This window comes from Cryobacterium sp. TMT1-3 (assembly GCF_004402315.1).
In the GTDB taxonomy this organism is placed as follows: Bacteria; Actinomycetota; Actinomycetes; order Actinomycetales; family Microbacteriaceae; genus Cryobacterium; species Cryobacterium luteum.
Genome location: NZ_SOFW01000006.1, coordinates 285,961 through 343,040 on the forward strand (window position 1 = coordinate 285,961; position 57,080 = coordinate 343,040).

52 protein-coding genes and 1 tRNA gene (1 of these 53 running past the window's edge) are annotated in these 57,080 nt (G+C 66.2%); 30 read left to right on the forward strand and 23 right to left on the reverse strand.

Annotated features, from left to right (window positions below):
* The first annotated feature begins 132 nt into the window (after positions 1-132).
* The 7 genes from E3O25_RS01885 (at position 133) to E3O25_RS01915 (ending at position 6,323) form a co-directional block, all read left to right on the forward strand.
* Positions 133-205: transfer RNA gene (locus E3O25_RS01885), tRNA-Val, on the forward strand.
* 82 nt (positions 206-287) lie between these two features.
* On the forward strand, positions 288-3,020 hold the full coding sequence (locus tag E3O25_RS01890) for a LuxR C-terminal-related transcriptional regulator (RefSeq protein WP_092107693.1): 2,733 nt from the start codon (positions 288-290) through the stop codon (positions 3,018-3,020).
* Positions 3,021-3,146: 126 nt separating this feature from the next.
* Positions 3,147-3,836 (forward strand): hypothetical protein, encoded by a 690-nt coding sequence (locus tag E3O25_RS01895; protein WP_092107691.1) that lies wholly within the window; start codon positions 3,147-3,149, stop codon positions 3,834-3,836.
* The gene (locus tag E3O25_RS01900; protein ID WP_134360301.1) at positions 3,833-4,072 is read left to right on the forward strand and encodes a hypothetical protein; all 240 of its coding nucleotides are present in this window, start codon (positions 3,833-3,835) and stop codon (positions 4,070-4,072) included. The genes E3O25_RS01895 and E3O25_RS01900 overlap by 4 nt, the downstream gene beginning before the upstream one ends.
* A gap of 12 nt (positions 4,073-4,084) precedes the next feature.
* On the forward strand, positions 4,085-4,774 hold the full coding sequence (locus E3O25_RS01905; protein ID WP_134360302.1) for a DUF2306 domain-containing protein: 690 nt from the start codon (positions 4,085-4,087) through the stop codon (positions 4,772-4,774).
* Positions 4,775-4,919: 145 nt separating this feature from the next.
* Complete coding sequence (locus E3O25_RS01910) at positions 4,920-5,633, forward strand: M50 family metallopeptidase (RefSeq protein ID WP_134360303.1); 714 nt, start codon at positions 4,920-4,922, stop codon at positions 5,631-5,633.
* Between the two features lie 36 nt (positions 5,634-5,669).
* Positions 5,670-6,323 (forward strand): SDR family oxidoreductase, encoded by a 654-nt coding sequence (locus E3O25_RS01915; RefSeq protein ID WP_092107684.1) that lies wholly within the window; start codon positions 5,670-5,672, stop codon positions 6,321-6,323.
* A 14-nt stretch (positions 6,324-6,337) separates the two neighbouring features.
* On the opposite strand, the gene E3O25_RS01920 is transcribed toward E3O25_RS01915, so the two are convergent.
* Entirely contained in the window at positions 6,338-6,919 is a 582-nt protein-coding gene (locus tag E3O25_RS01920) for a hypothetical protein (protein ID WP_092107682.1), read from the reverse strand.
* Positions 6,920-6,990: 71 nt separating this feature from the next.
* Entirely contained in the window at positions 6,991-7,722 is a 732-nt protein-coding gene (locus tag E3O25_RS01925) for a YqjF family protein (protein ID WP_134360304.1), read from the reverse strand.
* 194 nt (positions 7,723-7,916) lie between these two features.
* Between E3O25_RS01925 and E3O25_RS01930 the strand changes: the two genes are divergently transcribed.
* Positions 7,917-9,098: a MarP family serine protease gene (locus E3O25_RS01930; RefSeq protein ID WP_092107678.1), complete on the forward strand. Its 1,182-nt coding sequence runs from the start codon at positions 7,917-7,919 to the stop codon at positions 9,096-9,098.
* Positions 9,099-9,277: 179 nt separating this feature from the next.
* Here the strand turns inward: E3O25_RS01930 and E3O25_RS01935 are convergent, their stop codons facing one another.
* On the reverse strand, positions 9,278-10,504 hold the full coding sequence (locus E3O25_RS01935; protein ID WP_092107676.1) for an ammonium transporter: 1,227 nt from the start codon (positions 10,502-10,504) through the stop codon (positions 9,278-9,280).
* A 156-nt stretch (positions 10,505-10,660) separates the two neighbouring features.
* Positions 10,661-11,713, reverse strand: a complete 1,053-nt coding sequence (gene zapE / locus E3O25_RS01940) for a cell division protein ZapE (protein WP_134360305.1) — start codon at positions 11,711-11,713, stop codon at positions 10,661-10,663.
* Positions 11,714-11,868: 155 nt separating this feature from the next.
* Between zapE and E3O25_RS01945 the strand changes: the two genes are divergently transcribed.
* Positions 11,869-12,765 (forward strand): sulfurtransferase, encoded by an 897-nt coding sequence (locus E3O25_RS01945; RefSeq protein ID WP_134360306.1) that lies wholly within the window; start codon positions 11,869-11,871, stop codon positions 12,763-12,765.
* On the forward strand, positions 12,765-13,196 hold the full coding sequence (locus E3O25_RS01950) for a SufE family protein (protein ID WP_134360307.1): 432 nt from the start codon (positions 12,765-12,767) through the stop codon (positions 13,194-13,196). Before E3O25_RS01945 ends, E3O25_RS01950 begins: the two co-directional genes overlap by 1 nt.
* Here the strand turns inward: E3O25_RS01950 and E3O25_RS01955 are convergent.
* A complete protein-coding gene (locus E3O25_RS01955; protein WP_134360308.1) occupies positions 13,193-14,398 on the reverse strand; it encodes a S9 family peptidase in 1,206 nt (401 codons plus the stop codon). The genes E3O25_RS01950 and E3O25_RS01955 overlap by 4 nt on opposite strands.
* Before the next feature lie 64 nt (positions 14,399-14,462).
* On the opposite strand from E3O25_RS01955, the gene E3O25_RS01960 reads away from it, so the two are divergent.
* The 4 genes from E3O25_RS01960 (at position 14,463) to E3O25_RS01975 (ending at position 19,739) form a co-directional block, all read left to right on the forward strand.
* Positions 14,463-15,053 carry a DUF3000 domain-containing protein gene (locus E3O25_RS01960; RefSeq protein ID WP_134360309.1) on the forward strand — a complete coding sequence of 197 codons (591 nt, stop codon included), beginning with the start codon at positions 14,463-14,465 and terminating at the stop codon, positions 15,051-15,053.
* On the forward strand, positions 15,046-16,272 hold the full coding sequence (locus tag E3O25_RS01965) for an HRDC domain-containing protein (protein WP_134360310.1): 1,227 nt from the start codon (positions 15,046-15,048) through the stop codon (positions 16,270-16,272). Before E3O25_RS01960 ends, E3O25_RS01965 begins: the two co-directional genes overlap by 8 nt.
* Before the next feature lie 99 nt (positions 16,273-16,371).
* Complete coding sequence (locus E3O25_RS01970; RefSeq protein WP_092107662.1) at positions 16,372-17,577, forward strand: thiolase family protein; 1,206 nt, start codon at positions 16,372-16,374, stop codon at positions 17,575-17,577.
* On the forward strand, positions 17,574-19,739 hold the full coding sequence (locus E3O25_RS01975) for a 3-hydroxyacyl-CoA dehydrogenase NAD-binding domain-containing protein (RefSeq protein ID WP_134360311.1): 2,166 nt from the start codon (positions 17,574-17,576) through the stop codon (positions 19,737-19,739). Before E3O25_RS01970 ends, E3O25_RS01975 begins: the two co-directional genes overlap by 4 nt.
* A gap of 208 nt (positions 19,740-19,947) precedes the next feature.
* Here E3O25_RS01975 and dxs read toward each other — a convergent pair whose 3' ends face one another.
* The 5 genes from dxs to dut all read right to left on the reverse strand — a co-directional run bounded on the left by dxs (position 19,948) and on the right by dut (position 27,082).
* Entirely contained in the window at positions 19,948-21,897 is a 1,950-nt protein-coding gene (dxs, locus tag E3O25_RS01980) for a 1-deoxy-D-xylulose-5-phosphate synthase (RefSeq protein ID WP_092112610.1), read from the reverse strand.
* A gap of 144 nt (positions 21,898-22,041) precedes the next feature.
* Entirely contained in the window at positions 22,042-24,888 is a 2,847-nt protein-coding gene (locus tag E3O25_RS01985; protein ID WP_134360312.1) for an aconitate hydratase, read from the reverse strand.
* Positions 24,889-25,098: 210 nt separating this feature from the next.
* The gene (locus E3O25_RS01990; RefSeq protein ID WP_134360313.1) at positions 25,099-25,908 is read right to left on the reverse strand and encodes a DUF3159 domain-containing protein; all 810 of its coding nucleotides are present in this window, start codon (positions 25,906-25,908) and stop codon (positions 25,099-25,101) included.
* 20 nt (positions 25,909-25,928) lie between these two features.
* Positions 25,929-26,519, reverse strand: coding sequence for a DUF3710 domain-containing protein (locus E3O25_RS01995; protein ID WP_092112644.1), 591 nt, complete (start codon positions 26,517-26,519; stop codon positions 25,929-25,931).
* A 35-nt stretch (positions 26,520-26,554) separates the two neighbouring features.
* Positions 26,555-27,082: a dUTP diphosphatase gene (gene dut / locus E3O25_RS02000; RefSeq protein ID WP_092112616.1), complete on the reverse strand. Its 528-nt coding sequence runs from the start codon at positions 27,080-27,082 to the stop codon at positions 26,555-26,557.
* Positions 27,083-27,120: 38 nt separating this feature from the next.
* Here dut and E3O25_RS02005 point away from each other — a divergent pair, with 38 nt between their 5' ends.
* The gene (locus tag E3O25_RS02005) at positions 27,121-27,573 is read left to right on the forward strand and encodes a DUF3093 domain-containing protein (protein WP_092112618.1); all 453 of its coding nucleotides are present in this window, start codon (positions 27,121-27,123) and stop codon (positions 27,571-27,573) included.
* Positions 27,574-27,606: 33 nt separating this feature from the next.
* On the opposite strand, the gene E3O25_RS02010 is transcribed toward E3O25_RS02005, so the two are convergent.
* Positions 27,607-27,900: a DUF4193 domain-containing protein gene (locus tag E3O25_RS02010; protein WP_092112645.1), complete on the reverse strand. Its 294-nt coding sequence runs from the start codon at positions 27,898-27,900 to the stop codon at positions 27,607-27,609.
* Positions 27,901-28,099: 199 nt separating this feature from the next.
* Between E3O25_RS02010 and sepH the strand changes: the two genes are divergently transcribed.
* Entirely contained in the window at positions 28,100-29,263 is a 1,164-nt protein-coding gene (gene sepH, locus E3O25_RS02015; RefSeq protein WP_134360314.1) for a septation protein SepH, read from the forward strand.
* Positions 29,264-29,275: 12 nt separating this feature from the next.
* Here sepH and E3O25_RS02020 read toward each other — a convergent pair whose 3' ends face one another.
* Entirely contained in the window at positions 29,276-29,962 is a 687-nt protein-coding gene (locus tag E3O25_RS02020; RefSeq protein WP_092112622.1) for a response regulator, read from the reverse strand.
* Complete coding sequence (locus tag E3O25_RS02025) at positions 29,955-31,628, reverse strand: ATP-binding protein (protein WP_092112624.1); 1,674 nt, start codon at positions 31,626-31,628, stop codon at positions 29,955-29,957. Before E3O25_RS02025 ends, E3O25_RS02020 begins: the two co-directional genes overlap by 8 nt.
* Before the next feature lie 169 nt (positions 31,629-31,797).
* Between E3O25_RS02025 and E3O25_RS02030 the strand changes: the two genes are divergently transcribed.
* Genes E3O25_RS02030 through E3O25_RS02050 form a run of 5 tightly spaced genes read left to right on the forward strand, consistent with a single transcriptional unit; the run spans position 31,798 to position 37,276 of the window.
* The gene (locus E3O25_RS02030) at positions 31,798-32,817 is read left to right on the forward strand and encodes a tripartite tricarboxylate transporter substrate binding protein (RefSeq protein WP_092112626.1); all 1,020 of its coding nucleotides are present in this window, start codon (positions 31,798-31,800) and stop codon (positions 32,815-32,817) included.
* A gap of 2 nt (positions 32,818-32,819) precedes the next feature.
* Positions 32,820-33,347, forward strand: coding sequence for a tripartite tricarboxylate transporter TctB family protein (locus E3O25_RS02035; protein ID WP_092112628.1), 528 nt, complete (start codon positions 32,820-32,822; stop codon positions 33,345-33,347).
* The gene (locus tag E3O25_RS02040; RefSeq protein ID WP_092112630.1) at positions 33,347-34,999 is read left to right on the forward strand and encodes a tripartite tricarboxylate transporter permease; all 1,653 of its coding nucleotides are present in this window, start codon (positions 33,347-33,349) and stop codon (positions 34,997-34,999) included. Before E3O25_RS02035 ends, E3O25_RS02040 begins: the two co-directional genes overlap by 1 nt.
* Before the next feature lie 49 nt (positions 35,000-35,048).
* Positions 35,049-36,206: a winged helix DNA-binding domain-containing protein gene (locus E3O25_RS02045; protein WP_092112631.1), complete on the forward strand. Its 1,158-nt coding sequence runs from the start codon at positions 35,049-35,051 to the stop codon at positions 36,204-36,206.
* Positions 36,207-36,232: 26 nt separating this feature from the next.
* Positions 36,233-37,276: an aromatic acid exporter family protein gene (locus E3O25_RS02050; protein ID WP_092112633.1), complete on the forward strand. Its 1,044-nt coding sequence runs from the start codon at positions 36,233-36,235 to the stop codon at positions 37,274-37,276.
* A 182-nt stretch (positions 37,277-37,458) separates the two neighbouring features.
* Here E3O25_RS02050 and E3O25_RS02055 read toward each other — a convergent pair whose 3' ends face one another.
* From E3O25_RS02055 to E3O25_RS02070, 4 genes are all read right to left on the reverse strand, one after another.
* On the reverse strand, positions 37,459-38,193 hold the full coding sequence (locus E3O25_RS02055; protein ID WP_134360315.1) for an amino acid ABC transporter ATP-binding protein: 735 nt from the start codon (positions 38,191-38,193) through the stop codon (positions 37,459-37,461).
* Entirely contained in the window at positions 38,190-39,653 is a 1,464-nt protein-coding gene (locus E3O25_RS02060; RefSeq protein WP_134360316.1) for an amino acid ABC transporter substrate-binding protein/permease, read from the reverse strand. Before E3O25_RS02060 ends, E3O25_RS02055 begins: the two co-directional genes overlap by 4 nt.
* Before the next feature lie 143 nt (positions 39,654-39,796).
* Positions 39,797-40,831 carry a nitronate monooxygenase family protein gene (locus tag E3O25_RS02065; protein WP_092112638.1) on the reverse strand — a complete coding sequence of 345 codons (1,035 nt, stop codon included), beginning with the start codon at positions 40,829-40,831 and terminating at the stop codon, positions 39,797-39,799.
* Positions 40,832-40,881: 50 nt separating this feature from the next.
* A complete protein-coding gene (locus tag E3O25_RS02070) occupies positions 40,882-41,892 on the reverse strand; it encodes a glycoside hydrolase family 3 N-terminal domain-containing protein (RefSeq protein WP_166805942.1) in 1,011 nt (336 codons plus the stop codon).
* Positions 41,893-42,656: 764 nt separating this feature from the next.
* Between E3O25_RS02070 and E3O25_RS02080 the strand changes: the two genes are divergently transcribed.
* The 3 genes from E3O25_RS02080 to E3O25_RS02090 all read left to right on the forward strand — a co-directional run bounded on the left by E3O25_RS02080 (position 42,657) and on the right by E3O25_RS02090 (position 45,075).
* Positions 42,657-43,349 (forward strand): DUF222 domain-containing protein, encoded by a 693-nt coding sequence (locus E3O25_RS02080; protein ID WP_370448713.1) that lies wholly within the window; start codon positions 42,657-42,659, stop codon positions 43,347-43,349.
* 313 nt (positions 43,350-43,662) lie between these two features.
* Positions 43,663-43,953, forward strand: a complete 291-nt coding sequence (locus tag E3O25_RS02085) for a DUF4287 domain-containing protein (RefSeq protein ID WP_134360320.1) — start codon at positions 43,663-43,665, stop codon at positions 43,951-43,953.
* A gap of 213 nt (positions 43,954-44,166) precedes the next feature.
* Positions 44,167-45,075 carry a phosphotransferase family protein gene (locus E3O25_RS02090; protein ID WP_134360321.1) on the forward strand — a complete coding sequence of 303 codons (909 nt, stop codon included), beginning with the start codon at positions 44,167-44,169 and terminating at the stop codon, positions 45,073-45,075.
* A 63-nt stretch (positions 45,076-45,138) separates the two neighbouring features.
* Here the strand turns inward: E3O25_RS02090 and E3O25_RS02095 are convergent, their stop codons facing one another.
* A complete protein-coding gene (locus E3O25_RS02095; RefSeq protein ID WP_092110737.1) occupies positions 45,139-45,699 on the reverse strand; it encodes a YceI family protein in 561 nt (186 codons plus the stop codon).
* 194 nt (positions 45,700-45,893) lie between these two features.
* On the opposite strand from E3O25_RS02095, the gene E3O25_RS02100 reads away from it, so the two are divergent.
* The 5 genes from E3O25_RS02100 to E3O25_RS02120 all read left to right on the forward strand — a co-directional run bounded on the left by E3O25_RS02100 (position 45,894) and on the right by E3O25_RS02120 (position 50,950).
* A complete protein-coding gene (locus tag E3O25_RS02100; protein ID WP_241983754.1) occupies positions 45,894-46,691 on the forward strand; it encodes an oxygenase MpaB family protein in 798 nt (265 codons plus the stop codon).
* A gap of 6 nt (positions 46,692-46,697) precedes the next feature.
* Complete coding sequence (locus E3O25_RS02105; protein WP_092110741.1) at positions 46,698-47,186, forward strand: Lrp/AsnC family transcriptional regulator; 489 nt, start codon at positions 46,698-46,700, stop codon at positions 47,184-47,186.
* A gap of 109 nt (positions 47,187-47,295) precedes the next feature.
* Positions 47,296-48,450, forward strand: a complete 1,155-nt coding sequence (pdhA, locus tag E3O25_RS02110; RefSeq protein WP_134360322.1) for a pyruvate dehydrogenase (acetyl-transferring) E1 component subunit alpha — start codon at positions 47,296-47,298, stop codon at positions 48,448-48,450.
* On the forward strand, positions 48,447-49,466 hold the full coding sequence (locus E3O25_RS02115; protein WP_134360323.1) for an alpha-ketoacid dehydrogenase subunit beta: 1,020 nt from the start codon (positions 48,447-48,449) through the stop codon (positions 49,464-49,466). Before pdhA ends, E3O25_RS02115 begins: the two co-directional genes overlap by 4 nt.
* Positions 49,466-50,950 (forward strand): dihydrolipoamide acetyltransferase family protein, encoded by a 1,485-nt coding sequence (locus E3O25_RS02120; RefSeq protein WP_134360324.1) that lies wholly within the window; start codon positions 49,466-49,468, stop codon positions 50,948-50,950. The genes E3O25_RS02115 and E3O25_RS02120 overlap by 1 nt, the downstream gene beginning before the upstream one ends.
* A gap of 108 nt (positions 50,951-51,058) precedes the next feature.
* Here E3O25_RS02120 and E3O25_RS16850 read toward each other — a convergent pair whose 3' ends face one another.
* The gene (locus E3O25_RS16850) at positions 51,059-51,226 is read right to left on the reverse strand and encodes a hypothetical protein (protein ID WP_166787635.1); all 168 of its coding nucleotides are present in this window, start codon (positions 51,224-51,226) and stop codon (positions 51,059-51,061) included.
* Positions 51,227-51,351: 125 nt separating this feature from the next.
* Here E3O25_RS16850 and E3O25_RS02125 point away from each other — a divergent pair, with 125 nt between their 5' ends.
* Positions 51,352-52,734 (forward strand): DUF2079 domain-containing protein, encoded by a 1,383-nt coding sequence (locus E3O25_RS02125; protein WP_134360325.1) that lies wholly within the window; start codon positions 51,352-51,354, stop codon positions 52,732-52,734.
* An 83-nt stretch (positions 52,735-52,817) separates the two neighbouring features.
* Here the strand turns inward: E3O25_RS02125 and E3O25_RS02130 are convergent, their stop codons facing one another.
* From E3O25_RS02130 to treZ, 4 genes are all read right to left on the reverse strand, one after another.
* The gene (locus E3O25_RS02130; protein WP_134360326.1) at positions 52,818-53,804 is read right to left on the reverse strand and encodes a hypothetical protein; all 987 of its coding nucleotides are present in this window, start codon (positions 53,802-53,804) and stop codon (positions 52,818-52,820) included.
* Between the two features lie 248 nt (positions 53,805-54,052).
* Positions 54,053-54,805, reverse strand: a complete 753-nt coding sequence (locus E3O25_RS02135; RefSeq protein WP_092110753.1) for an enoyl-CoA hydratase/isomerase family protein — start codon at positions 54,803-54,805, stop codon at positions 54,053-54,055.
* 72 nt (positions 54,806-54,877) lie between these two features.
* Positions 54,878-55,432: a hypothetical protein gene (locus tag E3O25_RS02140; RefSeq protein ID WP_134360327.1), complete on the reverse strand. Its 555-nt coding sequence runs from the start codon at positions 55,430-55,432 to the stop codon at positions 54,878-54,880.
* Between the two features lie 73 nt (positions 55,433-55,505).
* Positions 55,506-57,080, reverse strand: partial view of a malto-oligosyltrehalose trehalohydrolase gene (treZ, locus tag E3O25_RS02145; protein ID WP_134360328.1) — the 3' portion only. It continues 192 nt past the right edge of the window; only the last 1,575 of its 1,767 coding nucleotides appear in the window; its start codon lies beyond the right edge, outside the window; the stop codon is at positions 55,506-55,508.

Consider the following 57,080-nt stretch of genomic DNA (forward strand, 5'->3'; position numbering starts at 1 on the left):
AAACGACGGCTTGGCTGGTCGCAGGGTTGGACGCGCCACACCCGGTGCGCCGTCGATGTGCGGCAACGCATAAGTCTGGGCTAGTATCAAAAGTCGCAAGCCAACGTTTGGTTGCGGTGCAGTAATTCATTTGGGCGATTGGCGCAGCTGGTAGCGCGCTTCCTTCACACGGAAGAGGTCGTGGGTTCAAGTCCCGCATCGCCCACAAAAAACCCCCGGTCAGTGCGTTTGGCAACCAGAACTCGTCCGATCGGTATAGGCGTTCGGCACAGGGCTACGATGGGCCAATGGTGATGCCGATACTGGCCACAAAGCTCTTCGTACCACCGCTGCGCTCCCACGTCATTTCCCGCCCGCGTCTCGTCGACCAACTGGAAGCGGGGGTCCGCGCGGGACGAAAACTGACTGTCGTCTCCGCACCAGCGGGATTTGGCAAGACCACACTTCTGGGCGAGTGGATCGCGCAGAGTCGTCGACTCGACCCGAAGGTCCGCGTCGCTTGGCTGTCGCTGGAACAAAGCGATAACGACCCGGTTCGATTTCTCAACTATCTTGTGGCCGCTGTCCACGGTGCAGATCCAGATGTCGGTGCAGATCCAGATGTCGGTGCAGATCCAGATGTCGGCCAGGTGGATGACCACGGCCAACTGTCTCCAGAGGCGACCCTCACGTCACTCATCAACAACGTTTCCCGCAGCCCAAACCGCATGATCCTGTTCCTGGACGATTTCCAGCTCATCGAGGACGCATCAGTGCGCGACGCGGTCGCGTTCCTCCTCGACCATCTGCCGTCCACGATCCACTTGGCAATAGCCAGCCGCTCCGATCCGCTTCTGCCCCTGGCTCGACTGCGAGCCGACGGACACCTCACGGAATTGCGCGCCGCGCACCTGCGCTTCACTTCCGACGAAGCCGCCGCGTTTCTCGATCAGATGACCGGTCTGTCGCTCACCCGTGAGAACGTCGCTGCGCTGGAGATGCGCACGGAGGGCTGGATCGTTGGGCTTCAACTCGCCGCGCTGTCCATGCGTGGCAGCACAGATATCCCCGCCTTCATCGACGCTTTCACCGGCAGCAACCGGTTCGTCATCGACTACCTCATTGAGGAGGTGCTCCATCGGGCGCCGCTTCACGTGCGTGAGTTTCTCTGCCAGACGGCGATTCTCGACCGGCTCTGCGGCTCCCTGTGCGACGCCGTGACCGGACGCTCGGACAGCGCCGAGATTCTGGAATCACTCGAGCGAGCGAACCTGTTCATAGTTCCCCTGGATGACCGACGCCAGTGGTACCGCTACCACCATCTCTTCGCTGACGTCTTGCGCTCGAGGCTCCTCGTGCACGGGCCCGACCACGTCCGACCGCTTCATGGCCGTGCCAGTGCATGGTACGAACTCAATAACTCGCCCGATGAAGCCGTTCGACATGCGTTCGAAGCATCCGACTTCACGCGGGCCGCACGCGTGATCGAGGCGACCATCCCGATCGTCCGGAAGAGCAGACAGGATGCGACCCTCCTCGGATGGCTCGCGACGCTGCCGGATGACGCCAAGAAGCGCAGACCGGTGCTGCGAGTGTTTTCCGCATGGTCCTCCCTCGTCGCTGGCGATATCCCCTCCGTGGATCGCCAGCTAACCGAAGCAGAACAGCTCCTGGCGGGAGGCGAAGCTGGCGATGGGTCCGCACACGATTCGGAACCGGGTGAGGAACTTCAAGCCCTCCCTGTCACGATCGAGCTGTACCGTGCTTCCCTCGCCCTGGCGATGGGAAACCAGGCCGGGATCGTTCACCATGCCCAGCGCGCCTTAGACGCCGCACGGCCCGAGGATCACTTGGGGCGGGGCGCAGCGGCCGGTTTGTGGGGCCTCGCGGCATGGGCCAACGGCGACCTCGAGGCCGGCGTTAAGGCTTTCGGGGATTCCGCGAACAGCCTCCGCCTCGCCGGCAACCTGACCGACGCGCTGAGCACCACAATGGTCATCGCAGACATGCTGATCCCGCTCGGTCGGCTTCGGGAAGCTCAGGGAATCTATAATGATGCGTTGCAGCAAGCCATCCAGCGCGGCAATGGCGGCCAGCCGACGGCAGACCTGCACGCTGGCTTCAGCGACGTCCTTCGAGAGCGCAACGATCTCATGCTCGCCAAGGAGCACCTGACAGCAAGCACCGCACTGGGCGACGGTGCCCTCTCGCACGAGCATCGATACCGATGGTTCGTGGCGATGGCGAGAGTGCACGAAGCCGACGGTGAACCCGACCTCGCTATCGACTCGCTCACGCAGGCGCAACACCACTACCGCCGCGGATTCTTCCCCGACGTCCGCCCGATCGACGGTATGAAGGCTCGCATTCGGATCACGCAGGGGCGCCTTTTCGAGGCACGCACGTGGGTGGTGGAGCAGGGGCTGACGCCCACGGATACACCAGACTATCTCCGCGAGTTTGGCCACATCACGCTCGCTCGACTGTTGATCGCGGAGTACAGCGTTGACGCCCTGAGCAACTCCATCGACGCCGCGCACGCTGTGCTCGGCCGGCTGATCATTGCTGCGGAAGCGGGCGGTCGGAGAGGCAGCGTGTGCGAAATCCTGGTGCTGCAGGCCCTCGCATTCCTCGCGCAGGGCAAGACATCCCGCGCGCTCGTCCCCCTGGAACGCGCCCTCGCCCTGGCAGAGCCCGAGGGCTATTTCCGCCTGTTCGTCGACGAGCGCGCGCCCATGCTCACGCTCCTGCGCACCGCAGCGGGCGCGGGCATCCGCCCAGACTTCGTTCGTCGGCTCAGCCAGGCTCTTCGCGCGACCGAGGGCGTTATGGCCTCTGGGCAGCCGATCGACACGCTGAGCGAGCGCGAACTGCACGTCCTGAGACTCCTCGCGACGGAACTTTCCGGTCCGCAGATCGCCCGCGAGCTCTACGTCTCTCTGAACACGATGCGCACCCATACGAAACATATCTTCCTCAAACTCAACGTGAGCAGCCGTGCTGCCGCCGTTCGCTCTGCCGAATCGCAGGGTTTGATCTAGCGCCGCCAGTCCCACAATCACCACGCGATCCGCCAATGTGGTGATTACGCGTCACCACATCGTTTCGTAGCTTTTCGGATATGGCCGGGCAATCGCCCGGCCAACCTGGAGCACGAGGAGCACGCCATGAACATCACGACATCCACCCTCACCCGCGGGACCGCGGTTGCTGCCGCTCTCGCAGGCCTTGCCTATATCGTCATCCAGTTCATCCACCCCGCCGACGTCGTCGCATCGCTGTCCACACAACAGTGGGTGGTCGTCCACATCCTGAGTTTCGTCGAGGCGGTGCTCGCTGTCGTCGGTGTCACCGGCATCTACCTCAGGCAGGTGCGGCAGTTTGGGATCCTCGGCCTCATCGGATACCTGATGTTCGGCTTCTTCTTCATTCTGCAGTCTGCCTTCAACTTCGCGGAAGCCTTCATCGCACCCCTGTTCGTGGTCGACGCTCCCCAGACCTCCACGGACTTCGTCGGGCTATTCGGCCGCTACGCGCCTGTGACCGACCTCGGACCGCTCACGGCACTTCCTCAGGTCGGAGCCGTCTTGTACGTGGTTGGCGCGATTCTCTTCGGCATCGCCATCATCAGAGCCCGCATGCTGTCGCGCGGGGCTGGCATCCTGCTCATCGCCGCCGCGGCCGTAACGCCGATCGCTGGGGCACTGCTTCCGCACACTCTCGAGCGGATGGCCGCCATCCCCATGGGCCTCGCCCTCGTCTGGTTCGGCTACTCGCTCTGGTACGATCTGCGCGCAAACGCCACGGCCCTGCAGGCGCACACCGACGAGGCCGGCCTCGACCGCGCGTCGAGATGAGGCGGTACGAAATTCGCCTCGCTGGGCAGCTTGATTCGAGGTGGAGCGCCTGGTTCGAGGGCTTCAGGCTCACGAGCGGTGCAGATGGATTCACCACCCTGACCAGCCCCCTCATCGATCAAGCCGCCCTCCACGGGTTGCTTCGGCGTGTGGGTGATCTGGGCCTGACCATCATCTCGATCAACGCCCTGGACGACGACGCGATCGCCTCCCCCTCCCGAACATCTCACTCCTAAGGAGAAGGCATCATGACCGCAGACGCCGCCACAACCCGGGCGCGCAGAGCGCCTGGTTCCCCATGGCTCACGCTTACGGGGCTCATCCTTCTCAGCCTTATCCCCGTGCTCGCGGGCGCGGCGCGGCTTGGCGAGGTGACCGGTGGGGCCGCACTGACAAGCCACAACGCGCGATTCATTGACTCCCCCTTCCCCGTGGTAATCCACATTGTCAGCGTCACCATCTTCAGCCTTCTCGGTGCGTTCCAGTTTGTGCCTGCTCTGCGTCGCCGCAGGAATCGATGGCACCGCGTGGCGGGCCGCATCCTCATCCCCGCCGGGCTGCTGACGGCCCTGTCCGGGATGTGGATGGCGGTTTTCTACCCACAGCCACTCGGCGATGGCGTCGTACTGACGGTCCTCCGCCTGTTCTTCGGCTCCGCGATGGCCGCGAGTATCCTGCTCGGCATCCGCGCGCTCCTGCGGCGCAAGTTCGTTGCGCACGGCGACTGGATGACGCGGGCCTTCGCGATCGGCATGGGCGCCGGCACCCAGGCGATCGTCCTTCTCCCCGGCTCGATCATCTTCGGATCCACCGACGAGCTTTCGCGTACAACACTCATGGGTGCCGCCTGGGTCATTAATGTCGTGGTGGCCGAGACGGTCATCCGGCACAGAGCGCGGCGACTCCCCTCCCCAAACCTGACAAGGATGGCAACATGACTGCGGGCGGTTCAGTACACGTGCCCTGCAACGACTCCTGCGCGACCCACCGGGCGGTCGCTGCTGGCTCTCGTCGCCCGTGGCCGCACCCCACCCGACTGATCGAGCCACAGACATACAGTGGACCTCACATAGTGTGGGACACATGGACGTGCTTCTCGATATCTGGCAACGCATGACAACACCGCACGCCGCTTTGCAGCCCCCTACGACCTGGCTGACCGTGGCTGGGGCCGCCCTGATCGTGCTCTTTCCGCCGGTCTGGCGCGTGGCCCGACACGCCATCACGATTGTGCACGAAGGCGGCCACGGCGTCGTCGCGGTGCTCTGCGGACGTCGACTCGGCGGCATCCGCTTGCATTCGGACACCTCGGGACTCACCGTGAGCCGCGGGCGTCCCAGTGGGCCTGGCATGATCTTCACCCTGCTCGCCGGCTACCCGGCCCCAGCCCTGCTCGGGCTCGGCGCCGCCTGGCTGCTCAGCCGAGGGTACGACGTGGGACTGCTCTGGGCGTTGCTGGCCGCACTGGCCCTGCTGCTCGTGCAGATTCGCAACTGGTTCGGGCTCTGGTCGGTGGCCGTGACCGCCGCGGTGGTGTTCGGAGTGTCCTGGTTCGGGTCAGCTCAGGTGCAGGGCGTGTTCGCCCTGCTGGTGACGGCTTTTCTGCTGTTCGGTGCGCTCCGCACGTCTTTCGAGCTGGCGCAGTCCCGCTCACGGCGGGCCGGATCCTCCTCGGATGCGGACCAGTTGGCCCGGTTGACGCACATTCCCGGCACTGTCTGGGTGGGCGTCTTCCTTGCCCTGCAGCTGGGCTGCATTGCGCTGAGCGCACAACTGCTCGGATTCGGCCTCGTCTGAGTCGTGCATGCAGGCAACCGTGGCAGGCTTGAATACATGACAAAAATTGCGATCATCGGCGGGCACGGAAAAGTTGCCCTCCACCTGGCCCGCTTACTCACCGCTGACGGCCACGACGTGAGTTCACTCATCCGCAACCCGGCACACGCAGACGACGTCGCGGCTACCGGTGCGACGCCGATGCTGGCGGATATCGAGAACCTGTCCACCGACGAGCTTGCGACCATACTGACCGGGCAGGACGCCCTGGTCTGGTCGGCCGGTGCCGGCGGAGGAAGCGCGGAGCGCACCTACGCGGTGGATCGGGATGCGGCCATCCGCTCAATGAATGCCGCGGCTCAGGCCGGGATCTACCGTTATGTGATGGTGTCCTACCTGGGCTCACGCGCCGACCACGGTGCCTCCCCCGACGATGGCATGTTCGCGTATTACGAAGCCAAGGCCGCCGCCGACGACTATCTGCGCGCGACCTCGCTCAACTGGACCATTCTCGGACCGAGCACGCTGACCCTGAACCCGGCGACCGGCACCATCAACGTGGGCAGCGACCTGCCCCGCGCTGATACGTCACGCGAGAACGTGGCGCGAGTCGCTGCTGCCGTGCTCGCCAACGAGAACACCGCGGGCCGCTTCATTGAGTTCACCGACGGTGACGTCCCCATCGATGAGGCCGTCGCCGCCGTGCGCTGAACCGGTCGACCGGGCTAAAACCCGAAGTCACCGCCGCCGAAATCGCCGCCGAAGTCACCGGCGACATCACCACCGGAGTCCCCGCCGGCGTCGCTTCCGGCGTCAGCGTTCGTTTCGGTGTTCGCTTCGTTACCGGCATCGGTGCCTCCGCCGTCCATCGGCATGAAGGCGCTGACCAGCGCGGAACCGATGACGAAGCCGGCGACCGTGCCGAGCAGGGAACTGCCCATCATGCCGCCGAAACCCATGCCGTTTTGGTTGCCGAACGACCGGGTGAGCGTTCCCGGCTGGCGCAGTTCGGCCCGGGTCGCGGCCTGGGCGAGCGTGGCTGGCGCGGCATCCGCTGGTCGTTCGCTCGGCGGGACGTTCTCGGTGAGCTGGCGAAAGAGAATGTCCCGCTGTTCATCGGTCAGTTTTGAAAAGGCCTCGGTGTGCACCTGCTCGATGGTTTCGGGCGGGGCCGTGCGCAGGAGGTACTGGTAGCGCTCGACCGCGACCTCATCCTCGCTGCGCGCGGGGGCGCTGCCGGTACGATTGGCTGCGGGCCCGGTCGGTGACTGTTCCTTGCGACCGAGCAGAAAGTCTAAGAATCCCATGATGCTGTGCTCCTTCGTGTGGATTGATGGTTGCCCCGATGTGTGCGAAACAGTCACGGCGTCGGTCGCCGTCAGTGGCCGCGGCCGAACCAGGTGGTGACGCCGGGCGAGTACAGCACGGAATCGGGAGAGCGATCGGCCAGGCCGACAAAGCCCGCGGCCGCCAGCAACGTGTCGTCGAGGCGCTCAAGGTCGGCGCGGAGAATCGGCCACGGCTCGTGGTGGTTGCGCAGATGCACGGTGCGCCCGCGGATGCTCGTGAACAGTGCCCAGCGGGCGGTCAGAAAATCTGCCAAGGGGTCGTTGCTCACGGTGCCGGTCCCGGGGCGAGCGACGATGTCGGTGTGCAGGTTGCGATCGCGGTGGCGGGTCGAGGTGTACCGGTACCGGCCCGAATCGATGTGGAGCCGAGTGCGGGACCACTTGTAGGGCAGCGAGAACAGAGCATGCGCGGCCAGTACAGCGGCGAGCCGACCGGCCTCGAGCGAGACGAACACCACGCCGCGGCGGCCTTGGGCATCGACCGCATAGAGACGCACGTTCACCTCGACGAAGGTTCCGAAGTAGGGAATGGGCGGGCTGCCAAGGACGGTCGCGCGATCCAGCACGAAGGGGATCAGGCCGACCCAGCTCGACCCGTCGTATTCGTCGGGGATCAGGCCTTTCGGCAGGAGCGGCGCGACGAGCGCGGCATCCACTCGCCAGTGCAGGAAGACCAGGTGCGACCAGCGCTGGCTGGCCACGGCCCGCCCGGCCAGAAGCGGTGCGATCGCCGAAATGGGATATGCCTCAGCGTTCGTCACGCACGTCCTCCTGCAAAATTCTCACCGATTTGCTTCAACGGTAGTCGCTGCGGAGGGGTCCGCGCCTGTTGATCGCCCGGGAATGCGGGCCGCCAGACCGGTGCCCCCAGCAATCGCGGAGGCGGGCTGTGTAAGCATGACGTAGACGAAATCGTTGTGACACGACCACGAAAAATGACCAGACGAGGAGAAGGATGCCGGGCTCAACCGTTCTCGACCTTGTGCTGATCCTGATGCTGGTGGTGGCTCTCGTCAATGGGTACCGCAGCGGGCTGCTGCGAAGTCTCACCGGCATTGTCGGCGCCGTGATCGGTGGAATCGCCGCTTTCTTCGTCGTACCGCTCGTGGGCGGCTGGATTCCCGCCCCGGAATGGCGCACCCCCGGCACCATCGCCGTCGCTATCCTGCTCGTACTCATCGGCCACTCGCTCGGCGCTTCGGTCGGCGGACTGGTCGGAAGTCGTAAGAAGCGTTCACCGCTCGGAACCATCAACCGCGTGCTCGGAGCCGCTTTTGCAGCCGTGGCATCGGCCCTCGTCGCGTCGATGGTGGCGTTCAGTATCGGAGCCCTCGGTATTCCGTTCCTCTCCCCCGCCATCGCGTCCTCCACCGTTGTGTCCGGCATTGACTCGTTGACGCCCGACCCGGTGAAGGCGTTCATGGCCCAGCTGCGGTCCGTAGCCGTGACGCAGGGTCTGCCGCGCATCGTCGATGCTTTCACCGGCCCCACCCCCCAGGCCGCAGAGGCCGACACCAGCAGCCCGGCCTTGGCCCTGGCCGCACAGTCGGTCGTGCGGATCACCGGCACGGCCTACGCCTGTGGGCAGAGCCAGTCCGGCAGTGGATTCGTCGTCTCGGCTGAACACGTCATCACCAACGCGCACGTGGTCGCCGGCGTCGGCCAGCCCGTTGTGGAAACACCGGCCGGCGTTGCCCTCGCCGGGGAGATCGTGTACTTCGACCCGGTTGACGACCTCGCCATCATTTCGGTGCCCGGCCTCGACACCGCGCCGCTGACCGTGGGAGAGAACCTTGCTGCCGGCAGCGGCGCAGTCGCCGACGGGTATCCCTTCGGCGGGCCGTACGTCTCCGACCCGGCCCAGGTCATCGCGCTCGGCACCATCAACGTAGCCGATATCTACGGCCAGGACCCGACGCCTCGTCAGGTTTACACCCTCGCCTCCGACGTAGAGCAGGGCGAGTCGGGCGGACCGTTGCTGAGCGAATCCGGCCTCGTGGTCGGCGTGATCTTCGCCAAGGCGAGCAACACCGAGAACGTCGGCTATGCCCTCGCCCTCGCCGAGGTTGAGCCGGTCATCAGTCAGGCTTCCGGTTTGTCGGCCCCGGTTTCTTCCGGCACCTGCGTTCGCGGCTGAGCCGCGAGCATCCGCCTGCCGCCGGCTGGACGGCATCTACTCTCCGCCGGCTGGTCCGGTGTCCGGTTGACATCCCGGCAGGCCCAGCACCGGCAGGAGCACGGAGAGGGCGGTACGGGAAGCGGGTGGGCCCGCTTCCCGTACCGCCCTGCGCTCGCCGAGATGGTGAGCGTTAGAACCTAGACGCGCTCGAGGGCGTAGCCCTCTTCGCCGTGCACGCTGGTGTCGATTCCGGCCAGTTCGTCTTCGTTCTTGATGCGGAAGCCGATGGACTTCTCGATCGCGAGGCCGAGTACATAGGCGACGACGAAGGAGTAGGCGAGAACCGCGAAGGCTGCGATCGCCTGAACGGCGAGCTGGCCGAGGTCGCCGCCGGTGAACAGGCCGGTGCCGATCGCGAAGAAGCCGAGGTAGAGCGTGCCGATGATGCCACCGACGAGGTGGATGCCCACGACGTCGAGCGAGTCGTCGAAGCCGAGCTTGAACTTGAGTTCAACGGCCATGGCGCAGACGGCACCGGCGACGGCGCCGAGCAGGAGTGCCCAGCCCGGCTCGAGATTGGCGCAGGCCGGCGTGATGGCGACGAGGCCGGCAACCGCGCCGGACGCAGCGCCGACCGAGGTGGCCTTGCCGTCCTTGAACTTCTCGACGAGCATCCAGGCGAGGATGGCCGCTGCCGTGGCGCCGAGGGTGTTGACGACGATGATGCCGACGTTGGCGAGGCCGTTGAGCCACTCAGCTCCGGCGTTGAAGCCGAACCAGCCGAACCAGAGGATGGAGGCACCGATGAGCACGAGCGGCACGTTGTGCGGCTTGGTGATGCCCTTCTGGAACCCGACGCGCTTGCCCAGTACCAGGGCGAGAGCGAGAGCTGCGGCGCCGGCGTTGATGTGCACCGCTGTGCCACCGGCGTAGTCGATCACGGCGATGCCTTCGAGGCCGAGCGTCTCGCCCAGGTTCATGATCCAACCGCCGCCCCAGACCCATGCAGCGACCGGGAAGTAGACGAGGGTCGCCCAGACACCGGCGAAGATCATCCAGGAGCCGAACTTGGCCCGGTCGGCGACCGCGCCGCTGATCAGGGCGACGGTGATGATCGCGAACGTCGCACCGTAGGTGGCGCCGAGCAGATCGATGCTGCCGGTCTCTCCCATCGCGAGCTGACCCAGACCGAAGTCGGAGAACGGGTTGCCGGCGAAGTCAGTGGCGCTGCCCACTGCGCTCATGTTGAAGCCATACAGAATCCACAGGACGCTGATCAGCCCCAGTGCGCCGAAGCTCATCATCATCATGCTGATGACGCTCTTGGCCTTGACCAGTCCGCCGTAAAAGAAGGCGACACCCGGTGTCATGAACAACACCAGTGCGGTGGCTGTCAGCCCCCATGCAATGCTTCCGGTATCCATAGATTGTCCTCACGCGTCTCGAATGTGCAGGGTGTAGCGCGAGGTGAGTCACCTCGGATACGAGTCAAGTATCTGAGGTGACTGTTACAACAAACCTTCCGAGGTGTTTCGTGCGGGTTACGAGCTTTGGCGAATTGTTAACGCCACGTTTCACGGCTAATCCGTGTGCGGCGGCAACTCCCCCGTAGTGAGGGCAACCATGCGCGACTGGGAACGCTGGTACTTCTTGCGATACCCGCCAGCCATCATCTCGTCATCGAAGACCTCATTGAGCGGGCGCCCACTGGCCACGATCGGAATCTCGGCGTCGTACACCCGGTCGATGAAGGCCACCAGCCGCAGGGCATCCGACTGGTCTGTCAGCAGGAAGACGCCGCGCAAGGCGATGACCTCGACGTCGCGAATGACCTTGACGTATTTCGACGGGTGCACGGTACCCAGATGACGGATCAAGGAACCGAAGTCATCCTCGGTGACCTTCGAACCACGCCCGAGCAGGGTATTGACGAGGTGCTCCCGTGCCTCGGGCTCCACCGCCACGGCTTGGCCGGTGACATTGCGGCGGCGGTAGTCGAGGCCGTCGATGCGCAGGGTCTCGAAGTTGGCACTCATGGCCGAGATCTCGCGCAGAAAGTCCTGCGCGGCGAAGCGGCCCTCGCCGAGCGAGTTCGGCGGGGTGTTCGACGTGGCGGCGACACGGGTGCCGGTGGCGACGAGTTCGCCGAGCAGCCTGGTCATCACCATGGTATCGCCGGGATCGTCGAGCTCGAACTCGTCGATGCAGATGAGCTTGGCGCTGCGCAGCTCCTTGATGGTCTCCTGATAGCCGAGGGCCCCCACCAGAGCGGTGTACTCGATGAAGGTACCGAAATATTTCGGACCGGTCGCGGCGTGCCAGAGGGCGGCAAGCAGGTGTGTCTTACCGACACCGAACCCACCGTCGAGGTAGATGCCGGGCAGGTCGTCCTTGGCCTGCCGACGGCGGGAGAAAAAGCCGGCGGGGCGAGGGTTCACGAACTCCTGAAGCTTTTCAACGGCCGCGATCTGGGACGGGTAGTCATGATCGGGCCGGTAGTTCTCGAACGAGGCGTGTTCGAACTGGGGAGGCGGAACCAGCTCGGCCACGATTTCCCGCCCGGTGATGGTCGGGGTTCGGTCTGCCAGTTGCGGAACCGTGTGCTGTGCTTTCTGGTGCGCCTCTGGTGCCATGCTGAAATGCCCGTTCCTCTGGATCTAGCTGCGAATGCGCCGTGCTGTGTACGTGCGCGGTGTGCCGGCACCGCGTAGGTTTAAACGGTGGGCCCGATAAGCCTAATCCGCGGTCAACCCGAATCCGTGTGCATCGCGGTCCACCTGGAGGTTACATGTCTGCCCCGATCGACCCGACCGAGAAATTTGCCGCCTACGCCCACCCCGCCAGGCTCGTCTCCACCGACTGGCTGGCTGAGCACCGCAGCGACGCCGTACTGGTCGTAGTCGAATCCGACGAAGACGTGCTGCTCTACGAAGTGGGACACATCCCCGGCTCGGTGAAGATTGATTGGCACACCGACCTCAACGACAAGGTGAATCGCGATTACATCGACGGCGCGGCCTTCGCCGCGCTGATGAGCGCGAAGGGCATCGCCCGCGACAGCACGGTCGTCATCTACGGTGACAAGAGCAACTGGTGGGCCGCTTACGCCCTCTGGGTGTTCACGCTGTTCGGCCACGAGGATGTTCGCCTGCTCGACGGCGGACGCACGAAGTGGCTCGCCGAAAACCGCGAGATCACAACGGATGCCTCCCCCGCGGCCACCACGGACTACCCGGTGATCGCGCGCAACGACCTGCCGATCCGTGCCTTCAAGAACGACGTTCTCGCCCACTTCGGCAATCCGCTCATCGATGTGCGTTCCGACGAGGAATACAGCGGCGCTCGCACGACGATGCCGGCGTACCCCGAAGAAGGTGCCCTGCGCGGCGGCCACATTCCCTCTGCCGCTTCGGTACCGTGGGCCCGCGCTGCAGCAGCCGACTCCACCTTTCGCACCCGCGCCGAACTGGACGCCATCTACCGCGAGGAAGCCGGCCTGACCGCCGGTGACGATGTGATCGCCTACTGCCGCATCGGCGAACGATCAAGCCACACCTGGTTCGTGCTGACACACCTGCTCGGGTTCGAGAAGGTGCGCAACTACGACGGATCCTGGACCGAGTGGGGCAATGCCGTCGCCGTGCCGATCGCCGTCGGCACCGAACCCGGCGCGGTGCCGCGCTGATGAGCGCACTTCCGGCCAAGCTCGCGGAGATCCAAGAGGACTTTTTGGCCCTCGAGCAGAAGGATCGCCTGCTGCTTTTGCTCGAGTTCGCCAACGAGCTGCCGGAACTCCCGCAGAAGTTTCATGACCACCCCGATCTGCTCGAGCGTGTCGTCGAGTGCCAGTCGCCGGTGTTCATCTTCGTTGAACTGGATGCTGCCGACACGTTCCACCTGCACGCGACAGCTCCGCGCGAGTCGCCGACCACCCGCGGGTTCGCGTCGATCCTGGCCCAGGGCCTCGATGGGCTGACCGCCGAGCAGGTGCTCAAGGTTCCCGATGACTTTCCGCAGTCGATCGGCCTGACTGAGGCGGTCTCCCCCCTGCGTCTGCGCGGGATGACCGCCATGCTCGGCCGGGCCAAACGTCAGCTGCGCGAGCGGCTGGCCTAAACCTCGGGCAGTCGGGCGAGCCAGGCCGTGATCTCGGCGTTCCACCGCGCTGGGTCAAAGTTCCAGAGTTTGGTGTGCCTGGCATCGCTGAAAGCGACAAAGGTCACGATGTCGGACCGCCGGCCGGCGAGTCGGCGCGAACCGGCGGCCGGCACGAAACCGTCATCGTCGCTGTGCAGCAGCAGAACCGGGCGGTGCAGGTCACGGGCTCGAGCGACGAAGTCGAGCCGACCGAAATCGATAGGTGCGGCCTGGCCGGTGAAGCTCGCACCCCAGCGAGACCCCATCAGCAGCACGGCGCCGCGCGCGATCGTCCGCGGAAGCCTCCGGTCGACCGCCTGCGCCGCGACCACGTCGGCCCAGTCGATGACCGGAGATTCCAGCACGATCCCGGCGATCAAACCGGCCGATGGGCTGCGGGTGAGTGTCTGCAGCGCCACGGCGCCGCCCATCGACCAGCCCATCAGAATGATGTTCCTGGCTCCCTGCGCGGCGGCAAAGTCGATCGCGGCGGCCACGTCCGGCCATTCGGTATCGCCGAGGCCGTATCGTCCATCCGGGCTGGCCGGGGCGTCGCCATCGTTTCGATAGGAGACGAGCAACGAGGTGTAGCCGGCCGCACGGAACACCGGAACCGCCCGCAACGCCTCTTCGCGGCGCACCGCCCGGCCGTGCACCTGGATGACCCAGCGGGTCGACGGGGGTGCGGCATCCGCTGGTATGAGCCAAGCGGGGGCGGGACCGATGGGCGTTGGCACGGTGACGTCGCTCCACTCGAACCCAAGATCGGCGGGCCCGGTGTACAGCCAGCCGCTGAACCGGCCACGACGGGCGGCGGCCAGGTCGCCGTAGTCCAGCTTGAGGATGCGCCGAGTGACGGTGTGCGTGGTGCGCGCGGTGATCTCGCCGACCCGAACGTGCCCGGTGCCCGCACTGAAGAAAAAGCTGTATTCGCCCGGAAGGACGGAGTCGCGATGGCGCTGCAGGGTGACGGTACCGCCCGACCGGTCGACCGCGACCACGCGCGTGTCGTCCTCACGCCTGGCCGGAGGGGTGACGATCGTCTTCGCCATCACCGCCGAGAGAACCCCGGCCGCCGCGACGAGCGCCACGGCGGAGCCGACGGCGACGATGCCGCCGACGCCCAGAATCGTGCGCAGAACACCCGGCTGACGCCCGTTTGGGGGCTGTGGTTCGTGCATGTGCACCTCCGACTGATCGGCGTGCCTCACGGACAACACCCAGAAAAAACTCTAGTCTGCAGACGTGCCCGAAACCGATCGATCGCTCCCCGCGGAGTTTGCCGCGGCTTTGGCCGCGATTCGCCGCGCCAGGAGTCGGGCCGAATTAGTCGTCGCCGAGATCGCCGCACCCGCCCAGCTCGCGCCGTATTCGATCGCCCTGGCCGCCAACATCAAGCCGGTGCGGCACGGCGGCGACTCGGACCTGGGAACGGGCCGGTTCATTCTGCTCTACGATCCCGAGGAGCCGGAGGCGTGGAACGGCGCCTTCCGCGTGGTGTGTTTCGCGCAGGCTCCGCTCGAGGTGGAGATCGGGCTGGACCCGTTTCTGGCGGAGGTCACCTGGGCGTGGCTTGTCGATGCGCTGGACTCCCGCAAGGCCACGTACACGGCGGCCTCCGGAACGGCGACTAAAATAATCTCGTCAGGCTTTGGCGAACTCGCCAAACAGGGGGATGGCGCGCAGATTGAGCTGCGCGCGTCGTGGACACCCCTGGATCACAATCTCACCGCCCACGTCGAGGGCTGGGGCGAGCTGCTCTGCATGCTCGCCGGCCTCCCTCCCGCTGGGGAAGGAGTCAGCATGTTGTCAGCACGCCGAGCAGCCCGTGGCTGAATCGCAACCCACCCCACCCACCCTCGTTCATCACCAGGTCATCGACACCCGCGAGGCCTACCTCGCTGCAACGGCCGCCCTGGCCGCCGGCACCGGGCCGGTCGGGGTCGACGCGGAACGGGCATCCGGTTTCACGTACTCGCAACGCGCGTATCTGATCCAGATCTATCGCCGCGGCGCCGGTACCTTTCTGTTCGACCCGCCACCCATCGGCGACTTCAGTGAGTTGAACCACGCCCTCGCCGACGCTGAGTGGATTTTGCACGCCGCGAGCCAGGACCTCGCCTGCCTGCGCGAGGTCGGACTTGACCCGGCCCGCATCTTCGACACCGAGCTCGCCGCCCGACTGCTGGGCATTCCGCGGGTCGGGCTCGGCACCGTGGTGGAGGAACTGCTCGGAATCCACCTCGCCAAGGAGCACTCGGCCGCGAACTGGTCGACCCGGCCGCTGCCCGAATCCTGGCTGGTCTACGCCGCCCTCGACGTTGAACTGCTGCCCGACCTGCGCGACCGCATGGTCGACCTGCTCGTCGAGTCCGACAAGACCGACATCGCTGATCAGGAGTTCGCCGCGACCCTGGCCAAGGAAGCCAAAGCCGCCCGCGTGGACCCGTGGCGGCGGCTGTCGGGCATCCACTCGTTGCACGGCCAGCGCAATCTGGCCGTCGCCCGCGAACTGTGGCTGGCCCGCGACGAATTCGCTCGTGACGTCGACGTCTCCCCCGGGCGCCTCGTTCCCGACGCCTCTCTGCTCGCCGCTGCCCGCGTACTGCCGGCGACCCGCCAGGCGCTCAGCGATCTGCGGGAATTCAACGGACGGGCGAGCCGGAACGAGCTTGATCGCTGGTGGAATGCGATTCAGCGCGGCCGCGCCACCGCCGACCTGCCCGCGCTCAAGGCCAGCAACGACACCCTGCCGCCGCCGCGTGCCTGGGCCGACCGCAATCCGGAAGCCGATGTGAGGTACAAAGCGTCTCGAGCTGCGCTGCAGACCGTCTCGGACGAACTCGAGATCCCCCTGGAGAATCTGCTCACCCCTGATTACCTGCGCCGGGTGGCGTGGACTCCGCCGGAGCCGGCGGATGCAGCATCCGTTGGGGAGGCACTCGCCAATTTAGGGGCACGCCGCTGGCAAGTTGACGCCACTGCACAATTAATAGCGGATGCTTTTGTAGAGGTTCTACAAATGGCCGATCCTGTCGCGGATCCGGAGTCGTAGAAACCGGCAAACGATTCGGGCGGCTATTTTGGTCGCCCTAGGATCGGATCAGAACTAACAGATCGATTCGGATCTGATCCAACACGTACTGGAGGCATTGTGGCCGAGAGAGCAGAAGTCGTTTTTGTGGACGGGGTTCGAACCCCGTTCGGACGCGCCGGCGAAAAAGGCATGTACTGGAACACCCGAGCCGATGACCTCGTGGTCAAGGCGATCATCGGGCTGATGGAACGTAACCCGGGCGTGCCGCCGGAACGCATCGACGATGTCGCGATTGCCGCCACAACCCAGACCGGGGACCAGGGCTTGACGCTCGGTCGCACGGCGGCGCTACTGGCCGGTCTGCCCAAGTCGGTGCCCGGGTTTGCGATCGACCGCATGTGCGCCGGGGCGATGACCGCCGTCACCATGATGGGGTCCTCGATCGGTTTCGGTGCGTACGACCTGGCTATCGCCGGCGGCGTCGAGCACATGGGACGCCACCCGATGGGCTTCGGCGCCGACCCGAACCCGCGGTTCCTGTCCGAGAAGCTCGTGAGCGAAGACGCGCTCAACATGGGCGCCACGGCCGAACGTATTCACGACCGGTTTCCGTCGTACACGAAGGAACGCTCCGACCGATTCGCGCTGCGCAGCCAGCAGAAGGTCGCTGCAGCCTACTCGGCGGGCAACATCCAGCCCGACCTGATTCCCGTTGCCACGCGCAGCGAATCCGGCTGGGGCCTGGCCACCCGTGATGAAGCACCTCGCCCGGAAACCACCATGGAGGGCCTCGCTACGCTGCGCACCCCCTTCCGTTCGCACGGCCGCGTCACGGCCGGCAACGCCTCCGGCCTCAACGACGGCGCGTCCGCGTGCCTGCTGGCCAGCGCCGCCACGGCCAAGGAACTCGGCCTCGGCGTGAAGATGACCATGACGAACTTCGCGTTCGCCGGCGTCGAACCGGAGGTCATGGGCCTCGGCCCGGTCCCCTCCACGGAGAAAGCCCTGCGCAAGGCCGGTCTGTCGATCACCGACATCGGCCTGTTCGAGCTCAACGAGGCTTTCGCCGTGCAGGTCATCTCCTTTCTCGACCACTTCGGCATCGATGATGAAGACCCCCGCGTCAACGAATACGGCGGCGCTATCGCGCTGGGGCATCCGCTCGCCTCATCGGGTGTTCGTCTGATGAATCAGCTTGCCCACCAGTTCGAGTCGCACCCCGAGGTGCGCTACGGCCTCACCGCGATGTGCATCGGCCTCGGCCAGGGCGGCACCGTGATCTGGGAAAACCCGCACTTCAACAAGAAGGCAGCCAAGCGATGACCGACTACAGTTCCCTGGACTTCTCCTCGCTCGTCACCATCTCGGCGGACGAGGTTGTCACGCATTCCTTCGTGCGCGACGTACCGCTGAGTGCGGGCCGAACCCTGGCCCTGGTCACCCTCGACAACGGGCGTGACCACACCCGGCCGAACACCCTCGGCCCCGTCACCCTGCTGGAATTCGCCGCCACCCTGGACGAACTGACCGCGCGGGCCGGGCGCGGCGAGATCCACGGGGTCGCCATCACCGGCAAACCGTTCATCCTCGCCGCCGGTGCGGATCTCAGCAAGGTCGCCGAGATCCCCTCCCTCGAGGCTGGAAAACTGCTCAGCCAGCTCGGCCACCACGCGCTCGGCAAGCTCGACACGCTCGGGGTGCCGTCGTTCGTCTTCATCAACGGGCTCGCGCTCGGTGGCGGCCTGGAGATCGGCCTGAATGCCAACTACCGCACCATCGACGCGGCCGTGCCCGCGATCGCCCTGCCCGAAGTGTTCCTCGGTCTGATTCCGGGCTGGGGCGGCGCCTATCTGCTGCCCAACCTGATCGGCATCGAAAACGCCCTCAAGGTCATCATTGAAAACCCACTCAAGAACAACCGCACCCTCAGCGGAGCGGATGCCCTCGACCTCGGCATCGCGGACGTTATGTTTACCTCGGCGCGGTTCCTCGAAGACTCCATCAATTGGGCCGACGGTGTCATTGCGGGCACGACAAAGGTGTCCCGCCCGAACGCGCCCGGCAAGATCGAGCGTCTCGTCAAGTGGGACGTCGCCGTCGGTATTGCCCGCAAGATGCTCGTGAACCGCATCGGCGAGGTCGCGAAGTCACCCTACGTGGCACTCGACCTGCTGCAGGCAGCCAAGAGCGGCACCCGAGCCGAGGGGTTCCAGCGCGAGGATGAGGCGCTGGCCGGCCTCATTGCCGGCGACCAGCTGCAGGCAAGCATATATGCCTTCAACCTCGTGCAGAAGCGAGCCAAACGGCCGGCGGGAGCGCCCGACAAGAAGCTCGCCCGCCCGATCACCAAGGTCGGCGTGATCGGCGCGGGTCTCATGGCCAGCCAGTTCGCGCTGCTGTTCGTGCGACGCCTCAAGGTACCGGTGGTCATCACCGACCTCGACCAGGCCCGCGTCGACAAGGGCGTCGCCTATATCCACGACGAGATCGCAACGCTGCAGAGCAAGAATCGGATCTCCGCCGACGAAGCCAACCGGCTGCGCGTCCTGGTCACCGGCACCACCGACAAGTCGTTGTTCTCCGACGCCGACTGGGTGATCGAAGCCGTCTTCGAAGAGCTCGGCGTGAAGCAGTCCGTGTTCGCTGAGATCGAGAAGTTCGTGTCGCCGGAAGCGATTCTGGCCACGAACACGTCGTCGCTCTCGGTCGAGCAGATCGGGTCGAAGCTGGCGCATCCGGAACGCCTGGTCGGGTTTCATTTCTTCAACCCGGTCGCGGTCATGCCGCTCATCGAGGTGGTCAACACCCCGCAAACGGACGAGGTCACCCTCGCGACGGCGATGGTCATCGCCGGCAAGCTGCGGAAGAACGCGGTGATCACCCGAGACACTTCCGGCTTCGTGGTCAACCGGATCCTGGCCAAGTTGCTCGGTGAAGCCATGCATGCCGTTGATACCGGAACACCGTTCGAGGTGGTGGAAGCCGCTGTGGCGCCCTTCGGGCTGCCGATGACCCCGTTCGAACTGCTCGAGCTGGTCGGCCTCACCGTGGGGGCTCACGTGCTCGACACGCACCACGCTGCGTTCCCCGACCGGTTCTTCGAGAGCGACAATCTGCACAAGCTCGCCGAACATGGCAAGATTCTTGAGCGCGACGGCAAGGGTCGCCGCACCGGTTTCGATAAGGGCGCGCTGACGATCGTCGCCGGCGGCCGTGAGCCCATGACGGCCGAGCAGATTCTGCAGCGGGTCGAAGACGGCCTGGCCGACGAGATCAAGCGGATGCTCGACGATGACGTTGTGCACGCGGCCGAGGACATCGACCTGTGTATGATCCTCGGCGCCGGGTGGCCGTTCCAGATGGGCGGGATCACCCCCTACCTTGACCGGGTCGGTGCGAGCGAACGGGTGTTCGGCGGTACGTTCCACACCCCGCCGATCCGCGGCGTCGGTGCTGCGGTCGGGGCGGCATCCGCTCGCAACTAGCGAGAACCCGGCCCGGTCTGCGGACCGGGCCCGCCTTCGCAAAAGCGGGCCCAGGATTGATCATGGGCCCGCTTTCCGGGCCCGAGCCCGGTCTGCACGACCTGGCCCAGTCTGCCTGACGGGCCCACCTTATGACCGTGGGCCCAGTTTATAAGCTGGGCCCACGGACGGGGCCTGGGCCCCGTCCGTGTTCGGGCGGCGGGCGGGGCTAATCTCGGCGGGTTACCCGGATGGCACCGGTGTCGGTGTGGTCGGCGGGCAGCGGGCGGGCGTTCGGAATCTTGCTGCCGAGCACCATAGCAACGACATCGCGGGCGATGCGTTGCGGAGTCAGGCCGACCCGCTCGAGAATCTGGGCGCGAGTGCCGTGATCGAGGAACTGGTCAGGCAGACCGAGTTCGGTCACGGCCGTGTCAACGCCGGCCTCACGCAGGTCCTGACGGATGCGGGTGCCGATACCGCCGACCCGGATGCCGTCTTCGATCGTGACGACGATGCGGTGCGCGGCCGCGAGGGTGACGATGCTGCGCGGCACGGGAACGACCCAGCGCGGGTCGACGACCGTGGCGCCGATTCCCTGCGCGGCCAGTCGGTCGGCAACGTCGAGGCCCATCGCGGCCATCGGGCCGACGGTGACGATGAGGACGTCGGCCTGGGTGGCTTCCTGAAGCACGTCGACACCGTCGGCGAGGCGACGAATCGCCTCGAACTCCAGCCCGACGCTGCCCTTGGGGAAACGCAGCACGGTCGGCCCGTCATCGACGACGACCGCCTCGGCCAGTTCCTCGCGCAGGCGCACGGAGTCGCGCGGCGCGGCCAGCCGAATGTTCGGTACGACCTGCAAAATGGCGAGGTCCCACATGCCGTGGTGGCTCGGTCCGTCGGGCCCGGTGACTCCGGCACGGTCGAGCACGAAGGTGACGCCGGCCTTGTGCAGGGCAACGTCCATGAGCACCTGATCGAACGCCCGGTTGATGAAGGTCGCATAGAGCGCCACGACCGGGTGCAGGCCACCGAAGGCGAGGCCGGCCGCGCTGGTTACCGCGTGTTGTTCGGCGATTCCCACGTCGTGCACGCGGGACGGGAAACGCTCGGCCATCTTGTGCAGCCCGGTCGGCCGCAGCATAGCGGCGGTGATGGCCACAATGCGTTCGTTTTTAATCGCCTGTTGCAGCAGTTCGTCGGCGAAGACCGACGTCCAGGATGCCGCGCCCGGCTGTTCGACGGATTCGCCCGTTTCGGGGTCGATCTGACCAACCGCATGGAACTGGTCGGCCGTGTCCTGCACGGCTGGGTCGTAGCCCTTGCCCTTCTGGGTGATGGCATGCACGATGACGGGCGCGCCGTAGCCCTTGGCCTGGGCGAGGGCCTCCTCCATCGCGTGCACATCGTGACCGTCGATGGGGCCGATGTATTTAATGTCGAGGTTGGAGTACAGGGCCTCGTTGTTGGTGACCCGGGCGAGGAAGCCGTGCATCCCGCCGCGCACGCCACGCCAGACCGCCCGGCCCGGGGCGCCAAGCCGGTCGAAGACGTCCTTGCTGGTGAGGTAGGCGTCGCGGTAGCTGGCCCGAGTACGGATGGTGTTGAGAAAACGGGCCATGCCGCCGATGGTGGGAGCGTAAGATCGCCCGTTGTCGTTGACCACGATGATGAGCTTGCGCGTATTGTCATCGCTGATGTTGTTGAGCGCTTCCCAGGTCATTCCCCCGGTCAGCGCTCCGTCGCCGACGACGGCGACAACGTGCCGGTCGTCCTGGCCGGTCATCTCGAAGGCACGGGAAATGCCGTCCGCCCAGGACAACGAACTCGAGGCGTGCGAACTTTCGACGATGTCATGCTCGGACTCCGAGCGTTGCGGGTAACCGGCGAGCCCGTCGAACTGGCGGAGTTTACTGAATTCCTGGCGCCCGGTAAGCAGCTTGTGCACGTAGGACTGGTGACCGGTGTCAAAGACGATCGCATCGGTTGGAGAGTGGAAAACCCGGTGGATTGCGATGGTCAGCTCGACAACGCCGAGATTGGGCCCCAGGTGCCCGCCGGTCTTGGAGATCTCTCGCACCAGAAAGGAGCGAATCTCGGCGGCCAACTGCGGCAGCTGCTCTTTCGAGAGACCATCGAGGTCCCGTGGACCGTGAATCGTCTCCAGAAGGATCATCCGTCAATACCTTTCACGTTGTGCAAAGCGAGGCTGTACCCATCAAACCAGACCGGCGCGTAGACCCGAATGAATCGAGTCTACGCGCCGGCGTCGTACTGGCAGAGCGCTTAGTGCGCTCTAGTCGACTGCGCTCTAGTCAACTCAGACGAGCGAGCGCAGAACGTACTGCAGGATGCCGCCGTTGCGGTAGTACTCAGCCTCGCCCGGGGTGTCGATGCGCACAATGGCGTCGAACTCGACCGGTGCCTTGCCGGCGACCGAGAATTCACTCGGAACGCAGGTCACGTGCACGGTCTTCGGGGTCGTGCCGTTGTTCAGCTCGGTGATGCCGGAGATCGATACGATCTCGGTGCCATCAAGGCCGAGCGAGTCGGCGCTCTGACCCACCGGGAACTGCAGGGGCACGACGCCCATGCCGATGAGGTTCGAGCGGTGAATACGCTCGAAGCTCTCCACGATGACGGCCTTGACGCCGAGAAGACTCGTACCCTTGGCTGCCCAGTCCCGACTGGAACCCGAACCGTACTCCTTGCCGCCGAAGATGACGAGCGGAGTTCCGGCGGCCTGGTAGTTCTGGCTGGCATCGTAGATGTCAGCCTGCGGCCCTCCGGCGACGCTGAAGTCGCGGGTGAATCCACCCTCGACATTGTCGAGGAGCTGGTTGCGCAGGCGGATGTTCGCGAACGTTCCGCGAATCATGACCTCGTGGTTGCCACGACGCGAGCCGTAGGAGTTGTAGTCGCCACGTGCGATACCGTGCTCGGCCAGGTAGCGGCCGGCGGGACCGTCAGCCTTGATCGAACCGGCCGGGCTGATGTGGTCGGTGGTGACGGAGTCGCCGAGCTTGGCGAGCACGCGGGCACCATCGATGTCGACAACCGGGCTGGTTTCCAAGCTCATGCCGTCGAAGTACGGGGGCTTGCGCACATAGGTGGACTCGGCGTCCCAGGCGAAGGTGTCGCCGACGGGCGTTTCGAGTGACTGCCAGCGCTCGTCACCATCGAAGACGCCGGCGTACTGGGTTTCGAACATGTTCGAGTCGATCGACTCATCGATGGTCTTCTGAACCTCGGCGGCGTCGGGCCAGATGTCCTTGAGAAACACGTCGTTGCCTTCGGAGTCTTTGCCGAGCGAGTCGGTGTCGAAGTCGAAGTTCATCGTGCCGGCAAGGGCGTAGGCGATGACGAGCGGCGGGCTGGCCAGGTAGTTCATTTTCACATCGGGGTTGATACGTCCCTCGAAGTTGCGGTTACCGGAGAGCACGGCGGTGACTGCGAGGTCGTTCTCCTGCACGGCAGAAGAGATTTCGTCTTCGAGCGGACCCGAGTTGCCGATGCAGGTGGTGCAGCCGTAGCCGACGAGGTAGAAGCCGAGGTCTTCGAGGTAGCCGTTCAGGCCGGCCTTCGCGTAGTACTCGGTAACCACCTTGGAACCGGGAGCGAGCGTGGTCTTGACCCACGGCTTGCTCTTGAGGCCCTTGAGGCTTGCGTTACGGGCCAGCAGGCCGGCCGCGAGCATGACCGACGGGTTCGACGTGTTGGTGCAGGAGGTGATGGCCGCGATCGCAACGGAACCGTTGTCGATCGTGAATTCACGGCCGTCGGCGAGGATAACGTCGGTCGGCTGCGGGTGCGACACCGTGGGGTGGCTGGTGTGCCGGGCCAGTCCGGCTTCGTACGCGCGGTTGTGGGCGGTCTCTTCGTCCTGCGGGGTGAGGCCGATCGGATCGGAGGCGGGGAAGGTGCCCTCTATTGCGGCGTCGACGAGCGACACGGGCGCGTTGGCGTAGTTGTCCAGGTCGCGTTCGAACTGGGTCTTGGCCTCGGAGAGGATGATGCGGTCCTGCGGGCGCTTCGGTCCGGCGATCGAGGGAACAACCGTGGACAGGTCGAGCTCGAGGTACTCGCTGAAGATCGGCTCCTGGTCGGGGTTGTGCCAGAGGCCCTGCAGCTTTGAGTAGGCCTCGACGAGCGCGACCTGCTCATCGCTGCGGCCGGTGAGGCGCAGGTAGCCGAGGGTGACGTCGTCGATCGGGAACATGGCGGCCGTCGAGCCGAACTCGGGGCTCATGTTGCCGATGGTGGCGCGGTTGGCGAGCGGCACGGAGGCGACGCCCGAACCGTAGAACTCGACGAACTTACCAACGACACCGTGCTTACGGAGCATCTGCGTGATGGTGAGCACGACATCCGTTGCGGTGACGCCGGCCGGGATGATGCCGGAAAGCTTGAAGCCGACAACCTTGGGGATGAGCATGGACACCGACTGGCCGAGCATCGCAGCTTCGGCTTCGATTCCGCCGACGCCCCAGCCGAGTACGCCGAGGCCGTTGACCATCGTGGTGTGCGAGTCGGTGCCGACGCAGGTGTCGGGGTAGGCCTGCAGAACGCCGCCTACTTCGCGGGTCATGGTGACGCGGGCGAGGTACTCGATGTTGACCTGGTGAACGATTCCGGTTCCCGGGGGCACGACCTTGAAGTCGTCGAACGCGGTCTGGCCCCAGCGGAGGAACTGGTACCGCTCACCGTTGCGCTCGTACTCGATCTCCACGTTGCGCTCGAACGAGTCGGTCGTGCCGAACAGGTCGGCGACGACGGAGTGGTCGATGACCATTTCGGTCGGAGCGAGCGGGTTGATCTTCTTGGCGTCGCCGCCGAGTTCGACGAGGGCTTCGCGCATGGTGGCGAGGTCGACGATGCAGGGAACACCGGTGAAATCCTGCATGACGACGCGAGCCGGCGTGTACTGGATCTCGGTGTCGGGCTCCGCGGTGGGGACCCACGCGCCGAGGGCACGAATGTGCTCGGCGGTGATGTTGGCGCCGTCCTCGGTGCGGAGGAGGTTCTCCAGCAGCACCTTCAGGCTGTACGGCAGCTTCTCGTAGCCGTCGACCGCGTCCAGACGAAAGACCTCATAGTCCGTCGAACCGACGCGCAGGGTGTCCTTGGCTCCGAAGCTATTTACCGCGGTATTTGTTGATTCCGACACAATGCCCTCTCCGTTGTGGGAGCCGACGGGAGACCGGCGGCAATCCTCAATTCTTGTGGCAGGCACAGCCTCGTGCCAGCAAGGCAAGCCTAACCAGCGGATGCCGGGGGCTGCCTTTTTCCATCGAGTTGCGTCGGTGAATTCTCACCGAACAACTATCTTGACGTCGAGATAACTCTAGCAGGCGACCGCGCACCGGCGGGCCGCAATTCAGACCGCGTCGGATGTCTCCGCTGTGCGATAGACGGACCGCACCATGAGCCAGGAGACCACGAGCAGCGGCGCGTAAAGCGGGATGCCCATGAGCAGCTTCATCGACGCGAGAAGTTCGACGTTGTCGGCGAGGTAGAGCGGCAGCTGCACGGCGAGGCGGCCAAGAAATAGGCCGGTCCAGCACAGCGTCAGGATGGTGAGCACGCGGCGCTTGCTGGCATCGAGGCGCCAGGCCACGCCGTCACCCATGAGAAAGCCGACGGCCACGCCGATGAGGGGCCAGCGCACGAGCACGGAGATCAACAGGGCGGCGCCGTAACCGGCGTTGGTCCACAGTCCCACCAGAAAGAAATCAGAGGGCTTTCCGGAGAACAGGGCGAGGGCAACGCTGATCGCGGTGCCGACGAGCCCGCCGAGGGCCGGGGTCGTGGTCTGCCGGGTGACGGCGCGCAGCACCACGAAGATGACGCCGATCACGAGCGGGGCGACGAGCGACGGCAGCAGTGTGCCGATCGGGTCACTCGTCACGTCGGTGGACGGGTCGATCGTGAGCGAGTAGGTGACCAGAAAGACCAGGCCGGGCAGCACAGCCTCGACCAGACCGCGGATGCCGCCCATCGCCTTCAGCAGCGCGTGGCCGCTGATCGGCTCCCCCTCGGTTGCGGCACCGAACCCGGCGCGACGGGCCGCTCCGGCCATCGAGTCGGCGAAGAGTGCAGACGGTGTCGGCGGCACCGGGGGTGCGGGCGGCATCGCTGTGGGTTCGTCGGACTCGTGCGGCTGCTCTGGCCGATCCTGGTCGCTCATCGCCTTGTCAGACTGCCTGGTTAAACCGATGTGGTCTCGGTGGCGCCGGCCGGAGTGGCCGGCATACGCAGCGGAATCAGGTCGCGCGGCGGCATCGGGGTGGATCCGCGCACGACGACGATGCTGCGGAACAGATCTTCGATCTGCGCTGCGGCGTCCGGGTCGATCGCGCCCTCGCCGGCAATGACGCCGCGCAGGAACCAGCGCGGACCGTCGACCCCGATGAAGCGGGCGAGTCGGGTGACGCCGCCGGCTTCCTGACCGGCCGCGACGGGAATCTCAGCGACGAGTTCGGGGCCGAACGGTCCTTCGCGGGGAGTCGTCGTGCCGCCCTGCTTGCCGATCTGGTCGGCGATCTGGTCGCGGATCTCGTGCCACAGGCCGCTCGAACGCGGCGCCGCGAACGGCTGCACCTGCAGGGTCGAACCGGCGAAGTCGAGACCGATCGCCACGACCCGCTTGCTGCCCTCTTCAATTTCGAGGCGAAGGTGCAGACCTTCACGCGGGAGGATCTTGATTCCGCCGAGGTCGACATAGGGGCGTACCGGGTTGGCCTCCGACTCGTCGAACGGGCCGTCGGTCTCGCGGTCGTCGGGAGCCGACTTCGGCATGCTGGCGGGGATCTCCCCCGGGTTCGTGAGGTCGCTCACTGGCTGTCTCCTGTCTGCGGGGCCGTTCGGCCGGGCGCTGGTGCACTGTCTAGTTCAGTGGCGTCTACTTCAGCGGCGTCTACTTCAGCGGCGCGAACGCCGGTCGAGCCGAAACCGCCCTCGCCGCGTTGGCTGCCCGGCAGCTTCTCCACGGCGATGAACGTTGCCCGGGCGACGGGCATGACGAGCAGTTGGGCGATGCGATCGCCGACATTGATCGTGAACGGTTCGGTCAAATCGGTGTTGAGCAGGGCCACCTTGATTTCACCGCGGTAGCCGGCATCCACTGTTCCGGGGGCATTCACAATGGTGATGCCGTGCTTGACGGCGAGCCCGCTGCGGGGAACGACGAACGCCGCAAAACCGTCGGGCAGGGCGATCGACACGCCGGTTCCGACAAGTGCACGGGTTCCCGGGGCGAGCACAACGCCCTCGGCCGCGTGCAGATCGGCCCCGGCATCACCGGGGTGTGCGTAGTTCGGGAGGATGGATGCCTGGATCAGGACTTCGACGCTTTCTGCCACGTGTCGAGGGTAGTGCAGATATCTGATCGAATAGAGCCATGCCTGATTACCGCGAAAAACTGTGGCCCAACGCCTGGGCCTTCATCGTCACCGCTCTGGTGATTCCAGCGAGCATTCTTGTGCTCGTCCCCATCTCCCTGTTTGCCGGCATTGTCACGGCCGTTGTTTTATACGGCGGCTGCGTGCTGCTTCTCGTGCTGGCGGCGCCGGTCGTGCGCGTGCAGAACGGCGAATTGATCGCCGGGCCCGCCACGATCTCCACCAGACTGCTCGGCGAAGCGACGGCCTTCGAGAAGTCCGAAGCCACCCAGGAGCGTGGGCCCCGGCTGGATGCCCGAGCCTGGCTGCTGATCCGTGGCTGGGTCGACCCTGTCGTGCGCGTGCCCATCGTGGACGCGACCGACCCGGCACCGTACTGGATCATTTCCAGCCGGCACCCAACAGAGTTGGCCGCCGCGATCAATGAATCGCGAACGGCCAACGTGGGGTAGTTCGGGTGGTGCTGTCGAGCTGATCGAACTGATCTAGGAGTCGCACTCCAGGCAGACGGTTCCGAGCTTGGTTTCGTGGCCCATCTGCGAGCGGTGCTTCACCAGGAAGCAATTCACGCAGGTGAACTCGTCGGCCTGCGCGGGCAGAACGACGACATCGAGGTCCAGGTCGGACAGGTCGGCGCCCGGAAGATCGAATCCACCGGGGTTGTCGGAGTCGTCGACATCAACGCTGCCGGACATCTTGTCTGGCACGCGTTCCTTGAGGGCCTCGATCGACTCGGAGTCGTCTTCAGTCTTTCGGGGTGCGTCGTAATCGGTTGCCATGCCCATCCATTTCAGTTACGCCGATAAACGAAATCGGCGGGCACAGTTTCCAACAATCCGGACGGAATAGCAAACCGTCCGCCAACTTTTTATTCGGACACGAAGAAACAACTTGCGGCACGCCCGGCGTATTCCCGCGAATAGGCACCAACCCGTGGCAGTCTTGCAGCCAACGGTAATCGCGAGAGGGCTTGTCTTCATGCAGGAATTGAAGGTTATTGGGGTTGAGAACGGAGCGCTGCTCGCAGCGTCCGAAGATGGCGACCGGTATCGCATCGCCATCGACGAGGTTCTGCAGTCCCGGCTTCGCCAAACCCAGACGGAACGCACGAACGCACCCAAGTTGTCTCCCCGGGAGGTGCAGGCGCATATTCGCTCCGGAATGTCCGCCGAGGACGTCGCCGCCGTCACCGGCGCATCCCTCGAGTACGTGCGCCGCTTCGAAGGCCCGGTCGTGGCCGAGCGGGAGTACATCGTCTCCTCGGCCCTGAGCGTTCCGGTGCACACCGCCATCGACCCCGACCCGGTCGACGAGAACGTCAACTTCGGCAGCGTCATTCGGGAACGCCTCGCCTCACTCGGTGCCACCGGTGAGCGGTGGGCGAGCTGGAAAGAGCCCGGCGGCGGCTGGATCGTGAAGCTGTCGTTCACCGCCGACGAGATCGACCATGATGCCCGTTGGGGTTTCGAGCCGAAGAAGAACTCGCTGTCCCCGATCGGCAGCGAGGCAATCGCGCTGTCGCAGCAGGGAGAACTCAAAGGCTCACTGATTCCGCGCCTGCGCGCGGTCGGCTCGGAGACGAGCGCCGCCGATGTGTCGCGTTTCGACAGCAACGCCTTCAATTTCAAGGAATCGCTCGCCGACGAAATTCTGGGCGACACGAGCCCGAACCTCGAAGCCGTTCCCTACTCCCGCGGCGCTATCCGCGACGATGCCGTGTCGAAAGCGGCGATCAAACGCGCCGCCGAGCCGGCCGCTAACATGAGCGAAACCGCTGACCTCCTGGAATCCCTGCGTCGTCGTCGCGGGGAACGCGAGGCAGCGTCGAACGGGGCGGCAGCCAAGCCGACGGCATCCGCTTCGGTACAGCACCCCGCACAGAACACCGTGCCGCCGGCTGCCCAGACGTCAGCCTCGCTCCGACCGCGCCGCGCGGCGCCGACCGATTCTGCGGTCACCGACGAGTCCAGTGCGGCGCCGGCCACCACGCCGGAACCCACCGGAAATGCCTGGGCAAATCAGGCTGCCCGGGCGCAGGAACGCACCAACCACGGACGCACGACGCCCAAACGCGGGCGCGCCTCGATGCCCAGCTGGGACGAGATCGTGTTCGGCGCTCGCACCGACGACGACCTCGGCTAGTGCGCGCACCGGTCAGCCGGCCAGCCAGGCGTAGCGACGCTGCGGACGGCCGGTCTGGCCGTAGCGCAGGGTGACCGCGGCCTGACCGGTCGAGACGAAATATTCCAGGTATTTGCGGGCCACCACCCGGGACAGGCCGAGCAGTTCGGCGCACTCCGAGGCGGCCAGGTCGGGTTCGCTGCCGGCGAGGGCGGCGGCGGCCAGTGACGCCGTCTCCTTGCTCAGACCCTTCGGTAAAGACCCGTCCGGTTCCGCGCTCGGCAGAGCGGATGCCCGCCCCAACGCCTGGTCCAGGTCGCTCTGGCTCAGGTCACCGCCGGCGCCGAGCAGACGACGTCGTTCGGCGTAGGCGGCCAGCCGGGACTGCAGTTCGGTGATCTTGAACGGCTTGAGCAGGTAGCTCACAATGCCGCCCTGCAGCGCAGCAGTGACCATCTCGGATTCACGGGCGGCGCTGAGCACGAGAAAGTCCACGTCGCGACCGGCTTTTCGGGCCCGACGGATCACGTCGAGTCCGGTCATGTCGGGCAGGTACATGTCGAGCAGAACGAGGTGCGGCGACTTGTGGTCAATCTGGGCGAGAGCGTCTGAGCCGGTGGCCGCGACGCCGACCACGGTGAAACCGGGCTGCTGCGCCACGATGCGTTCGTGGGCGCGCGCCACCATGAAATCGTCGTCGACGACGAGCACGTCACACACGGGTCTGCTCCTGGTCAGAGATTGACCGTGCGCCAGCGACCGGAAGCACGGCTTCGAACACGGCGCCGTGATCGGCCCGGTAACCCACCGATCCCCCGCGACGCGTTGCGACCAGGCGCACGATCGCGAGCCCGTATCCGTGGGAGTCTCCCCCGGCCAGCAGGGATTTGCTACTAACCCCCACCTCGAACACCCGGTCGATGAGCGCGGCGTCGATACCGGGCCCTGAGTCGCTCACCGTCACTCGCACCGAACCCGACACGGTCTGCACGTCGAGGCGCACATTCCGTTCCAGGGCCCCGGTGACGGCGTCGAGGGCGTTATCGACGAGGTTGCCGATCACCGTCACGAGGTCCGTTGACAGGTCGCCATCAACGCGGGCCAGGGCCGATTCGGGCGAGAGTACGAGCGTCGCGCCGCGTTCACGGGCGAGCGAGGTCTTCGCGATGACGAGTGCGGCGACCGCCGGCTCCTGCAGGCGGGTCAGCACCGAATTGTCGAGTTCGGTGCGGTCACGCGTCACGGCATCAACGTATTCAACCGCCGCCTCGGTATCGCCCAACTGCATCAGCATCGAGATGGTGTGCAGGCGGTTTGCGAACTCATGGGTTTGGGCGCGCAGGGTGTCGGTCGCCTGCCGGCTGCTGCCGAGGTCGTGCTGCAGGGTGACCAGTTCGGTGCGGTCGCGCAGGGTCGTGACGACCTCGGGCCGGGACCGCGGCGGGTGGATGAGCGTTTGATTGAGCACGAGCAACACCCCGCGGTTCACGAAGACCGTGTCGATCGCGCCTACCTCCCGCCGGCGCAGTGCCCGAACGGCCTCCTCGTCGAGGCCGACCGTGTCGATCGCGCGACCCTCGGCATCAGCGGGCAGACCGAGCAGGGTGCGGGCGCTGTCGTTGGCGAGCGTGATGAGCCCGTCGGTGTCGACGGCGATCACGCCCTCCCTGATGCCGTGAATCATGGCATCACGATGTTCGACCAGTCGGCCGATCTGTTCCGGTTCGAGGCCGAGGGTCTGCCGTTTCACCCGGGCGGCGAGCAGCAGCGATCCGGCGACGCCGAGCACCCCGGCCACCCCAACGTAGACGAGCAGGTTCGGGGCCGCGCTCGCGAGCAGCTCGGTCACGGCCGGAAACCGGCGGGCGGCAACCACGGTGCCCACGACCTCCCCGGAGTTGGACAGCACCGGCACCTGCGCCACCACGTTGTCGTTGGCGCCGATGGGCGCTACGCCAGCCCACGCCGCGTCGGACGTGTCGGGGGTCGGGTCGATGGCGAGAACGGACCCGACCAGCCGCGGGTCGGCCGGGGAAGCGATCACGCGACCGGCGGCATCCGTCACGAGCAGTTGGTCCACTCCCGTCGTGGTGCGCAGTGCTTCGACCGGCACCGAGAACTGCTGGGGCACCGCGTCGTTGTCGAGCAGGCTGCGCACGAGTGGGTTGGCTGCGGTGTATTCGGCGACCGTCAGCATGCGTCGCTGGGAGCCGCTCTCAAAGCTGCTGCGGGACTGTTCGAGCGAAATGGCCGTAACGGCGATGAGGACGAGGGCGATCAGGCTCAACTGGAACAGCAGCAACTGGCGGGTCAAACTGAGCCGACCTGAACGGATGCCCGACCCGCGCGGGCGCGCTGTCGGGTGCTCGGGATCGTCTCTGGCCATAAGAGATAATCCCTCATCGCGGGGTCAAACTGAAATTGTCGACGCCGGGACGCGCAACCGCAAGCTACACAACGTTCACTAACGTCACAAGTTGTGCCCGGCCCGGCCCACCAAGCAGGCTGAACCCGGCCAGCAAAGAGGCTCGCCAGAAATCGAAGAGGATTCAAGCATGCCAATCACAGCACGCACCACGCGCACCCGCCGCACGGCGGGAACCGTCTTTCTCGCCGGCGCCGTCGCACTCGCCCTCAGCGCCTGCGGAGTCACGAGCGCGAAGAACACCGAGGCCACCGACGAGGGCCCGATCCAAAACCTGCAGGTGATGATTCCCAATGCTGCCGGCAGTGGCTACGACGTCACCGGGCGCGCCGCGGTCAAGGTGATGGACGATCTCGGGCTGGCCTCCGGCACCGAGGTCACCAACCTGGCCGGTGCCGGCGGCACCGTGGGCCTCGCCCGCACCCTGACCGAAACCGGAAACGCCAACTTTCTGCTCATGATGGGGCTCGGCGTCGTCGGTGCCGCATACACCAACGAGGGCGACGCGAAGGTCGCCGACGCGACGCCGATCGCCGGACTCATCGAAGAAGCCGGAGCCATCTTCGTGGCGGCCGACTCCCCCTACCAAACCATCGACGACCTCGTCACCGCGTGGAAGGCCGACCCGGCCACCTTCGCCGTCGGCGGCGGCTCCTCCCCGGGTGGCCCTGACCACCTGCTGCCGATGCAGCTTGCGGATGCCGTCGGTATCGACCCGACGGCCGTCAACTACGTCGCCTACGACGGCGGCGGCGAACTGCTGCCGGCCATCCTCGGCGGCAAGCTGCAGTTCGGTGCTTCCGGCTATGGCGAGTTCCTGGAACAGGTGAAGTCAGGCGACCTGCGCGTGCTCGCCGTCACGAGCGAAGAGCGCGTTCCCGTCATCGAGGCCCCCACCCTCACCGAAGAGGGCATCGATTTGGTCTTCACCAACTGGCGCGGTCTCCTGGCCGCACCCGGTCTGACCGATGCTGAGATCGCACGCCTCGTCGACGCCGTCACCGAGATGCACGACAGCCCCGAGTGGAAGCAGGTTCTGGAAGATAACAGCTGGACGGACGCCTTCATCACCGGCGACGACTTCAGCACCTTCCTCACCGAGCAGGACACCCGCGTCGCCGACGTGCTGAAGACCCTGGGCCTGGTCTAAGCATGACCGCCCCCAGCACAGTTCCCCGCTCCGGGCTCCGAGCCCGGCTGCAGGGCCGTTCCGAGCTCGGCGTCGCCGCCCTGCTCGCGGTCATCGCGATCGTGATCGCGGTCGATACCGCGAACATCCGCCACACCGCGATCAACGCCGGCGTGATGGGACCGCAGGTCGTTCCCACGATCATCGCGATCGGCCTGGGCCTGTGTGCGATCGCCCTGGCGATCTCCGTGCTGCGGGGCGGCCACGCCGACGCCGAAGACGGTGAGGACATCGACCTCTCCCAGAAGGCCCACTGGCCCACCGTCTTCGGCCTCGGCGGCCTCATCCTCGTCTTCGCCCTCTCGATGGACTTTCTCGGTTTCGTGATCGGCAGTGCGCTGCTGTTCTACGGTTCCGCCCTGCTGCTCGGCTCCCGGCGCTTCGCTTGGGCGCTTGTGATCGGCATTCTTTTGGCCCTGGGCACGTTCTACGGCTTCGTACTGGGCCTCGGCATCAACCTGCCGGCCGGCCTGCTGACGGGAATTCTCTGATGGAAAACCTCACCCTGCTGATGGAGGGGTTCAGCAACGCGCTGACCCTGCAGAACCTGCTGTTCGCCCTCATCGGCGTGCTGCTCGGCACCGCCGTCGGCGTGCTGCCCGGCATCGGCCCGGCCATGACCGTTGCTTTGCTGCTGCCGCTGACCTACGCGCTCGACGTGACCGGATCGCTCATCATGTTCGCCGGCATCTACTACGGCGGCATGTACGGGGGGTCGACGACCTCGATTCTGCTGAACACCCCCGGCGAATCGTCCTCGGTGGTCACGGCGCTCGAGGGCAACAAGATGGCTAAGGCCGGTCGCGGAGCCCAGGCCCTCGCGACGGCCGCGATCGGCTCGTTCGTGGCCGGTACACTCGCCACCGGAGCCCTCGTCTTCGTCGCCCCGTTCGTGGTGGCGATCGCGATCGGCCTCGGCGCTCCCTCCTACTTCGCCATGATGGTCTTCGCCTTCGTCGCGGTGAGCACCGTGCTCGGCTCCAGCCGTATTCGCGGGCTCGCCTCGCTGTTCATCGGCCTCACCATCGGACTGGTCGGCCTCGACGGCACCACCGGCCAGGCGCGCATGACGTTCGGCCAACCGCTGCTCTCCGGCGGCATCGACGTCGTCGTCATCGCCGTGGCCCTGTTCGCGGTCGGTGAAGCACTCTGGATCGCCGCGCACCTGCGGCACGGCACCCCGGCGACGATCCCGGTCGGCGTGCCGTGGATGGGCAAGGACGATTGGAAGCGGTCCTGGAAGCCGTGGCTGCGCGGCACCGTCATCGGCTTTCCGTTTGGCGCCATCCCGGCCGGCGGCGCCGAGATCCCCACCTTCCTCTCCTACGTGGCGGAGAAGAAGCTGTCCAAGCATCCTGAACAGTTCGGTCACGGCGCCATCGAGGGCGTCGCCGGGCCGGAAGCGGCCAACAACGCCTCCGCGGCAGGCACTCTGGTTCCGCTGCTGACCCTCGGTCTGCCGACCACGGCGACCGCCGCGGTGATGATCGCCGCGTTCAACCAGTACGGCATCCACCCCGGGCCGCTGCTGTTCCAGACCGAGCCGGTGCTGGTCTGGACGCTGATCGCAAGCCTGTTCATCGGCAACACGCTGCTGCTGGCCCTCAATTTGCCGCTCGCGCCGCTCTGGGCGAAGCTGCTGCGCATCCCTCGGCCGTATCTCTACGCGGGTATTCTGTTCTTCGCGACGCTCGGCGCGTACGCGGCGGGCATGCAGACCTTCAACATCGTGATTCTGCTGCTGCTCGGCGCCCTCGGTTACATGGCCCGCCGGTTCGGGTTTCCGGTGCTGCCGATCATCGTCGGGGCCATTCTCGGCCCGGAGATGGAACGTCAGCTGCGGCGTTCGCTGCAGATCAGCGCGGGCGACCCGGCCGCACTGCTGAGCGAACCGCTCGCGGTCGTTGTGTACACCGTGATCGTGCTGTTTCTCGTGGTACCGCCGCTGGTCAAGGCGCTGCTGCGCCGGTTCGGTCGTAATGGACCTACCGCCGGCCCCGGAGCAGACGGCGGTAACACCGACGACACCGACGGAGCTACCGAGTCCACCGTGCAATTCGACGCCTTCGGAACCCAGACGTCGGACGGAAGCGCCCGCGTGATTCAAGTGGTGCGTCCCCGAGCCGGGCGGCGCGGCAAGTAACCCGCCCCGGTTTCGTTTACGCAGGTGCGGGAGTCGGCATACTGGTGTCATGCCAGCTGCCGTCTCCCGCGCCGACGTCGTTCGCCTGCGCCTGCACGCCCAGGGGCTGGCCGGGGTTCCCCTCGACGGGCCGGTCGCCGTCGTCGAGCGGATGCTCGCGGTGCAGGCCCAGGACTACCCGGCCGCACAGTGGGCCCTCGGGGTGCGCTCCCCCGGCACGACCATCGCCGAGGTGCAGGCATCCGTTTCGGCGGGTGAGATCGTGCGGTCGTGGCCGATGCGGGGCACGCTGCACTTCGTTCCGGCCAGGGAACTGGGCTGGATGCAGGCGCTCACGACCCCGCGCCTGCTCGCCAAGACCCGCACCATCAACGCACGACTCGGCCTCGACCTGCCCGTGCTGGAGCGGGCTCGAGCGGCCGCGATCGCGGCACTGACCGGCCACAAGCAGCTCAGCCGGGCTGAATTTCTGACCATGCTGCAGGCGGCCGGCCTGCCAACAGAGGGCCAGCGCGGGTACCACACCATCGCCCACCTGGCCCTGACCGGAACTGTGTGCTGGGGACGCCAGGTGGGTACCCAGCAGGGGCTGGTGCTGCTGGACGAATGGGTGCCGACCCCGCGCCGGCTCGAGCGCGATGAAGCGCTCGGTGAATTCGTCTACCGCTATTTTCTCGGCCACGGCCCGGCGACGCTGGTCGACTTCGCCTGGTGGTCGCAACTCACGGTCGCCGACGCGAAAACCGGCCTGGCCGTGGCTCGAGGCCGGCTCACCGAGGTGCGGGTCGACGGCGCAGCGTATTTTCTGGCCGCCGAGTCAGCGGATGCCGCAGTGCTGCCGACGGACCTGCGCCAGCACACGCCGGTGCTTGCGTTGCCCGGTTTCGACGAGTACCTGCTCGGGTACCGGGATCGCAGCCATGCGATCGCCGTTGACGAACTCGTTCGGGTGGTGCCCGGACTGAACGGAATCTTTTTGCCGCTCGTGGTGGCCAGCGGGCGCATCGTCGGCACCTGGCGCAAGAAGATCGCCACGTCGGGACTCACCGCCGAGGTTGCGCTGTTCGCGGCACCGACGACCGCGGCCGCCCGGGCGCGGGCCGCCAAGACTCAGCGCGGCTTCGCCCGGGCGGCGTCGGACTACGCTCGCTTTCTGGGCGTGCCGCTTCGGCCGATCCTCAAACCGGCGGTGACGGCATCCGCTTGACCTCACCGGCGGGTTAGCCTTGACCAGTGAAACTTACCTCCGCCCTGCGCATCTCCAAACGACTCCCGGTGCTGCAGGTCGTCAAGATGGCCGTGGCCGTGGCCCTGGCCTGGCTTGCCTCCCAGCTGCTGCTGCCGAGCGACCTGCCGATCTTTGCCGCCATCGCGGCCCTGCTCGTGGTGCAGCCGAGCGTCAACCAGACCTTCGGCCGCGCGATTGAACGCACCGCGGGCGTGATCGGCGGTGTCATCATCGCCTCGTCGATCGGGTTCTTCCTCGGCCAGTCGAGCTGGGTGGTACTCGGCACGATCGTGGTGAGCATTCTCGTGGCCTGGGCGCTGCGCCTGTCGCCGGTGTCGGCGAGCCAGATTCCGATCAGTGCCATGCTCGTGCTCGCTCTGGGTGCCACGACGCCGGGGTACGCCCTCGATCGTATCTTCGAAACCTTCATCGGTGCGGGAATCGCCCTGGTCATCAACGCGCTCATCGTACCCCCGGTGCTGATAGCGCCGGCCCGCGACGCCGTCGGTCTGCTGGCGCGCGAGCTGGCCGACACCTTCGACCGCATCGCGCAGGCGCTGCGCACCCCCCAGACTCCGATCGACCTGATGGAACTGATGATCAAGGCCCGGCTGCTGCGCCCCATGCTCGCGTCAGCGGAGAAGGCCATCGCCCAGGCGGAGGAGAGCCTCATGCTCAACCCGCGAAAGGCCAAACTGCGCGTGGCGCTCGACGCCGACCATGCCATGATCGAGCGGCTGCCGACGCTCGTCACCCGCGCCATCGGCATGACCCGTGCCCTGCACGACCACTACGACGCGTCCCTGCAGTTCGAACCGAGCGTGCAGGCCTTTTCCCGGGAACTCGCCCGGGCCGCCCACGATTTGGCGCTGCTCGCGCGGGAGGAAGGCGACCTGACGGTCGTGCCGGAGCCGCCGGACCCCGATGTGCTCGCCCTGACCGCACCACTGCGTATCGTGACGCCGCACCCGGACCACTGGATTTTGATCGGCTCGCTCATGGAAGACCTGCGCCGGGTGCGCGAGGAGATCGTCGGCGACCGGGCCTGAGCCGGGCTTCAGCGAAACGGATGCTGCGCGCGGGTCGCGCGCACAGCATCCGTTTCGCAGGGTGCCCGGGCCGATCATGGTCGCGCCCGAAACGGGTGGCCGCTACGCCCGTTACCGTAGCGGCTGCCGAAATGGGGGGCGGTCGCGAACCGGCGGCGTCGACCGGGCCGGTCAGAATCCGGCTAGAGCACCTTGGAAAGGAAGTCCTGGGTGCGTGCTTGTTGCGGGTTGCCGAACAGTTCGGCCGGGGTGCCCTCTTCGACGATGAGCCCGTCGGCCATGAAGATGACCCGGTCGGCGACCTCGCGGGCGAACCCCATCTCGTGGGTGACGACGACCATGGTCATTCCCTCGGCGGCGAGATCCCGGATGACCTGCAGCACTTCGCCGACCATCTCGGGGTCGAGGGCGCTGGTGGCCTCGTCGAAGAGCATGATGTCGGGGTTCACCGCGAGCGACCGGGCGATGGCCACGCGCTGCTTCTGACCGCCGGAGAGCTGCGCGGGACGGGCGGTGGCCTTGTCGGTGAGGCCTACCCGGTCGAGCAGCTTGAGGGCGGTGGCGCGGGCATCCGCTGGGGATTGCTTCTTCAATTCGACCGGAGCCAGCATGATGTTCTGCAGCACCGTCATGTGCGGAAACAGGTTGAAGTGCTGGAACACCATGCCGATGTGCTGGCGCACCTCGTTGAGGTTGACGGTCTTGTCGCTGACGTTGAATCCGTCGACGATGACCGTGCCGCCGCTCAGCTCGTCGAGCTTATTGAGGCAGCGGAGAAACGTGGACTTACCCGAACCCGAGGGGCCGATGACGCAGACGACCTCGCCCTCAGCGATCTCGACGTCGAGGCCCTTGAGCACCTCGTTGGATCCGAACGACTTGCGCAACCCGGTGACGCTGATCTTGCTGGCGCTCATTTGTTGAACCTCTTGTCGAGCTTGTTGGAGAGCATGGTGAGCAGGTTGATGACGATGAAGTACAGCGCTGCAACGATCAGCAGGGTCTCACCGGTGCGAAAGTTGGCGGCATAGATCTGCTGGCCCTGATAGGTGAGTTCGGCGAAGCCGATCACGGCCAGGAGCGAGGTGTCCTTGAGGGTCATCACGAACTGGTTGATGAACGACGGCGTCATGATCTTCACGGCCTGCGGCAGCACGACACGGCGCATCGTCGTGACGTAGCCAAGGCCGAGGCTGCGGCCGGCTTCGGTCTGGCCGGGATCGACCGACTGGATGCCGCCGCGCACGATCTCGGTCATGTAAGCACCCGCGTTGAGGCTCAGGGTGAGCACACCGGCGGTCAGCACGTCGATCGACTGCCCGGTCAGTTGCGGCAGGCCGAAGTAGAAGAAGAAGGCCTGCACGAGCAGCGGCGTGCCGCGAAAAATGCTGACATAGACACCGGCGATGCCGCGCAGAATGCGGCTCTCGGAGACCTTGAAGAAGCCGAACAGCACACCGAGCACGAGGGCGATCAGAATGGACAGGCCGGTCGCGAGCAGCGTGAGCCCGAGCCCCTTCATGAGGGCCGGCAGGCTGTCGCCGAGCAGCCCGAAGAAACCGGATGCTGCGGCGGGCGCCGGCTGCTCGAGATACGTATCGAGAATGGCCTGGTACTCGCCGCTGTCTTTTAGCTCGGCCAGGCCCGTGTTGAACGCGGCGAGAAGTTCGGGGTTCTGGCCCTTGTTGACGGCGAACCCGTAGGAACTGCCCTGTTCCTTCTCGGTGACCGACTTGAGCCCGTTGTTCTGGTTGATGCCGTAGGCGAGCACCGGGTAGTCGTCGAAGACCGCGACGGAGTTGCCGGCTTTGACGTCGTCGTACATTGTGGCGGAGTCAGCGAGGGCTTTGACGGTGAAGTCGTACTCGTCCTTGATCGAGTTGGCGAAGGTCTCCCCCTCGCTTCCCCGCTTGGCGACGACGGTTTCGCCGGCCAGGTCGGCGTACCCGGTGATCTCGGTGTTGTCCTCGGCGACGGCCATCTGCACGCCGGAGTCGAAGTACGGGTCGGAGAAGTCGAAGATGAGTTCACGCTCGTCAGTAATCGACATTCCGGCGATGACGCCATCGACCTGGTTGGACTGCAGAGCCTGCAGGGCTGCGTCGAAGCCGAGCGACTTGATCTCCACGGTAAAACCCTGGTTCGCGGCGATATCGCGAATCAGGTCCATGTCGATGCCGGTCAATTCACCGTTTTCGCGGTACTCGAACGGCGCAAAGGTGGTGTCGGTGCCGATGACGTAGGTTTCGCCGGTGACCGTGGTCTGCGGCGGAGCCGGCTGGCTGGCGGCTGCGGCGCTGACGCCGACGAATCCGCCGGCGAGGCCCAGCAGCGCCGTGGCGGCGACCGCGAGCTTTCCCGCCCGAAAAATATTCATTGTGCGCAAAGTGGAACCATTTCTTGTCGTGCGATTCGCGCCGATCGACGCCGATGACCCGGGAGCGGATATGCGCCTACCCCGTCGAATGAGCCTACCTTGGGGTGTCCGCCCGGGTCGGCCCTCCGATCACTCACCGGCCGCTACGCGACGACGGCGAACTGCGTGTCATTCCACAGGGCGCCGAGCACGGCGGCTGCCGGGCCGGTGCGCGCGTCACGAAAACCGGTGCCGGCCCAAAGGGCGAGGCCGTCTGCATCATTGCGGCGGGCGGCATCCGCTCGGATGACCTTCGTGAGGTGGTGCACCTGCGGATACTCGGGGGGAGCTTTCGCATCGTGGGCGACGATGAAGTCGTTCAGCAGACCGCGCGCCGGACGCCCGGAGAAGACCCGGGTCACGACGGTTTCGGTGAAGCTTGGATCGACGAGGGCGTTCTGGTGGGCTCGTGTCGCGCCGGACTCGTCGGTGCGCAGAAAGCCGGTGCCGAGTTGCACGGCCGCAGCGCCGGCGGCGAGCAGCGACGCGATCTGACCGCCCGAGTGGATGCCGCCCGCCGCGATCAGCGGCAGGGTCACCACCGCGCGAATCGCGATCAACAGCTCCCCCAAAGCCAGGGTGCCGGGTTCTTCCCGGGTGGCGAACGTCGCCCGGTGGCCGCCGGCCTCCGGACCCTGCACGCACAGGGCGTCGACGCCGAGGCCTTGGGCCTGACGGGCCTCGGACACCGAGGTGACGGTGGCGATCAGGAACGAGCCGGCGGCGTGCATCCGCTCGACGACGTCGACCGGAGGCAAGCCGAAGGTAAAAGAGACCACCGGAACGTGATGCTCGATGACGACGGCCACTTTCTCGTCGAACCAGTCCGGGTCGGTATCGGCGATCGCACCGAAGTCGGCAGCGGGATACTCGAGCGCTAACACACTGCGGTACAGCTCGACGGCAGCGCGGTCTGTGAGGGGCGCCTGCGGTATGAACAGGTTGACGCCGAAGGCGCGCTCGGTGCGCTCGCGCACCTCAACGATCTGCTCCGCCAGGGCCTGCGGTGTCTTGTACCCGGCGGCAAGAAACCCGAGGCCGCCCGCTTCGTTCACGGCGACGACGAGGTTTGGCGTTGACGCACCACCGGCCATGGGGGCGGCAACGATGGGAATATCCAGGTCAGATGGTGAAAACACGAGCACTCCTTGGTTGGGTAGAACAATCTTATAGCCGATGGAATTGCACTCTACTCGGGCCCTGTTGCGAGGTCGCGCCGCAGAGTCAGAACGCGCAGCACGTTCTCATCAACGTCGTTCGCATCAATACGGCCGTCGGCCACAGCCGCGCAGACCCGAATGATGAGCTCGGACACGTTGACTCCCACGGTATCCGGTTGGGCCGGGAGCACGAACAGCAGCATGGTTGCGCCCGCAGAGAGCGCCGCGATGCCGTTCTCAATCGGGTCATAATATTGCTCGAGTCCCGAGTGACCGAGCATGAGCAGGTCGTCGGTGATCGACACCCCGTCGAAGCCGAGGTCGGTGCGCAGAATGTCGTACCACCGTGCGGAAAGCGTGGCCGGCTGCGAATCGACTGCCGGGTAGGCCAGGTGTCCCACCATGATCAGTTCTGCGCCGGCGTCGATTCCGGCAGTGAACGGCGGCGCGACGCTCTTCGTCCACGCTTTCAGGCTCAGGTCCGACGACGGAAGCGACACGTGCGAATCTCCCGCAGCGGCCCCGTGTCCGGGAAAATGTTTGATCGTGCTCGCCACGCTCCCCTGCGCCGCTTCCGATTGCGCCGCGACGGCAGCCGTGACGCGATCGGCCGCAGCAGTTGGGTCGCTGCCGAGAGCCCGGTCAAACAGGAACGCGTCCGGCTCGGCGACAATGTCTGCCACGATGCCGAAGTTGACGTTGATGCCGGCCTGGTCCAGGAGTAACGCGCGTTGGTGGAACGCAGAGGACGTCGCCGCCAGTGGCATTCGGCGCAGCCGTTCACCGCCGGGCCAGATGTCTCCGGGGAGTCGAGATACCGCTCCGCCTTCCTGATCGATGCCGATCAGAAGCGGAAGCCCCGGTTCCGCGCTCAGGGCCGCGGTCATCGTCGCCAGCTCGGTCACGGATCCGGGGATGTTGTCGCCCATCAGAATGAGCCCGCCGAGGTGATAGTCGTCGACAAAGGTGCGCAGTTGTGCGGCATCCGTTCCCGGGCTGTGGAGCATGAGCAGGCTCGCCACCTTGTCGGGCAGCGACATCGTCTCCAGCCTGGCTTGCGCGTAAACCTCTGACGCCGAAGGTTGCGGAACACATCCGGTCAGCAGAGCCGCTATCAGCGTTGCACCGATAATCGTTCGTTGCCGCCGCGCACTAACCCCCATGCTCGAATGATATCGCCCCGCGCCGAAGACCCTACGAGCCGGCCTCGCGGGCCGCCGCCTCCAGGCGGTCCCGGTAAGACTGCCACCAGGCCGCGTCGCCGGACGGCAGGTTGCTGCTATCGGCGCGCAGGCCAACCCGGTCCGCAGTTCTGGGACGGGGCCCAGTTTAGAAACTGGGCCCATGGCCACAACATGGGCCGGGCACCGCGGATCGCCGAGGTGGCTGGCAGGCAGGATACGAATCTTTACACGAGTTCCAGGATAAGTGACATAAATTCGCTCAGGGTTTCGAGTGCAGCAGATTGAGGCACTGGATAGCCCTGACAAGAGCGCGCCCCGTAGACGGACTCGTGGGAACCAGAGTTTGAGCAGTATCCGCTGAAACCAAACCCACCGACGCCGAGCACGCCGAGGCCAACGAGGGCAGCGAGGAATCGGCAGCTAGCGAGAACGCGATCGAGGCCGAGGTCGACCACGCCGCGGAGTCGGATGCAGAGTCGGATGCTGATGCTGATGCTGATGCTGATGGTAAAGCCAAAGCGGAAGCCAGACCCGGAGCCAGAGCCCGCGTCGGAGCTGGAGCTGGAGCTGGAGCTGGAGCTGGAGCTGGAGCTGGAGCTGGAGCTGGAGCTGACGAGAGTATCCCACCCGACCCGGGCGGTCCCTGTCCGCGGCACCCCGATGACACGCGCTCGATCAGCGAGAAACGAGCCGGCATCCTCCGCGCCGTGTTCGAAGCCGCCGCACGACACCCCAGCACCCCGACCATGGGCGGCGCCGCCCCCACGGTGCTCGTGCACATCAATATCAACGATCTCCTCGCCGGGCGCGGAGCCGGCTGGATCGACGGTATCGACGGACCCCTCACCCCCCAGCAGGTCGACGAGTTGATCTGCGCCGGCGGCTACCAACCCGTGTTGTTCGGCCACACCGGCACGATTCTCAACCTCGGCACCAGCAACCGGTTCTTCACCACCCAACAACGAAGAGCCCTCGCCGCCCGCGACGGCGGCTGCATCATCCCCGGCTGCACCGTGCCACCCCAACACACCCAGGCCCACCACGTCATCCCGTGGAACCACGGCGGCCCCACCGACATCGGAAACGCCGTGCTCATCTGCAACGCCGCCCACTCCAGCATCGACACCTCCGGCTGGAACATCCAAATGCGAAACGGCCGACCCTGGATCCGCGGCCCCCTCCTCTTCGACCCCACCCAAACCTGGCGCCCCGCCGGCCAGAACCGCGCCGCCACCCCCACCGAACCACCCAACTGGAACACATCTGTGCACCAGCCCACCGGCTTACCATCCAGCCCGCCAACTAGCGTCTAGCCTCAAGCCTCAAGCCTCAAGCCTCAAGCCTCACGCCAGCCCGCCAGCGGCCAGCGGCCAGCGGCCAGCGGCCAGCGGCCAGCGGGAATTATCTCGGACTGCCCGGGTCTGCCTGTCAAACGATATTTCCGACCTGACGCACTGGACGAAGGTTTGACGGGAAAGGTACCGTAGTGACGACACGGCATGCCTGAGGTAAAAGACAAGATCTCAGCCCACGTCTCAGGCCCGCGGCGCCGACTCGGCGAGATCGCAGCTCATCTGCCTGGTGCTGTAACCAGTTCCGCGGTCCAACGCAAAACAAGGAGACCCGATGTCCTTTCAGGCCTATCTCACGGCGATTGAAGACAAGACCGGTTTGACGCCGCGTGCGCTGGTCGCGCTGGCACACGAGCGCGGTCTCGATGACCCCGCGACGAAGGCTGGCGCCATCGTCGACTGGCTCAAGGCCGACTACGGCCTCGGCCGCGGGCACGCGATGGCCTTGGTCTACGTAATCAAGAACGGCACGACGATCAGTGAGAAGCACGTCGGCACCGACGGCGTGCATCGGGACGCGTCCGTCGAGCTGTGGCTCGACGGCAAAAACACCCGTCCGGTCTGAATTCTGCGCACGGGGGGGGCTGGCGACCTGCGAGACGACAACTTCGGCCCCATGGACGGGCTTTGATGCTCACGAAAGGACAGCTTCTGCCCCTTGAATGCCAGTCAAGGGGCCGAAGATGGCTTCTCGCGCAAACGATGGGGCGGAAGTTGTCGTCTCACGCAGCCTCGGCCAGCGATGCGCGAGCGCGTAGCGAGCGCGTAGCGTGGGCGTATGACCTCGGCCGCCCCCTCCTCCGTCGTGCTGGCCTGGGCTGCCCGAGAACTCGGCGTCAGCGAGCTGCACTGGGTGCGCACGCTGCCCGGAGGCACTCACGCCACAACGACCGTCGTCGCCGCAAGCGACGGAACCGAGTTCGTGCTGCGCCAGTTTCCGCCCGGCGACGACGCTGTGCGCCGCGAAATTCGCGTTCTCGCCGGGCTCGGCGGGCTCGGGGACCTCGCCCCGCACCTGCTCGCCGCCGACCCAGACGGCACGGCGCACTTTGACGGCACAGCGCACGGTGACGGCACAGCGCACGGTGACAGCACAGCGCGCTCTGACAGCGGATGCCCGCTCATCGTCACGACCCTGCTGCCGGGTCGAGCCTCGATCACCCCCACCGACCCGCACGACTTTGCGCGGCAGCTCGGAGCAGCGCTCGCGCGCATCCACTCGCTGGCCGCTGATCCGGCGCTTCCCGATCTGTTCACCGAACCGAGGGCTGATTCACCACTGCGTTCGCTGTGGCGCGAGCTCGCCGGCGAACCCCGCGTGCTCACCCACAACGATTTCTGGTCGGGCAACACCGTTTGGCAGCAGGAGAGGCTCACCGGGATCGTGGATTGGTCGGGTGCCGGGTTGGCGCCGCGTGGCTACGATCTGGCCTGGTGTCGTCAGGACCTCGTTTTTCTCTATGACGCAACGGTTGCCGAGGAGTTCACGCGCACCTACGACGAGGCATTCGGCTCCCCCACACCCAACGTGGCGCTCTGGGACCACTTCGCCGCACTGAAGGCCTACCCCCGGGTGGAAACGTGGGCGCCCAACTACCAGGACCTCGGCAGAACCGACCTCGACGGTGCCGAACTGCGACGACGGTTGACCGAGTGGATGCTCGAGCTGGGCGTCACGGGCCACTGACGCAGGAGTTCGTTAACGAGACGGGGCCCCACCGAAGTGGGGCCCTGCTCAAAAACCTACGGGTTACGCGTTGAGCGCGGCCTGCAGTTCGAGCGTGATGGTGACCTTGTCGCCGAGCAGCATGCCGCCGGTTTCGAGTGCTGCGTTGTAGGTGAGGCCGAAGTCTTCGCGGTTGACCTCGGTCTTGGCCGTGGCACCGAACTTGTAGTTGCCGTAGGGGTCTCCGCCGAAGCCACCGAACTCGAATTCGAAGGTGGCCGGCTTGGTGACGCCCTTGATGGTGATGTTGCCGTCGACGAGGTACTCGCCCTTGACTTCACGCATACCGGTCGACGCGAAGTCGATGGTCGGGTACGTCTCGGCGTCGAAGAAGTCTCCGGTGCGCAGGTGGCCGTCGCGGTTGGGCTCATTGGTGTTGATCGAGACAACCTTGGCGGAGGCGGTGACGCTCGTTTCGAGCGGGTTCTCGCCGGTCACGAAGGTGGCGTCGAAATCATCGAAGGTGCCCTTGACCTTGCTGATGACAATGTGACGAATGCTGAAGCTGACGGAGCTGTGAGTCTTGTCGATGGTCCAGGTGCCGGCCTTGTAGCCCGGAATGCTCGTTACGGTGGTCTCGCTCATAGAAGTTCTCCTCAAGTGTGTGGGCCCAGGAATTGTCGCCCTCGGATACATGCAAGCGCATAGAAGGCGGTCGTATTCCCCAAAACCCAAATATTCATCAACCCCTGTTCGGGCGTTAAGCCGAGGCCTAGACTCAGCCCGACCGAATAGGCTCACACTGTCACAAGGTTCTGTATGTTTATTGGGAGGTAGCTGTGAGCGCACGACGGGCACAGAGCATGCAGGGCGTGGCCGGCGAGGGCGTCCTGATCGCCGCCGGGGGCCGCGCCATTCTGCTGCAGCTGGCCAACCCGGCGATCGGGCACGGCGTCGCCGATCACAGCCATTTCGCCGCCAGGCCGCTCGACCGACTGAACGGCACGCTCAGTTATGTCTATGCCACCGTGTTCGGTGATGCCGACCTGGCCGCTGCGATGGCCGCGCGCGTCAACCACGCGCACGTCCCGGTGCACTCCGATGGCACCGCTCCCAGGTACAACGCCTTTACCCCCGAATTGCAGCTCTGGGTCGCCGCAACGCTGTACGAGTCCGCCACCGACCTGCATGGTCGGCTGTACGGCCCGCTCGACGAGGAAACGGCCGATGCGGTCTATCGCGAGTACTCCCGCCTGGGCACCTCGCTGCAGGTGCCAGCACAACTCTGGCCGGCAGACCGCACCGCGTTCCGCCGCTATTGGAACGACCAGCTCGCACTTCTCACAACGGATGCCAGGACCCGCGCCGTCGCGCACGACCTGCTGCACTCACGCACCGCGCCGCTCTGGTATCGCGCCGCCCTCCCCCTGGCGCGGCTGATGACGGCCGGCCTGCTGCCTTCGCACGTACGGGTGCTGTTCGACCTGCCCTGGTCGGCGCGGCACCAGCGGCGATTCAACCGGGTGCTGGCTGGCATCCGCTTGATATATCCGCGCCTGCCGCGCCGCGTGCGACACTGGCCGAAGAATCACTACCTGCGCGCCCTGCACGCTTCTCTGCCCGCGCCGGTAGTGTGAAAGCCCATGACGCAGCCGCAGCCTCCCCACCCCGGACTCGACAGCACGGATCGCCAGATCATCGCCGAGCTCAGCCGCGACGGGCGTCTCTCGATGCGTCAACTCGCCCTGCTGGTGCACATCTCCCGCACCGCCGCCCACACTCGGGTGCAGAAATTGATCAGCCACGGCGTGATCAACGGATTCGGCGCGCAGACCGACCGCAAGGCCCTCGGACTCAACGTATCGGCGCTCGTCGTCGTGAAGATCGGCGATGTCGCCTGGGGCGAGATCGCCGCCCAGCTGGCCCGATTGCCGTTTGTCGAGAAGGCCCAGGCGGTGAGCGGTGACATCGACATCATCCTCACGGTGAGTGCTCCCGACCATGAGCAGCTCAGTCAGGCCATTTTGCGCGACATCCACACCATGCCGGGTGTGATCTCCACCCGCTCGCACCTGATTCTCGACGAAATCATCGGTCACGCCCCCGGCTCCACCCCGGACGCTTGGCACTGATTCACGGTTTCATCGTTCCGTTTGGCCGCCGTCTGGCATCTGCTCGGCCAATCGTTCACAACTACGAAAAGGCGCAGCACGCCGCGCCAAAAGGGCGCAACATTGCCTCATGAGCCTCAATGTCGAGAGCACGCCGCTGACGGCGGTGCTGGCACCCCCACCCCTTCGTTTGATCGACGACACCGGTCACGCGGTTGCCGAAAGCGAGAGCGGCGGCTTCAGGCTGCCGGCCGTCGATACCCTCCTCGGTCTTTATCGACAGATGGTCATCGCCCGCCGGTTCGACGTGCAGGTCACCGCCCTCACGAGACAGGGGCGACTGGCCACCTACCCCTCCGCCCTCGGCCAGGAGGCGTGCGAGATCGCCGCGGTCGCCGCGCTCTCGCCGCAGGACTGGCTGTTTCCGACCTACCGCGACAGCATCGCGCTGCTCACCCGAGGCGTCGAGCCGAAGGACATCCTCGCCGCCTTCCGCGGCGACTGGCACAGCGGCTACGACTATCAGCAGCATCGGATCGCCCCGCAGGCCACGCCGCTCGCCACCCAGGCGCTGCACGCCGTCGGCCTGGCCACCGCCGCCAAGCTCAAACGCGACGACACCGTGGCCCTCACCCTGCTCGGCGACGGCGCCACGAGTGAGGGCGACGCCCACGAGGCGTTCAACTTCGCCGCCGTCTGGCAGGCTCCCGTGGTCTTCGTCGTGCAGAACAACCAATTCGCCATCAGCGTGCCCCTCGACAAGCAGATGGCCTGCCGCACCATCGCCGACAAGGCGATCGGGTACGGCATGCCCGGCTACTACGTCGACGGCAACGACGTCGCCGCCATGTACGCCGTCATCTCGGCGGCCATGCACCGCGCCCGAAGCGGCGGCGGCCCCACCCTGATCGAGGGCCTCACCTACCGCATTGAAGCCCACACCAACTCGGACGACCCCACCCGGTACCGCAAAACCGCCGACGTCGACCTGTGGCGCAGCCGCGACCCGATCGAGCGCCTGGAAAAATACCTCGTCGCGCAAGGCGCCCTCTCCACCGAGGCGCGGGCCGACATCGCGGCCGTCGCTGAGCAACTCGCCGCGACCACCCGGGACTGTATGACCGATCAGGCGGTCGTCGATCCGCTCGAACTGTTCGAGCACGTCTATTCCACCCCTCGCACCGCCCTGGCCGAGCAGCGCGCCTTCCTGGCGGCCGAACTCGACGGGGATGCTTCGGCATCCGCTGCGCTGAGTGGCCCGAACACCGAAGAGAGCACCCGATGAGCCCGCAGCAGACTCTGGAAACCGGCACCTCTGTGCGCGCGTCGGAAAACCTCACTATGGCCGCCGCCCTCAACGCGGCCATTCGCGATGCCATGGTCGACGATCCGACGATCGTATTGTTCGGCGAAGACGTCGGACCGCTCGGCGGCGTTTTTCGGGTCACCGACGGGCTCTACGCCGAATTCGGCGAGACCCGGGTGAGCGACTCCCCGCTGGCCGAGGCCGGCATCGTGGGTACCGCGATCGGCATGGCCATGTACGGCCTGCGCCCGGTCGTGGAAATGCAGTTCGACGCGTTCAGCTACCCGGCATTCCAGCAGATCGTGTCGCACGTGGCGAAGATGCGCAACCGCACCCGCGGCAAGATCGGGCTGCCGATCGTCATTCGCATTCCCTACGCCGGCGATATCGGCGGCGTCGAGCATCACTCCGATTCCTCCGAGGCCTACTGGACGGCAACGCCCGGACTCACGGTGGTCAGCCCGTCCAACCCGGCCGACGCCTATTCCATGCTGCGCGAGGCGATCGCCAGTGACGACCCGGTCATCTTCATGGAGCCGAAGAGCCGGTACTGGAGCAAAGCGTCGCTCGCCCTGCCGGTGCAGACCGAGCCGTTGAACAAGGCGAAGGTGCTGCGCGGGGGCACCGATGTCACGCTCATCGCTTACGGTCCGACCGTGAAGACTGCCCTCGCCACGGCCGAACAGGCAACGAATGAGGGGCTCTCGATCGAGGTCATCGATCTGCGGTCGCTCTCACCCTTCGATGACGAGACGGTGGGGGCATCCGTGCGCAAGACCGGCCGGGCCGCCATCGTGCACGAGGCCGCGCAGTTCGGCGGCTACGGCGCCGAGGTCGCCGCCCGCCTCACCGAGCGCAACTTCTTCTACCTGGCCGCTCCGATTCTGCGCATCACCGGCTTCGACATTCCGTACCCGTCGCCCAAACTCGAGGAGTACTTCTTGCCGACCCCGGACCGTATTCTGGCCGCACTCTCCACCTGGGAATGGTCCTGATGAGCCGCGAGTTTCTGCTGCCCGACCTCGGCGAGGGCCTGACCGAGGCCGAGATCGTGGCCTGGCTGGTCGCCCCCGGCGACACCATCGTCATCGATCAGGCCGTGGTCGAAGTCGAATCGGCCAAATCGATCGTGGAGCTGCCGTCACCCTACGGCGGCGTCGTGGCGAGCCTGTTCGGTGAGCCCGGTCAGATCATCCACGCCGGGCAGGTGCTGCTGACCGTGGCCGATCCGGCTGCTGCGGATGCTGTCGACGCGCCGGCCGCTGCGGCAGTCGTCGGCGTTCCCGCCGCCATGGCGACCGCAGCCCCGACCGGAGGGTCCGGCGCCGTTCTGGTGGGCTATGGCACCACCGAGAGCACTCGACCGGCGCGGCGAGTTGCCGCTGGCCGCTTCGGCGCCCCGCGGGCAGCGGATGCCCCCGCACCGCCGAAACCGGCGGCTCCGCCCGCACCGACGGCACCGACGGCACCGGCCCCACCGGCACCACCGGTGGCTGTGTCGCGCGCCGAGCGCCCGGCCGCGGTGGCGGCATCCGGTTCCCCGGCCCGCGTGTCCCCGGCCATCACTTCGTCCAGCACGGTCGATCCGATCCGCAGCTCCCCCGTCGTGTCGCCGATCGTACGCCGGCTGGCGCGCGAGAAAGGGTTCGATGCGAGCATGCTGGCCGGCAGCGGCCGGAACGGTCTCGTGCTGCGCAGCGACGTCGAGGATCACCTTCGCCACCTCAGCACGCCGGCTGCGGTGCCTGCCCAGCGCACCACGACCGCACCCGTCGCCTCCGACGCTAGTGCTGATATTCGCATCCCCATCTCCGGACTGCGCAAGGTGGTCTCGCAGCGGCTGACCACGTCGCGGCGGGAGATTCCGGAGGCCACGATCTGGCTCGACGTCGACGCGACCGCGCTGTTCGCGGCCCGCGACCAGCTGCTCACCGCGACCGGCGAGCGGTTCAGCGTGACGGCGCTGATCGCGCGTTTCGTCGTGGCCGGTTTGCGGCTGTACCCGGTGCTCAACTCCTCGGTCGACACCGCGAGCCAGGAAATTCTGCAGCACGGGGCGGTGAACCTCGGCATCGCCGCTCAGACATCGCGCGGGCTGATGGTTCCCGTCATCCACGGCGCGCACGCCATGAACACCCGCCGGCTGCGTGACGCTATTGCTGCCCTGGTGGCGCAGTCCCCCGACGGTACGTTCGCGCCGAGCGCCCTCACCGGCGGAACCTTCACCCTGAACAACTTCGGTTCGCTCGGCGTGGACGGCTCGGCGGCGATCATCAACCACCCGGAGGCGGCGATCCTCGGAATCGGGCGCATGATCGAACGGCCCTGGGTGGTGGATCACGAACTCGCGGTGCGCACCGTCGTGGAACTGTCAATGGTGTTCGACCACCGCGTCTGCGACGGCGGAACCGCGGCCGGGTTCCTCACCTATGTGGCCCGTTGCATCGAGAACCCGGTGAGCCTGCTGGCGGACCTGTAAGGTCGTCGGGCAGAAGAAACACCTTCGCACGGGGGATGCGAAGGTGTTTCGGTTCAGGGCGGCGTCTGGGGACGCCGCGGGGATGGTGACGGTTAGGCGTCGTTGATGTCAGACGTGCGCGGCGGACAGCGGGGCGCGCACCGCGGCGACGCGCACACTGGTGTGGTCGCATCCGGAGCACTTGAGCAGGTAGACGGGAAGCGAATTACGCTCGGCGTGGGCCGGGTTGGGGCTGAGTCGGGCTTGCGAACGGCAGAACGGGCAAGTGAGTGTCATGCGATCTCCGAGCGTGCCATTGTCGGCGGCACGCTCTCAGTCTGCGCCGTCGCTGACCGGCGGAACAGGGCCAAAGGTCCTGTATCGCTACATGGTCAGCCGCGCGGGTGCGTTAGCGTGGTCGAATGAGGGGATTTCGCGGCGGGCAGCTTCGGCCACTCCTCGTACCCGCAGCGGTCGGGCTGATGACGACCGCGCTGTACAGCGTCTTTTCGGCGCTGCAGTGGCGCAGTCTGGCCGCTCCCTCGTGGGATCTCGGCATCTTCACCCAGCTCGCCCGGCAATACGCGGCCCTCGAGGCGCCGATCGTCACCATCAAGGGCGAGGGTTTCAACCTGCTCGGTGACCACTTTCATCCGCTTCTGGTCCTCCTCGGGCCGGTGTTCACGGTGTTTCCGCACGCCTTCACCCTTCTGGTGGTGCAGAACGCGCTGTTCGGCCTCGCCGCTGCTGCCCTGACCTCTGCAGCCATTCGTCTGCTCGGGTCTACCACCGGCACGCTGTTCGGGTTGGCGTTCGCGTTCAGCTGGGGGCTGCAGGGCGCGGTGGAGGCGCAGTTCCACGAGATCGCCTTCGCCGTGCCGCTGCTGGCCCTGTCGCTGACCGCTTTTCTGCTGCGCAAGTGGGTGGCCTCGATGCTGTGGGCGATGCCGCTGGTGTTCGTGAAGGAAGACCTCGGGCTCACCGTCGCCGCCCTCGGCATCGTGCTGGCCGTGCGCAGCCGGCATCCGCTCGGAGTGTGGCTGGCCGTCTGGGGTGTCGGCTGGTTCGCGCTGGCCAGCCTGCTGATTCTGCCGCTGCTCAACCCGAACGGGGCCTGGGCTTATTCGAGCAGCATCGACCTGCTGGCTATTCTGACCAATCCGGCCGCGCTGCTGCAGCCGCAAAAGGGCGTGACCCTGGCGCTGCTCCTGGTGGCTGGTGGTCTGATCGCGGTTCGGTCGCCGCTCATGCTCGTGCTGGTACCGACGCTCGCCTGGCGCTTTCTGTCAGACAATTCCGGCTATTGGGGTCCCACCTGGCAGTACAGCGCGGTGCTCATGCCGATCGTGTTCGCCGCCGCCCTCGACGGTATCGTGCTCGCCCGCGGCAGTCGGCGGGGCTGGCTGCGCGGATTCGGACGGAAGGCGGCATCCGTTTCGATTGTGGCCGCCGTGGTGCTCGCCACGACACTGCCGCTGTTCAAACTGACGGATGTACCAGCCAATTTTTCGACGCCTCGCGCAGCCGCCGCGACGGCCGCGCTGCGCGTCGTGCCCGACGGGGCCGTGGTCGAATCGGATATCGGGCTCATGAACTATCTCGTGGAACGAACGGATGTCTACTGGCTCGGCAACCCCAATCCGCTGCCGGACTACCTCGTGATCGACCTTTCGGCTGGCGGCCTGCCCGCGGAGTGGACGTCGGCGCAGGTCGTGGCGGCGGCGCTGCATCCCGGAGTCGACTTCACGACGATCTACGCCGCCGGCGGCTACGAGGTGGCCCGCCCGACCTCCGCGACTCCCTGACCCCCGCCTTGCGGACGGGGCCCGGGCCCCGTCCACGGGCCCAGTTTATAGACTGGGCCCCGGGCCATAGGGTGGGCCCGGGACTAGCGCACCGACGGGTTCGCAGCCCTCAGTGCGTTCAGCAGGGCGGCGGCGGTGTGCGGCTCGTCGACCGTCACCGCGAACTGGTTGCCGCGGCGCAGGTTGACCACGAGGGCCGGCCCACCTCGCATCACCACGGCCGTGCGCCCGCTCGTCAGGCGGTAGCCCCAGCCGCCGTACTGCAGCGCGCTCACGGTGTCGGCAAACGCCGACTCCACCTGGTCGAGCGAGACCTTCTTCAAACGGATGCCCAACAGCCGCGACACCACACTCAGCCCACGACCGTCGACGGTGACCCGAACCTGCACAAAGACGAGCGTCACCAGTAGGATCACACCGACGACCACCCCCGTCATAACGCTGGCCGCGAGCGTCTGCTGCGCATCGGTCAGCAGCACGAAGATGGCCACTGCCCCGCCCAGCACGACGCCACCGCCGATGACGGCAATCACCGGACTCGTCACGAGCGTGCTCCAGGGCATGGACAGGTCGATTTTTGAGTTGTCGTTTTCTGTTGTCGGCGGTTCAGGTAAAACCGGGGGCATCCATTTCTGCGCCAAAAAGTACGGTAGCGCTCCATAGCCGCAGGCAGCGAAGGTGAGCAGAAGCCAGGCACCCAGTTTGGGCTCGGCATCGCCGGCGTCGATGGTGATACCGGCCGTCATCAGCCACAGCGAGGAGGCAAGGCCGGCGGCGAAGCCGAGCCCGACGTAGACCTGGCGCCGATTCGGGGCACGGCGCTCGCGAAGCCAGCCGGTCGCAAGAATCGCAGCACCCAGGCTCACCCCGAACGCAATCACGGCCATAGCCCACGTGGGGATCGTCGAACTGACCGCGCCGTCACTCCCCCACTGCCTCGGCAGCACGCTGGGAAGCCGATCAATCCAGAGCAACCACGTGACGACCACCGCCACGACGGGCAGCCAAAGGGTTGCCGCTGCTGCTACGTCCCGCGAGCGGGTGGGCGCCGAACTATTCACCAGTGTCATGATTCCCCCGATCAGGTGCGCGCCGACGAATCGGTCCGCAACCACTTCATCTAATCACGAGCGTGGCCCGTGGTGAATTCAGCAAATCGCCCGGGCGACAGCCAGACGAGCCCGGATCAGTGCGGCGCCGAGATCGCGACGGACCGAATTTCCTGAATTCACCCCGAGGTCAAATCCGTTGGTAGGCGATCGTGCACGACGGTGTTCGGCTGCCAGACGCGCCCTCACGCGGGTACTCCTGAATCGGCTCAGCGCTTGCGGCGGGCGAGGAAGGCATCCATGCGGGTGAACTTGGCTTCGGACTCGAACAGGATCGACTGGGCTGTGTTGTCGACGAGCGGATGCGCCGCCCGCGGCGCGTGGAAGACTTCCTTGGCCAGGCGGGTCGCGAGGGGATCCTGCGCACCGATGCGATCCGCCAGAGCGTGTGCGGCAGCAAGCAGATCCTCCGGATCGTGCACCTCGGTAACCAGGTGCACGGCGAGGCATTCGGGGGCACTCAGAATGCGCCCGGCGAGGATGATCTCTTTGGCCACCGGCTCTCCGACGAGCTCGGCCAGGCGCCAGAGCGCGCCGGCGGCCGGCAGGATGCCGAGCGCCGTCTCGGGGTTGCCCAGCCGCGCGCTCGTCGACGCGATGCGGAAGTCGGCCGCGTAGGCGAGCTCAGCCCCGCCGCCGAGCGCCCAGCCGTCGATCGCGGCAATGACGGGCATCGGAAGTTGCGCGATACGCGAAAACAGTCCGGAGTTGATGCCGAGCAGGGCATCGTCGCGGCGGCGTTCGCGCAGCTGGGCGATGTCGGCGCCGGAGGCGAAGACGCCGTTGGCGCCGCTGATGATGAGGATACGCGGCTGCAGCTCCAGCTCGGCGCAGACCGCGTGCAGTTCGTCGATCATGGTCTGGTCGATCGCGTTGCGCACGTCGGGACGGTTCAGCTCAACGTGCACCCGGTCGGCGCGGCGGTCGATCGTGAGGGTGGTGGGGGCAGGGTTGTGGGTCATGGTGGGACATCTCCGTTGAGATCGGGCGGGGCAAATGGCGGTAGAACGCGGCAGTGGTCGGCAGCAGGCCGGTCAGGAGCCGGCGGCAGGTTCAGGGGCAGCCGACGGTGAGGAGCCAGGGGCGGCAGAGGCTGCAACAGTGTCTGGGCCGGCATCCGGCGCGCCGGCCGGGAAGACGCGTTTGTAGCTGCGACCGTCGGGCAGCGTAACGGTGCGGCTGACCAGGGTGCCGCGGCGCACCTGCAGGTAGATCGCCTGGGCGCTGACCCCACGGGCGGCCGCGGCCTCGGCGACCGACAGGCCGGGCAGGTCCGTCGGCACGCTGCTCGGCCGAACTGATCGCTTGCGACCGGCTGCCAGGCGGGCGCTGATCTCTTCGTCGCTGCCGCCCCAGCGCCACTTAGCTGCCGGAGCCTTGAGACCGGTTGCAGCGGCGATCTCGTTCCACGATGTCTTCGCCAAAACGGCGTCACGAACGGCCACGAGCGTCGCCGGGTCCTGCTCGAGCGCGGTCTGCAGCGAGCGGATGGCGCGCAGCCGTTCCAGGGGCGAGCCGTCGGCATCCGCTTGCAGGGTCAGCAGCCGCTGGAGCGCGGCGGTCGTCGTCGCCGAGAGAAACGAATCCACAGGTGCATCCTCACCGGCCGCGGGTGCAGCTTTCAGCCCTATCTTGCCAGACTGGATGCGTCGTTGAAACAGCTCAAGCGAGCACGACGACCGAGTGCGGGGCCAACAGCAGAGCATTGGGCAGCCGGCCCTGCACGGCTTCACCGCTCGTGGCGAAGGACACGAGAATGTCACCCCGCCCGGCCGGAATCTGAGTCGACTGGGCCCCGAGATTGATGAGGATCTTGGTGCCGCCACGGTGCAGCCGCAACCAGCCGGCAGCCGCATCGAACTCCACCGCGATCTGATCGAACCGGGGGTCGGTGAAATCCGGCTGCGCCCGACGCAGCACGGCGAGCTCACGGTAGAACCCGAGCAGGCGCGCGTGCTCGGGTTCGGCGGCTTCACTCCAATCGAGTTTGGACCGCTCGAAGGTTTGCTCATCCTGTGGGTCGGGCACCTGGTCCGGATCCCAGCCCATGCGGGCGAACTCACTGATACGGCCGGTTGCGGTGGCGGTACCGAGCTCCGGTTCGGGATGGGAGGTGAAGAACTGCCACGGCGTGGAGGCTCCCCATTCTTCGCCCATGAACAGCATTGGCGTGTACGGGCCGAGCAGGGTCAACGCCGCCGCAATCGCCAGCTGACCGGAGTCGAGCTGGCTGCTGAGCCGGTCACCGACGGCCCGATTGCCTATCTGGTCGTGGTTCTGGGAGGCGACGACGAGCCGCCAGGTGGGCATCCGTTCGAGATCGATCCGTCGACCGTGGGTACGCTCGCGAAAGCTCGAGTAGGTGCCGTCGTGGAAGAACCCGTGTGTGAGCACCTTGGCGAGGGCGTCGAGTGGCTCGAAATCGGCGTAATAACCGGTGGTTTCACCGGTGAGAGCAACGTGTACGGCATGGTGAAAGTCGTCACTCCACTGCGCGTCGAGGCCATAGCCATTGGCCTCGCGCGGTGTCACGAGCCGAGGGTCATTGAGGTCGGATTCGGCAATCAGAGTGCGCGGCCGCCCGGTTTCGGCGCTCAGCGCGGAGACCTCGACAGCGAGCTGTTCGAGCAGGTGGGTGGCGCTCGCGTCGCGCAGCGCGTGCACCGCATCGAGGCGCAGGCCGTCGACGTGGTAGTCGCCGAGCCACATCAGCGCGTTGTCGAGAATGTAGCGACGCACCGGGTCGGAGTGCGGTCCGTCGAGATTGAGCGAGGAACCCCAGGTGTTGCCGGCGGCCTCGCTCAGGTACGGGCCGAACTGCGGCAGGTAGTTGCCGCTGGGCCCGAGGTGGTTGTACACGACGTCCTGGATGACGCCGATGCCGTGCTGATGGCAGGCGTCGACGAAGTCCTGGTACGCGGCTGGTCCGCCGTAGCCCTCGTGCACGGCATACCAGAGCACGCCGTCGTAACCCCAGTTGTGGGTGCCGTTGAAGGCGTTCACCGGCAACAGCTCGACGAAGTCGACGCCGATTGACTGCAGGTGGTCGAGCCGACCGGCGGCTGCTTCGAGGGTGCCCTCCGGGGTGAACGTTCCCAGATGCAACTCGTAGATTACGGTACCGGCCAGCTGTCGACCGGTGAAGCCCTCGTCGTGCCAGATGTGGGCCGAGGCGTCGAACGTACGGGAGAGTGCGTGCACCCCGGCGGGCTGGCGCCGCGACCGAGGGTCGGCAAA

Coding starts and splice junctions, on each gene's coding strand:
- E3O25_RS01995 (WP_092112644.1), bottom strand. CDS start 26,519: ATGCCGAAGTCGGCTCCCGACGACCGCGAGACCGACGGCCCGTTCGAC.
- E3O25_RS01930 (WP_092107678.1), top strand. CDS start 7,917: ATGCCGGGCTCAACCGTTCTCGACCTTGTGCTGATCCTGATGCTGGTG.
- E3O25_RS01920 (WP_092107682.1), bottom strand. CDS start 6,919: ATGGGATTCTTAGACTTTCTGCTCGGTCGCAAGGAACAGTCACCGACC.
- E3O25_RS01910 (WP_134360303.1), top strand. CDS start 4,920: ATGGACGTGCTTCTCGATATCTGGCAACGCATGACAACACCGCACGCC.
- E3O25_RS02005 (WP_092112618.1), top strand. CDS start 27,121: ATGCCTGATTACCGCGAAAAACTGTGGCCCAACGCCTGGGCCTTCATC.
- E3O25_RS02095 (WP_092110737.1), bottom strand. CDS start 45,699: ATGAGCGAGACCACCGTAACGAGCATTCCGGGCTACAAGGCCGGCACC.
- E3O25_RS01955 (WP_134360308.1), bottom strand. CDS start 14,398: ATGCACGAACCACAGCCCCCAAACGGGCGTCAGCCGGGTGTTCTGCGC.
- E3O25_RS02135 (WP_092110753.1), bottom strand. CDS start 54,805: ATGACCCACAACCCTGCCCCCACCACCCTCACGATCGACCGCCGCGCC.
- E3O25_RS01935 (WP_092107676.1), bottom strand. CDS start 10,504: ATGGATACCGGAAGCATTGCATGGGGGCTGACAGCCACCGCACTGGTG.
- E3O25_RS16850 (WP_166787635.1), bottom strand. CDS start 51,226: ATGACACTCACTTGCCCGTTCTGCCGTTCGCAAGCCCGACTCAGCCCC.
- E3O25_RS01945 (WP_134360306.1), top strand. CDS start 11,869: ATGTCTGCCCCGATCGACCCGACCGAGAAATTTGCCGCCTACGCCCAC.
- E3O25_RS01975 (WP_134360311.1), top strand. CDS start 17,574: ATGACCGACTACAGTTCCCTGGACTTCTCCTCGCTCGTCACCATCTCG.
- E3O25_RS02035 (WP_092112628.1), top strand. CDS start 32,820: ATGACCGCCCCCAGCACAGTTCCCCGCTCCGGGCTCCGAGCCCGGCTG.
- E3O25_RS02010 (WP_092112645.1), bottom strand. CDS start 27,900: ATGGCAACCGATTACGACGCACCCCGAAAGACTGAAGACGACTCCGAG.
- E3O25_RS02045 (WP_092112631.1), top strand. CDS start 35,049: ATGCCAGCTGCCGTCTCCCGCGCCGACGTCGTTCGCCTGCGCCTGCAC.
- E3O25_RS02030 (WP_092112626.1), top strand. CDS start 31,798: ATGCCAATCACAGCACGCACCACGCGCACCCGCCGCACGGCGGGAACC.
- E3O25_RS02040 (WP_092112630.1), top strand. CDS start 33,347: ATGGAAAACCTCACCCTGCTGATGGAGGGGTTCAGCAACGCGCTGACC.
- pdhA (WP_134360322.1), top strand. CDS start 47,296: ATGAGCCTCAATGTCGAGAGCACGCCGCTGACGGCGGTGCTGGCACCC.
- E3O25_RS02060 (WP_134360316.1), bottom strand. CDS start 39,653: ATGAATATTTTTCGGGCGGGAAAGCTCGCGGTCGCCGCCACGGCGCTG.
- E3O25_RS01895 (WP_092107691.1), top strand. CDS start 3,147: ATGAACATCACGACATCCACCCTCACCCGCGGGACCGCGGTTGCTGCC.
- E3O25_RS02105 (WP_092110741.1), top strand. CDS start 46,698: ATGACGCAGCCGCAGCCTCCCCACCCCGGACTCGACAGCACGGATCGC.
- E3O25_RS02125 (WP_134360325.1), top strand. CDS start 51,352: ATGAGGGGATTTCGCGGCGGGCAGCTTCGGCCACTCCTCGTACCCGCA.
- E3O25_RS01905 (WP_134360302.1), top strand. CDS start 4,085: ATGACCGCAGACGCCGCCACAACCCGGGCGCGCAGAGCGCCTGGTTCC.
- E3O25_RS02055 (WP_134360315.1), bottom strand. CDS start 38,193: ATGAGCGCCAGCAAGATCAGCGTCACCGGGTTGCGCAAGTCGTTCGGA.
- E3O25_RS02130 (WP_134360326.1), bottom strand. CDS start 53,804: ATGACACTGGTGAATAGTTCGGCGCCCACCCGCTCGCGGGACGTAGCA.
- E3O25_RS01900 (WP_134360301.1), top strand. CDS start 3,833: ATGAGGCGGTACGAAATTCGCCTCGCTGGGCAGCTTGATTCGAGGTGG.
- E3O25_RS02070 (WP_166805942.1), bottom strand. CDS start 41,892: ATGTCGCTGCCCGACAAGGTGGCGAGCCTGCTCATGCTCCACAGCCCG.
- E3O25_RS02115 (WP_134360323.1), top strand. CDS start 48,447: ATGAGCCCGCAGCAGACTCTGGAAACCGGCACCTCTGTGCGCGCGTCG.
- zapE (WP_134360305.1), bottom strand. CDS start 11,713: ATGGCACCAGAGGCGCACCAGAAAGCACAGCACACGGTTCCGCAACTG.
- E3O25_RS01950 (WP_134360307.1), top strand. CDS start 12,765: ATGAGCGCACTTCCGGCCAAGCTCGCGGAGATCCAAGAGGACTTTTTG.
- dxs (WP_092112610.1), bottom strand. CDS start 21,897: ATGATCCTTCTGGAGACGATTCACGGTCCACGGGACCTCGATGGTCTC.
- E3O25_RS02025 (WP_092112624.1), bottom strand. CDS start 31,628: ATGGCCAGAGACGATCCCGAGCACCCGACAGCGCGCCCGCGCGGGTCG.
- E3O25_RS02120 (WP_134360324.1), top strand. CDS start 49,466: ATGAGCCGCGAGTTTCTGCTGCCCGACCTCGGCGAGGGCCTGACCGAG.
- sepH (WP_134360314.1), top strand. CDS start 28,100: ATGCAGGAATTGAAGGTTATTGGGGTTGAGAACGGAGCGCTGCTCGCA.
- E3O25_RS01890 (WP_092107693.1), top strand. CDS start 288: ATGGTGATGCCGATACTGGCCACAAAGCTCTTCGTACCACCGCTGCGC.
- E3O25_RS02090 (WP_134360321.1), top strand. CDS start 44,167: ATGACCTCGGCCGCCCCCTCCTCCGTCGTGCTGGCCTGGGCTGCCCGA.
- E3O25_RS01915 (WP_092107684.1), top strand. CDS start 5,670: ATGACAAAAATTGCGATCATCGGCGGGCACGGAAAAGTTGCCCTCCAC.
- E3O25_RS01990 (WP_134360313.1), bottom strand. CDS start 25,908: ATGAGCGACCAGGATCGGCCAGAGCAGCCGCACGAGTCCGACGAACCC.
- E3O25_RS02085 (WP_134360320.1), top strand. CDS start 43,663: ATGTCCTTTCAGGCCTATCTCACGGCGATTGAAGACAAGACCGGTTTG.